This window comes from Pseudomonas sp. 382, assembly GCF_002759075.1.
Taxonomy (GTDB): domain Bacteria; phylum Pseudomonadota; class Gammaproteobacteria; order Pseudomonadales; family Pseudomonadaceae; genus Aquipseudomonas; species Aquipseudomonas vlassakiae.
In genome coordinates, this window is the sequence record NZ_PEMX01000028.1 from 1 (window position 1) to 56,396 (window position 56,396).

A 56,396-nucleotide genomic window follows, 5' to 3' on the forward strand; every position below is an offset into this window, starting at 1 on the left:
GATGAGCCGGTTTCGGATGGACCGATCAGGCGTCCGCCTCTGGCGGCGTCTCATCATCGAGCGAACGCAGCCAAGCGAGTCTTTCTCCCAGCCTGCGCTCAACACCTCTGTCCGTTGGCTGATACCAACCCGGCCGCGCCACGCCCTCGGGAAAATAGGTTTGCCCAGCGGCTTAAAAAGCTAGAAATGGTGTCCACTTAAATTGAACTGACCCCCGAAAGTTGGACAGTTGGTGGCTAATTGGTGTCGTAGCGCTGGCGATATTCGATGGGGCTCAGGCCGTTCAACTTCAGCCGGATCCGGTCTTGATTGTAGTAGCGGATATAGCCCCTGAGGCCGATCTCCAGATCATCCAGGCTGGTGAACTTGTTGAGGTAAAAGTACTCCGATTTTAGCGTCCCGAAGAAGCTCTCCATTGCAGCATTGTCCAGACAATTTCCCTTACGGGACATGCTTTGCGTGATCGCACGATCATTGAGGCGTTGACGGTACTTGTCCATCTGATATTGCCAGCCTTGGTCAGAATGCAGAACTGGGCGCTCATCTGGACCTAGACGAGAGAACGCCCTGTTCAGCATCGTGCCGATCATCTTAAAGAGCGGGCGCCGAGCGGTCGTGTACGCCACGATCTCACCGTTGAACAAGTCCATGACCGACGACAGGTAGAGTTTCTGCCCATCGACCTTGAACTCGGTAACGTCGGTCACCCACTTCTCGTTTGGGCGTGTCGCACCAAAGTCTCTGTCGATTAGATTCGGCGCGACTTGCCCCACTTGCCCGCGGTAAGACCGGTACTTCTTCACGCGGACGAGCGACTTCAACTGCAGATCTCCCATGAGCCGCTGCACGGTTTTGTGGTTGACCACGCGGCCTTGCCTACGCAGGGCCTCAGTGATGCGCCGATAGCCATATCGGCCCTTGTGTTGCTCGTAGATCGCCTTGATCTGGTGTTTGACGGTCGCATACTTGTCAACGACCTGCAAGGCTGCCTGCTGGTAGTAGAACGTGCTCCGCGCTAGGCCTGCGGTACGGAGGAGCGCTGCGAGAGGGAACTGAGGCCTTAGTTCAATCACAATTTGCGCTCGCTGCCTGGCGCTGATTTTGGTTGAGCTTGAACTAAGGCCTTCAATTTTTTTAGGTAAGCGTTCTCCGTGCGAAGAGCTTCCAGCTCATCCAACAATTCCTGGCGGCTCGGCGTTTCTTGTTCCGTACAGTCTGGCCCACTCGCAGGGGTCGTAGCTAGCACTTCTCGTGGGGGATGCGGACGTTTCTTGGACATCAGGCCTGTCATGCCATATTTTTCATATGCGCGCTCCCACGCAGCGATGGAGTCGAAGCGGCGGACGTTGAACAGGGCTCCTGCTTGCCGATAGGACAGATCGTCCGACTTGATCTTGCGCAGGACCTCAAGCTTGAATTCTACGTCGTACGTCTGTCGCCGCTTCCGCTGAATGCCAGCGATGCCAATGGCTTCAAACGCGGCAACCCATTTGCGAAGTGATGCGACATCGACGCCGTGGCGTGCCGCAGTCGCACGGAGCCCCAGGTCGCCAGACCGGTAAGTCTCGACGGCTTCCAGTTTTTGCTGCTCTGTGTATTTCTTCAAGTTGGTCTCGAATAAGTCCAACTTTTTGGGGTCAGTTCAAAATTAAGTGGACACGAAGCTACCAAGCCGCCACTAGCGATTCAAGACGGGATTGCCGGACGCATACGTATGTGCCGGCTGTGATCATGTACCTCTGGGGCATGGGGTTGGCTAACCCTCTGGGTACTGCCATCGCAATGGGGCCGTTTGGTCGGGAAGCAGGGCTGGCCTCCGCATTGCTGGGCTTTCTAACCATGAGTGCGGCAGCACTGACGACCTGGCTGGGATCCACTCTCAATGCCACACCAGTCACCACGCTAGGCGGCATTCAGTCTGTCGTTTGCCTGATTGCAGTGATGCTGTTCCTTCTTGGGAGACGACCGGTGAAGCTATAGAGGCGGAATACAGCAGGGACACTAAAGAACGCACTACTGACACGTCCCGTGCATGTCCAAGCCCATGCCGCTCCGATAGGGGAACATCAGGTTTGCCTGTTGACTCCGCTCCCCACATCACAATGAAGCTCCCGCCTCGTTGCTGATCGTTGGCGCGCCCAGAGCCTTGTTCACGCGATAGAAAAGCCGCTCCCCGAATACGTCTCTGGCCTTGGAAGCTGCGTCCGATGCTTTGGAGATAACCGCTAGCCAATAGGCCACGTTAGGTGGCTTGGCTTGTCATACGCGGCTGAGCATCACGCTGCTTATCGTCAAACGCTGCTTGGGCCGCCTCGATGCTATCGATGTGTCGCTGCGCCCACAGCCCCAAGGCCAGGACTGGCTCCCCAAGTGATTGCCCGAGCGCGGTCAAAGCGTACTCGACCTGGGGGGGGACTGTCGGGTAAACGGTTCGGGTCAGCATCCCGTCGCGCTCCAGGCCACGCAAGACCCTCGTTAGCATCTGTTGTGATATCCCTGAAACGTTGCGTTTGATGTCATTGAAACGGCGAGGTCCCGTACGTAGCAAGATCACGATCAGCACGCTCCATTTGTCACCCACGCGTGCCAAAACACGGCTAACCCGCCCGCAATCTTCAGGACTATGTGTGCCGAGCACGGTCAAATCCATGTGACTAGGTCCTATTCATTTGCGTTCTTGCGAGACTAACAGTAGTCACATAAATTGGCTAGGTCACTTTATGGGACCTACAAAATGAAACTACTACGAATCGATTCGAGCATACAAGGGGAGTCCTCGGCGAGCCGGATCTTGACAACGGCGATTGTCGAGCAGCTACGCTCTGCAGTACCTGATCTAGAGGTCCTTGCGCGAGACCTGGCTGGGTCGCCTTTGCCGCACCTTACGCTGGCACATCTACCGCAGGCACATCCTCTCTCCATAAAAGAGCGGACCCATGAGGTGGACGACGAAGAGCGGATCGCGAGCCAGGAAGCGCTAGAAGAGTTCCTGCAGAGTGATGTAATCGTCATCGGAGCTCCGATGTACAACTTCACGATCCCGAGCCAGCTCAAGGCCTGGATCGATCGGATTGTCATACCCGGCCAGACTTTCCACTATAAGGATGGTCGAGCGCAAGGACTGATGGGCGACAAACGAGTGATCATCGCCTTGACCCGCGGCGGTGTTTTTGAGCCCTCAGCGCCAAGTGCTGCCTTTGAATACGCGAGCCGCTATCTATTAGCCATTCTCTCTTTCATCGGTATCCATGCGCCGGATGTGATCGTCGCCGAAGGCCTACAACTGGGTACCGATCAGCGCGCCATTGGCCTCGAACAGGCACACGCTCATATTGACGCCGCCGTCAGCAAACTGGCCGCAGCTTAATCCATGGCAAGTTACGTCAAGCAGCTGAAAATCCTGATTCAAGGGGCGGGCATCGCCGGAACGACGTTGGCCGTCCTGCTCGCTCGGATGGGCATGAAAGTAACTCTAGTTGAGCGGTCGCCGTGCATGCGCACTAGCGGGAATCCTGTAGATGTGCGCGGCGAAGCATTCGCCACGGCAGAACGGCTAGGAATCGTTCCAAGCTTGCGCGCAGTCGCTACTCGCGTGGAGCGATTTGCCTTTATTGATGCGCGAGGACGAACGCGCGCCGAAATCAACAGTCGAGCCCCAGGCAGCAGCCGTGAAGTAGAAGTGCCGCGCGCCGATCTAGCAACAGCTCTACTGAACGCATTGCCAGACGACGTGGAGGTCCGATTTGCCGACACAATAGTCCGAATCGACCAAGATGAAACCGGCGTAAACGTAACGTCTGCCAGAGGCATAGACCAGCACGTCGATCTATTGATTGGCTGCGATGGTCTTCATTCTTCCGTGCGCGCGCTCGCACTTGATGGCAACGAGCGTCATATTCAAGCGTTGGGCCTCTATGTCGCCAGCGTCCACACAACCGAAATAGCCAACGATCCCACCCGCGTACTCATCTATAACGAGCCAGATCGTGCACTCGTCGTACACCCTGCCCTAGGGTCTGCATTAGCGATGTTCCTGTTCCGCAGTGGAGCAAGGGTAGGACACACCGATGTCGATGCGCAGCGCATGCTGCTGCAGGACTGCTATGCCGGTGGACGGTGGAGAACCGAGGAGCTGCTCAAAGCTTATGCAGATACCGAGGATGTCTACTTCGACGCAGTATGTCGCGTGAGCCTGCCCCGTTGGCGAGACCGAAGAGTCGCACTCCTGGGCGATGCCGCGTCATGCGCTTCGCTATTCGGCAACGGGTCTAGCCTGGCGATGCTGGGCGCGGAGACGCTGGCCGACGCACTGGATAGAAATCGCGGCGCCCCCACTACAGCCCTGGCACTGTATGAGGCCCAACATCGTTCACGTGTAGATCCCTATATCCGCCGCATGGGAATGACAGGGCGGTTCATGGTCCCCAGAACCAGAGCTGGCATCCAACTGCGCAACTTCGCGCTGCAGCTGGTAGGACGGTAGGTGGAAATAAAAATATGGATGCCACGCTGAGCACGACCTTGCTTTGGGCTACTCGTTTCACATTTTTAGGGACCTCGCTGGCATTGTTTTTCATGTATCGACTCGCAGCCGCAGCGCTGCAGTAGAACATCAACACCTCACCCGTAATCCGTTGATCACCAACTCAAGGTGGGCTTCGATGAACTTTCTTGGGTCAATGGGCCTACGCCCTGCAAAACGCAACTGCCCAAAGGTCAACACCAGGATAGGGCTCATCACTAACTGCGGAAAGTCAGCCAACGCCGAATCAGTGAACTCACCTGCAGCGATGCCATTGGTGACAATTCGTTTGATAGCGGCCACGCCCGGGCCAATGAAATGATCGTGATGCTTTTCAGTCAACTCCGGGAAGCGGGGCGCCTCAGCAATGAGAAGTCGAACCATTTCGCGACCTTCCGGGTGCTTGGCCAACATGCCATAGACGGAAAGAATGAAATTCTTCAACTGGTCGACATAGGTTCCCCGCGTATCGAGCGGAATGGATGCAATATCGCTCGCTATGGCTGCCGAAACGCTTGCCATGACCTCCTCGAACAACCGCTCTTTGGTCTCGAAATAGAAGTACACCGTACCCTTGGTGACACCAATGCGCTTGGCGATGTCCTCGACTCGTGCGGCGATGAAACCCTTGTCGACGAATTCGGCGAACGCCTCCCGCAGGATCTCGCCTGGACGCTCTGCCTTCTTCTGGGCCCGAATTCCTTGTGGTTTTTCTGTCGGCATGAAGGAGTCCCGTGTGTCTATGAGTGATGTTACAGTCTAGCGCATTCGTTCATTGACTGTCCAGTAAGTCAATGGCACAATGAGGCTGTCCTCTCGATGCAACGGAACCGCCGCTGCGTCTGCGGGAGACGCCCCAACCACTTGGAACATGGAGAAATTTCGATGCGCACACTGATCACTATTGGACTGCTGGTTGTCTCCGGCATGGCCGCCGCCCAACCTCAGATGGGCGGCGGCGCCATGCGTGGCCGCATGGCAAACGTACTGGAAAGCAGGTTCCAGCAGGCCGACGCCAACCACGACGGAAAGTTGACAAAGGAAGAGGCCACTAAGGGCATGCCTCGCGTGGCCCAGCATTTCGCTGAGATAGATACAGATGGAAAAGGTTACGTGACGCTGGATCAACTCAAGACGTTCATGGCGCAATCTCAAGGCCAGTGATCCTCAGATCCCCGCAACATCTTCTCCAATCAAGAGCCTGAAGATCATGAGCCTCATAACATGGAATGGACTAAAGCCGCCGCCATCGGAAAATGTCAGCAACTCCTATTCCGGGGTGCGGTACCTTTTCCGTGAGATATGGAACCACCTTCCCGTTTGGTTGGGTGTATTCAATCTATTGAGCATGGCATTCATGGCGATGGCATTTTTTACGCCATCTCGTACCGTTTATGTACTTGCCGCTGGATTCCCGCTCTTCTGGACAACGCTGTACTTCTACGCTCGCTTCTCGACTGATGCAGTACGTACGAAAACAGCGGGAATTCGCACGCTGAAGATCATATTGGCCTGTCTTGCGTTGTTGCTCGTCATCGCTGGATTCGTTCGGCCGATGGTGGGCAACAACGTAGTGACCCCCATTGCCGATTTCTATCCAGGCGCCCAGGTTCAACTCGATGCAGCCCATTCAATCGTGGGTAGTGACGGAAACCCGATCTTGGATGCAACGGGCATTGCGTTGCAGCAAAGCCGGCCGATGATCGCACCCGACGGTAGGCAGTACAAAGTTGAAGGCAAGCTACTCATCGATGTGCCCAAGAAGCGTGCGCTTGCGACCTACTGAATCGCCCAGGATTTTGTAGACAGTCGTCAGCCGTTTAGTGCGTACTGCTTCTCGAACTCTACCGGGGACAGCCCGTCGTTGGAACTGTGCCGCCGTTTTGGGTTGTAGAACATCTCGATGTACTGGAAGACGTCGGCCCGTGCCTCGTCGTGATTGCTGTAGATCCTCCGCTTAATACGCTCCCGCTTCAGTAGCTGGAAGAAGCTCTCCATCGCTGCGTTGTCATGGCAGTTTCCTCGTCGACTCATGCTGCACACGATGTCGTGCTCGCGCAGGAAGCTCTGCCAGTCTTCGCTGGTGAACTGGGTTCCCTGGTCGGAGTGAAGCAGAAGCCCGGGGCTTGGCTTGCGCCGCCACACTGCGGCCAATAGCGCCTGCAAAACCAGGTCCGTATGTTGAGTTGGTCGGGTTGCCCATCCAACGACCTGACGCGAAAACAGATCAAGCACTACCGCCAAGTACAGGAAGCCGTCGTACGTGCGGATGTAGGTGATGTCCGTGACCCACGCGCGATTTGGCTCACTGACTTTGAAGCCGCGAGCCAGAACGTTCTTGGCGACTGATCCAACAGGGCCGCTCAATGGGCGTGGTCGCCGACCGTAGCCGACCATTGCCCGCAGCCCCTCGCTCTTCATCAAGCGTGCCACGCGATGACGACTACACGTCTCGCCAAGCTCGCGCAGATCTGTGGTCACTTTGCGGTGGCCATACACAGAGCCGCTTTCCAGCCAGCTGTGCTTGATTAGGCCGAGCAACCGCTGATCGTCCTTGTCGCGAGCGCTTGCCGGCTCTTTTAGCCAGGCGTAGTAGCCACTGCGATGGACGCCAAGCATCCGACACATCGCCGCGAGGCCGAACTCATCTGCGTGTTGCTTCATGAAGGCGTACTTTGCTCTTACCCCTTTGCAAAGTACGCGGCGGCTTTTTTTAGGATGTCTCGCTCTTCAGTGACTCTGCGTAGCTCAGCCTTGAGGCGGCGCACTTCCGCGTTCTGGTCCTGCTCGACACGCCGGCCAACATCGCCTTTGCCTTGTTGCCGCTTCCAGCCGTAAAGACTATGGATCGACACGCCCAGTCGCTCGGCAACCTCCGCTACCGGACGGCCGTACTCAACGATCTGTCGGACCGCCTCGATCTTGAACTCATCGGTGTACCGCTTCGTGCTCATAACCACCTCCGCCTAAGCCATAGTTTATGGCTGCGAGGTGTCTACGGAACCCTGGGCGATTCATGCTGACGAAGCAAACAACCATCACAACAAGCAGCGCGACGAAAAATTTGACCATGAATTCATCGACAGCCGATGCGATGTTCACAGACTGATCGGTAACCTTCACAAGAGCCATACCCAACGGCATGTTCTCGTTGATCTTGGCCGTCTCGGCGTCGAGTGCCTTGCCTAGATCCAGTCCATTCCACCCTTCGCGCATCACGACGTCGAGCAGAAGGGCCTCTTCACCGTTGTTACGAATCAGGAAAGTCGCCGGGTCTTCATAGCCGCGTTCTACCGTTGCAATATCTGATAGCTTGAGCGTACGCCCCTGCACCACAATCGGCGTATTTCGGATCTTCTCCAGCTTGTCGAATGCACCGTCCAGACGCAGGAAAACCTGCGGCCCCTTCGTCTCAATCGATCCAGCAGACGTAAGGACGTTCTGGTTGTTCAGGGCGGAGAAGATGTCTTGCGGAGATACCCCGAGCGTTGCGAGGCGATCGTGAGAGAAGGACACAAAGATCCGTTCAGCCTGCTCACCGATGATGTTGACCTTCTTCACTCCCGGCACATGCAATAGGCGCTGGCGCAACGCCTCTGCATCTCGCACCAGCAACCGCTGCGGCTCACCTTTGGCTTTGAGCGCAAAGAGCGCGAAAGTGACATCCGAAAATTCGTCGTTCACCATCGGCCCGATTACACCCGCTGGCAATTTTCGCGATTCATCATCGAGCTTCTTGCGCGCCTGGTAGAACTCTTCCTGGACTTCCGATGGCGGCGTTCTATCGGCCAGCGACACTACGGTAAAAGCCATACCCGGCCGGGTATAGGTTTCCGTTCGGTCATACCACTTCAGTTCCTGCATGCGCTTTTCGAGCGGCTCAGCCACCTGATCCTGCATTTCCTGCGCTGTAGCACCAGGCCAAGCAGTAATGACCGTCATTTGCTTGACTGTGAACGGCGGATCCTCCGCACGACCCAGCCCGAAGAACGCCAGGATGCCGGCTGCGCCGATGAGGAAGATCAGGAATAGGGTGATAGAGCGCTCGCGCACAGCGAGCGCCGAGAAGTTGAAACGCCCCTCGCTCATGGACGACTCCCGGCCGCACTGACGTCACTCTGCGAGGCCAGTCGAACCTGCTCACCGTCCTGCAGCAAGTGCGCTCCCAACGCCACAATCTGCTCGCCAACCTTGAGATCACCGGACACGCGTGCGGAATCATCGGCGAGACTCAGAACTTCAACCGGACGCCAAGTCACTTTCGTGGGTGTGCCCGCAATGACCCAAACGCCTGTTCCTTTTCCTGGGTCGTAGACAGCAGCGATTGGCACCTGCAGCACCTGTTTGTTCGCCGCTCCCTCCGCGATCTGTAGGGCAACGGTTGCACCGAGCGGCGCGCTAGCCAACGCACCATCAAGAACATACCGCGCCTCAAAGGTACGCGTCAGAGGATCGGCAGAGTTCGAAAGCTGCCTCAACTTGGCGGGTACAGCGCTTGTGCCACTGCCATAAAGCGTCGCCTGTGCTGTCGATCCTGAGGCCGGCCGCAGCGTCTCAGGCAGATGAACGACAACCTCTCGCTGGCCTGCCCGCGCCAGCCGAACAACCGGCTGCCCGGGACTGACGACCTGCCCGGGCTCAGCCAGCGTATCCATCACCACTCCGTCAGCATCTGCCAACAGAACGGCATAGCCGGAGGCATTGCGGGCAACATCGCCTTGCGCTATCGCAGCGCTTAGCTGAGCCTTGGCCGAGTCGGCAGCCGCCTTGATCTGGTCATAGGCAGAAGCTGAAACAGCGCCTGCGGCGACCAAATCGCGATAGCGCGCCTCGTCGTCCGTGGTCTGCTTGGCTCGTGCCCGAGCCGCCGTCACTGCCTCTTGCTGCGCGCGCGCCTGCAACTCAAGGTCGATCGGGTCAAGGCGCATTAATGGCTGACCGCGCTTAACGGCCTGACCAGTATCGACCAGGCGCTCAAGCACTTTTCCCGAGACTCGAAAGCCTAAGTCGCTCTGAACGCGAGCGGCGACGGTGCCAGTGAAGGAACGGGTGGACCCTGAAGAACTGGAGACCGGCGCTGATCTCACCAGCGGAGAGTGAGTGCGGGGATCATCGGCCGTGGAGGACTTGCCACACGCCGTCAGGACGAGAGGCAGCAAGCAAACGGCAATGGAGGCAGGTCGTAGCCGAAGCATGGGTTCCCTTACTTGGATTAACAGAACAGGAACCACATCTTCCGACTAGTGACCAATATTGTCAATAGTCACGCACAGTCTATGGCGACAGACTCCTCAAGATGAGCGCTGATAGCTGGACGGCCGACACTGGCGCCATTTCAAGGTTGTACTGGAGTTGCACAGGATTGACGTAAGGCCGCATCACTAGATAGATGGCATTTGCCGCCTCATCCAGCGGAGTTTTACGCTCAAACTCGCCGGACTCGCGCCCCTCCAAAAGGATGTTCTGGATCACCTGGCGCATGTGCGCTTCGAGCTCGTATACCGCAGGCCACTGATCCCGCGCAGCAACAGCAGCGATGTCGTAGAGCTTGCGATCACGAAAGAACAGATCGCTACCCGTTTCGATCAACGCCACAAAAAGCCGCCTTAGCCGCTCTGAGGCCGTAGGAGAGTCGGCAATCACCGAGTCGACGACCTGCATGATGGTAGCGAGCCGATTCGAGCAGATCACCTCTCCGATCGCCTGCTTGGAATCGAAAAATTTATAGATGTACGCCTTGGAGAAGCCAATGGCCTTGGCCAAATCAGACACGGTGGTTTTCTCGTAACCATAGTGACCGAAATGCTCTGTCGCAGCGTCCACGATCTGATCGCGGACGCTGTGCTCCGAAGGCCCACGCGAGTGGGATGTATTGCTGTTTTCAGTCATTTTTCTAGCTTAGCTCCATGAGCCCGGATTGACAACTAGTGACCTTTCTGTAATATAGTCACCTTGACACTTGAATCTAGGACTCTTCATGTTCTCCCCACGCTCTCTTGCCCTAGTTATGAGCGCCAGCCTCATGACAGGTTGTGCGGTTGGTCCGGACTACCACCGCCCAGACGCTCCGCTCTCGGCGGGATACGTGGCTCAGCCGGCAGTTGAGCGGCGCGCTGCGGCGACACCCGCCGACCTTGCCGTTTGGTGGGAAAGCTTTGGAGATCCCATGCTGAGTCATTTCGTCGCCCGGGCGCTTGCGCAGAACCTTGATCTTGCACAAGCGTCGGCCAGAGTCAGCCAGGCGCGCGCCGGACTCGGCGCCGCCACAGCCGCATTATTGCCTTCAGCCAGTATCAATGGCCAGGCTGGACGTGCTTATCAATCCATTGAAACCCCGCTCGGGCAGGTGCTCAACACTACCCCGGACTTTGACCGATACGGGAACTCGTACGAGGCCAACCTAGGCGCAAGCTGGGAACTGGACATATTCGGGGGACTGCGCCGCGGTCGCCAAGCCGCTCTCGCCGAGTACCAGGCCTCGGAGGCCGGAGCAGCCGCTACGCGACTGGCGGTCGCCGCACAAACCGCCGACATCTACGTCACCATCCGCGGACTGCAGACCCGGCTGGACATTGCGAACCGACAGGTCAAGACTCAACAGGATCTCCTGGAAAAAGTCCAGCTCTTGCACAGCAAAGGATTGGCTGCGGAGTATCAGGTTCGACAGACCGACGGTTCGCTCGCACAAGTCCAGGCGACTATCCCCGTACTCCAGACCGGCCTGGATGCCGCAATGAACGCCCTGGATGTGATGCTGGGCACACCTCCGGGTACTCATCGCACAGAACTGGCAGCTATTGGTGAAATTCCGAGGGCTCCGCAGATCAGCTCCGCTGGAACGCCCGCTGATCTGCTACGCCGCAGACCGGACCTCATCGTGGCCGAACGCCGCCTTGCTGCGTCCAACGCGCGCATCGGTGTTGCGATCTCCGAGTATTACCCAAAGTTCTCCCTCAACGCCCTGCTGGGTAGTGCAACATCTATTTCTAGCGGCAACCTGCTCTCCAATGGCGCCAGCCAGTCGTCAGCCGTGCTGGGCTTGCGCTGGAGGCTCTTTGACTTCGGTCGTATTAACGCACAGATTGATCAAGCCAAAGGCCAGGAAGCTGAAGCCTTGGCGGCTTACCGCCAATCAGTATTACGTGCGACCGAAGATGTTGAGAATGCATTCTCGTCCCTCGTCAACCGAGAAATTCAGACGGCCACACTTGCTCGCGGCGAAGCTTCTCTGACCCAAGCACGCCAATCTTCGTTCATCGCTTACCAGAAGGGCACAGCCAGTCTGATCGATGTCCTCCAGGCTGACGGCACTCTTCTACAGACTTCTGACGCCAGGGCGCAGGCGCAGACGGAGTCTGCTCAGGCAGTGATCGCGGCCTTTAAATCACTCGGCGGTGGTTGGCAGGCACCTGGCTCCGAGTCTGTGGCGATTCAATGAGGAAAGGCCGGGAAAGTACAGCCACTTCCATTGCGCCCGATGAATCGACTCCATATTGGAGTACCGACCATGCTGAGCCTCCTGCAAGCCATGCTCCAAGCACATTGCGCTGCATTGCCTTCGGGGTTGACACAGCGTCGACATATCCGTCGCGCCATGGCGTACGACAGGTGCGGCCAGGGGCGCAGGAACGCCCGGCTGAATTTTCTACGCCAGTCTCCGGAACATAAGGAAATGGACCTTCGCCACCTGCGCTACTTTATCGCCGTTGCCGAAGAACTCAATTTCTCTCGGGCTGCCTATCGTTTGCATATCGAACAATCGCCCTTGTCGCGAGCAATCCAGGAATTAGAGCTCGAATTAGGGGTGCAACTCTTCGAACGAAATCGCAGAGGGACACGCCTGCTGCCTGCAGGTACAGCTTTATTGCAAGATGCCCGAAGGCTTTTCGCCAATCTCGAAGTTGCACGTGAAAACGTCAGAGCGGTCGCAAGCGGGCATAGCAGCACACTCCGTATCGCTATTTCAGATGGAGCAATCGACCTATGGCTGCCCACGCTTCTCGCGCGATGCCGCGAGGAAGAACCCGAGGTGGGTATCCTGCTGACTGAGATGCCGCTGTCCGAGCTATTGCATAGCTTGCGAGTGGGTGATTGTGATGTAGGTCTCGCGCGTTCCGACGAGGTCGGCGACGACATCGTTCCTGAACTACTCGGGAAGGATGCGTTAATGGTGGCCGTCCCATCTCGACATCCAGTGTTGATTCACAAAAAGATCCCGTTGACCGAGGTTGGTCGTTATCCCCTCATAGCATGCCATCCGAAGATCTTCGAGGGTAAGACGAGACAGATTGATCGTTTATTAAGGACGCTGGACAAAGATCCCGTGATCGCTCAGCGCGTTAGCTCTCTGGATCTCTTTCTGACACTGGTGGCCGCAGGATATGGGCTAGGACTCGTACCGGCCGCTCAGGGCGTAATGTGTCGTCATCCCGACGTTGTGCTTCGACCTCTAGACTGGCCTGATGCGACCCTCGCTACATACTTACTGCGTCGGGATTCACCTATATCAGAACCCTTAGATCGCTTCATTGCTCGCGCACGCGATTTGGCGTCTAGAAGTTGCGGCGAAGAACTCTGATCTCCGAGGTTGAATATTTATAGTTCAACAATTAACCAGCCAAAGGAAGCAGCGTGCACTTACAAGCGAATTCAAGAATGATTGGAGAGCTACCACATGACATCAGAAAGTAAATCTTGGGTACTTGTGACCGGGGCATCAAGTGGGTTCGGAGCTGAGTTCGCCAAACAATATGCGGCACAGGGTCGGTCGCTCGTTCTGGTAGCACGCACCCTGAGTAAACTCGAATCACTCGCTGAAGAGTTGCGCGAAACCGCGAAGGTTGACGTGATCGTAGAGCAAGTAGATCTATCCTCGATTTACGAGGTCACAGACCTCCATCAGCGTCTTCGTGAGCGTAGCATTGTGGTCGATGTGTTGATCAACAATGCAGGCCATGGATTAAATGGCTCCTTCCTGGATCAGCCTTTGGACTATTCATTAGCAATGATCGATCTTGATATTGCTAGCCTAACAGCGATGACGTACCTCTTCGGAAGAGACATGCGGTCCAGGAAAACAGGAAGCATTTTGATGGTTGCTAGCCTACTTTCCTATCAGGGCGTCAAAAACTTTGCCGTCTACTCCGCTGCCAAAGCCTACGTGCTGAGAATTTCAGAAGCGCTTCATCGCGAACTAAAGAGCGACGGGGTGATCGTAACGGCGCTTTGCCCGGGCATGTCGGACACTGGGTTTGCTGAGCGCGCGAAGCAAACACTTACCCCGGCACTAAAGATGATCATGATGGATCCCCAGCCCGTTGTTCGTGCCGGGATCCGAGCATTACAAGCAGGCCGCATGAGTGTGGTTCCGGGATTTAGCAACAAGGCTATCACGGCTTTGACCTGGGCTACTCCGCGCTGGCTGCACCAGTCCATCATGTCTGCAGTAATGGGGAGATAACCTGCAAAGATCGAATACGACTTAGCTGGAGGCGCATGCAAGCTAAGCCCAACCAGATCTACCGATGCAAACTGAAGTTCGACCTCGGGACATCCCCTCATCCGTCCTTGACCACGTTGTCGCTGCTGCGTCTTTTGTGCCGGGGCATGGTTGGTCCCCTCGCGCGTTCCGGCAATCCGGCGGGCTCGGACACTACTCTGCCGAACTCGCGCCGCGCACCGTTTAGAAATGTTCACAAGTACAGAGGTGACAGACGCGCGAGCGACGCGGCGTGCACAGGTTTGGCCCGCGTGCGCGAACGCGCGCACCGTGACGAGAAAGCACGAGGAAGGGACCTGAGTTTCCGCCGCCCGCGCGGCCGTTGGCTAAGCTAACCGTCCGCTGTGCCGGGCGATCCTTTCCTTCTGGGCAATCCTCTTCCGATGACGGCTTCCGATAGTGCTACGCGTCTTGACAGCGATGGCCATGGCTACAGCTATGACTTGCAGGACATGGCCGCGTTCTTGCGCGACTACGACCGCTTGAGGCGCTTCTGGAATGCGTGCTACCCGCATCACATGCACGATTTCAGCTACGAGGCGCTGCTGGGCGTTGTTGTTGGCCGCCGGACAGTTGGTGCGGATAGCGATGCGCGTAGTCGGGCAGCTTGATCAGCGCCAGCAGTTCCGTCACCCGCGCGGCGATGCGGTCGCGGCTTTCGCCACGTATGCGCAGGCCGTAGCCGACGTTTTCGGCCACCGTCATGTTGGGAAATAGCGAATACGACTGGAACACGATGCCGAAACCACGTTTACGCGCCGGCAATGCGGACAAGTCGCGGCCGCCCGGCGCTCCCACGAAGCCGTTCGGAGCGTGCGCACGGCGAGCGCGAACCAAGTGCGCGAGCCCATGCGGCGCAATACGGCGCGCTGCGCGCTCTATGGCGATCTGCTTGATCCGTTGCGCAAAGCGTTGGCACAGCCGAGCTGGACGAGCGGTTAGCTCATGGTCGAGCGACCGTAACCGCAGAGCGTGCCGCGTCGCCGATGGAGCACTTTGCGCCAAGATCGGGCGCCGGTCCCGTCCGCGATATACCGCGTTTCCGCCCTTGGCAGCGCCGTTTGTTTCGGTATCACACCCCTGTGAACAACGTGCAGTTTGACGCGTGAACATTCCCTTCCTGAAAAGTTATTTCCACTGCGTTGCGACGGTTGCTATGTTCCGCGGGCGCTCGTGCGCCAGCCTCCCCATGGGGATCACATGATCGAAAGCAGGATCTACAGCAAGCTCTCTTTACTCTCCGCCGCAGTTCTGATGGCACTCGCTGCCTCAGACTCGAACGCCAACAACGCCAATGCGGCCAAGACTCACTATGGACCACAGACCGGCGGCTCTAAAGCAAAAATCGCACAGATTCACCGACACCCACAATCGGAAAAAACCGCAAGCAACTATTCGCAGATGCGCCACTCGGCGGGAGGCCGCATCTCGCTCGCCAACCACGGCATCGCTCACAGCAATCGCGGCACAGGCACCGTACTCTACGATCAGACAGCTTCGCTGACTTCGAACGGAACTCCGGCAATCAACTGCACGACCAACCGCTGCGGTTGCGCGTCCAGCAGCTGCAGTGAACTCACGACTCCCAGCGCGGATGCCGCAGACGATTTCGTCGTCGGTGTCGGCGGCTGGACCGTCACCGGTTTCGGTATCCTGTCGTTCAACTTCTACTCGACGGAAGTCACCGAATCTGCAGACGTCTACGTCTACCCGGATGACGGCGGACTGCCTGGCGCGACGCCGGTCTGTACGTCGCTCGCGTCGACGAACAACCCGAGCATGTACGACTCCCACACGACGCTGGCCGGCCTCACGCTGAACACGCCGTGCGATCTCGACGCCGGCACCTACTGGGTCTCCGTCGCCTTCATCAACGGCGTCGGCGACACAAACTGGCCGTTCTACTGGCTGCAGACCACGACCGCGACCGGGGCCGAAGGCGCCTGGCGCAATCCCGGCGGCTTCTACCCCACGGATACGGCCTGCCCCGATTGGACCTCGCTCGGAACCTGCGTCACCGCCTTTGCCGGCCGTGATTTCGGATTCCAGGTTCTCGGCACCACGGGCGGCGGCGGTTCGGACCTCGAACTCTCTCTGACGCTCGCGCTCGACAACGGCGATCCTGCGCAGTGCGGCACCTCGACGAACCTCAGCGTCGTCGTCGGTGACCAGGTCAACTTCTGCTACACAGTCACCAACCATACCGGTGTCGACCTCAGCTACCAGATGCTCACCGACACGCTCGGCGGCACGCTGTTCTCGCTGACGCGTGAAGACCTGTCCGATGGCGGCAGCATCCAGTTCAACCGCAACGTCACCGCGGGACCGTCCAACAACGGCACCGTGACGACGACCTGGACGTCGCAGGACGGCACGCTGGGCTACGGCTACGACGACACCGGCGCGTCCAACTTCGTCGACATCTCGGCAACGGGCACGCCGCTGAACCTGTCCGACGACGGCCACACCGACGTCACCATGCCGTTCTCGTTCCCGTTCTACGGCACGACATCGAACGTGCTGACGATCGGCAACAACGGCGCGGTCAACGTGGGTTCGCCGGGGTCTAGGATCACGTACTTCAACACCGCGTTGCCGGGCGCAATGGACGACTTGAACGCGCTGCCGTCGCTGATTCCGCTGTGGGACGACTTCTACACGTCCAACCCGGGACAGGTCTACTACGCCACGCTCGGCACCACGCCGAACCGCCAGTTCGTCATCGAGTACGACGCGCAGTTGCATTACGATGGCGCACCGGACAACACCGACAGCGCGACGTTCGAAGTCATCATCAACGAAGCGACGGGCAACTTCTCGTTCGAATACAACGACGTGGAGTACACCGCGAACGGCGCGTTCAATGGTACCGACCCGGCCGTCTGCGACGGGGGCCTCTGCGCCACCGTCGGCGTCCAGCAGAACGCGTCGATCGCCAACCAGTATTCGTTCATGACCGCTTCGCTGCATGACGGCCAGTCGATCGCATGGTCGCCGAGCGTCATCAACAACCTGTTCACCGCAACGGCGAGCGCAACGCTCGATGTCGGCGCACCGGTCATCTCGGTCAATCCGGGCACGCTCAGCGCGATCGTCGACGCTGGCGGCACCTCAACCGCCTCGCTGACGATCGGCAACACCGGCAACCGCGACCTGAACTGGACCATCGACGAAGTCCCGAGCACCGGCAACGTGCGCGCGCACTTCCCGACCACGCCCTACCACGCACGGGCATTGACTGAGGAACAGCACCAGAAGCTGTCCGGCAAGCGGGCACCGGTTCTGCGCGGCAAGGACGGCAAGCCGCTGTTCACGCACATCGGTCCGCATCCGGCGGGTATCGCCCAGGTTCCGTCCTACGGCGACGGCGGCGGCAACTACGACTCGTTCGATGCGGCGGCTCCCGATCCGTTCACCACCATCGGCCCGATTGGCGGCGACTACTACGGCGGCTCGTTCGCGAACAACGATTTCAGCAAGGAATACCTGATCGGCTACAGCACCGGCGGCTTCGCGTCGATCGACACGACCACCGGCGCGGTTACCGTCATCAATCCGGATCCAGGCACCGGCTTTGGTTGTAGCGCGCTGCGCTGGGATGCGTCGACCAGCACGATGTACGGCCTCTGCACGGATCGCTCCGGCCCGACGACGTACCTGTACACGGTCGATCTCACCACCGGCGCGTTCACGCAGGTCGGCGAGTCGGACGGCGTCTTCCTGGTCAGTGCGGCATTCGACCAGGCGGGCAACATGTACGGCCTCGACATCACGGGCGATCAGTTGCTCGCGATCGACAAGACCAGCGGCGCCTTCCAGGCGATCGGCCCGATCGGGTTCAACGCGAACTACGCGCAGGACATCGACTTCGATCCGTCCACCGGCGTGCTGTGGTACGCGGGCTACGACGGGAACGCCCTGGGCGTCATGTACACGCTGGATACGTCGACCGGCCTCGCCACTGAAGTCGCTCCGTTCCCGAACGGCACCGAAATCTCGGCATTCTCGATCGCCGTTCCGTCCCGTGGCTGCGCCGCTCCGGAAGATGTGCCGTGGTTGTCGGTGGCTCCGGCCAGCGGCACGACCGCAGGTGGTGCCTCGACCGCGACGACCGTCACGTTCAACGCGACCAGCCTGACGCACGGCGTCTACGATGCCCACCTCTGCGTCCACAGCAACGATGCGAGCAATCGCCTCATTGCGGTTCCTGTGGAGCTGACGGTCGGTGGCGGCGATACGATCTTCAAGGACGGCTTCGACGGTTCGGGCGGCGGAACCAATCCGAACGTCGCGTCAGCGGCGTCGTCAATCTGGATCTCACCGACTAGTTCGATGGCCTCTATGTCAACAGGGTGAAGGGCACGGCCTGACCGGAATTCAACTTCAATCCGTACGACAACAACGCTGGCCTGACGTTCTTCTGGCCGGATTGACCCAACCACCGAGCCAATCGCATGAAGGTGCCGTGCACGACGGCATCGCCGTGTAGCCGGCAGTGCGCCGGCTACACGGCGGCAAGTTCGCCTGGCCCAACGACGTCAGTGGCACTCTGGCGCTCACATGACCGCAACCTGATGCGCTCGGACTGCAACGGCAGCGCATCGGTGAGGCCGAAGTCATCAGAGTGCTGTAGGTCGCATCAGCTGCGGCATACGCCGATGGCACGGGCCCACGAACTTGTAGAGCACTAAAGCAGACCTCAGCAGAGGGGGGCTTGACGCCACGACCTCGCGCTCGGATCAGTCATCATCCATTCATTGACTTACTCGTCAGTCAATGATCTAATGCGATAGCCATCTTGGCGCAGATGCCATGGGCTTTTCCGGGCGTGACGCCCGACATCGAGGATGATTCATGAACATTCGCTTCCGCTCAATTTCCTTCACTGCAATCGCAGGCTTTGCCCTGCTGCTATCCGCCAACGCTTCGGCCCAATGGGCTGGAAGGGGCCGCATAGTTCAGCAAAATTCTTCTGGAGGGATTACTACTCATGCGGCCCAGGCCGGGGCTGGATACAACCGAGGCTACGACCGGCGCCATGAGACCATCACCGATGGAACGGGCAATGCCACCAGAAATGGCAGTTCCTATGCAGGCAACGCATTCGGTGGCTATAGCCAGAGCTCGGGCAGCAGCTATATCAATGGCAATGACGCGGGCTACTCACGCCAGCGAAATGGGCAAACTGCACAGGGCGGGACATTCAATGGAAACAGCACCTGGCAGAACGGACAGGGCTTCACGCATCAGGGAACCGCGACCGCCGCCGACGGAAAGACGTATAGCGGACAGACATCTATTACGAAAGATGGTGTCACTCGCAGTGGGACTTGTCACGACGCTAGCGGTTCCGTGGTGTCTTGCTAGCTCAAGCTGTTTAGTTATAGCCACCCTACTTACCCCCGAATCGCGGTGATAGATGCCTTTCCCCTTCGATTCGGGGTCAATAATTTCCGTGGATTCGCCCATGCCACTAACACCCACTAATTTCAAGAAAAGTCGCACGCGCTATGCAAAATGCTCAGGACTGGGACTGTTCCTTGGCATAGCCCTGCTCATACAGTGTGGCGGCGCGTGCGCTCAGGGGACATTGACTAGAGGTGATCAGCAATCGAGCCATGTGACAAAGAGTGAAGTAGAAGATCATCTTAAAACGCCAACACAGAATAAAACGCCTACGCGAAAGGATGTGAATCTCGACCTTGCTCGTTGTAGCGACGAAATCTATGCGTACTTGCGCGTCCTCGACGTTTCGAGAGACACCCCGGGCTTGGATTATCTATTCATGGATGCGCTTGATGACCTGGAGCAGCAAGTCGAAGCATGTCTAATTGACCGAGCTGATGAGACAAAAATCTCTCAGGCTATTATGGTGTCCAATCCTTCTATGCATGCAAATCCGACGCACTTCTGACGCGGGGCCGAGAACCCCTTGCGCGACGACAGGGCGCTCTAAAGCGATGCGCTAGCGGCATCCAAAGGCAGAAAGTTCCCCCATCATTGCTACTGCAATGGAAATGTTGATGATTTGGAATGAGATATGTCGAGCAACCGGACTACAACGACAGAGACAGAAGCCGATCTGGAAGCTCGCGTCCGAGCAGCGATCAAAATGGCGTTTCCTTGGCTGCCGGACGGTGCTATCAAACACCAAATCAAGTTCAGCTTTAAATTCGGACGGCAGACCCTGTTGGTCGAGAATGGGAAATCTCGCGCCGATGCTCGACTTGACATCCTGCTTGAGAAAGATGGCAAGCCCCTGGCCGTCATGGAGCTGAAGAGACCCCGCATCAAGCTGACCGCTGATGATGGAGCGCAAGGTCTTTCGTATGCGCGGCTAGTGCAGCCTCCGGCGCCGATAGTAGTGGTCACGAACGGTACTGATGTCAGGATCCTAGAAACCTCCACAGGGAATCCATGGAAGCCGGCGACTGCGACAGAAGACGCATTCAAAGACCTCATTACGCAAGCAAGCCGCGTCGCCGGTGTAGACATTCGGCATGCTATCGATACCCTTATGGGTACCGCACCGAATGTTTGGATGCAAGCCGTTCGCCTCGTGTCAACCGAGACGATCGAAGAGCTCACTGCGTCCTGGGATGAGCCTGCGTTGCCGTTCGCCGCTGACTTCCTCACCCCACGCGCTGCCACCCACCAGTTGTGGCGAAACCTGGTTGCGGGGGAAAAGCTACTGGTGCTGCAAGGCCCTCCTCTCGCCGGCAAGAGCAATGTGCTACGCGAACTATGCGCTCGGACGGAGCAGAGCGACACCCTCGCCACCCTGTACGTCGAGGCGGGCGTTGGCGGTGGCGTGCTACAAACCTTGGCCGACTCAATCTCGCGATCGCTGAGCTGGCCCGTATCGCCTCAAGAGGCGCGAGACTGGCTCATCCGCATCTCAAATCACGATGGCGTGCGGCTCGTCCTGGCATTTGACGGTCTGCGTGCAGCAGACGCTGCATCCGTGCGGGAAATCGAAGATCTCTCATCCAATGCGTTTGGCTCCTCCCTGGCAGTGGTGGTCGCTATGGACGACGGTGTAGCGCAGAGCGTACTCAAAACTCCAAACCAGCTTTCGCTCTCACCGTTGGGACGCCGATCCAAGGTCGTGAGTGTTGGACACTTGCGCGACGGCGAATTCAAACTTGCTCGAGCTCTTTTGGGGCAGCGCCGTCTGTACTTGATGAATGGAGCCGACATGGCGCCCGAGTACCGGGAGCCGTGGGTGCTGCGAGCGATCAGTGCCTCTGGTCATGCTGCGCTCAAGGGCAAGCCCGAAACGCAGGCGCTTTCACTGCCATCATTGCTCGGGCCGCGGCTGTTGACGCTCGTTCGCGAGCGCTTCGCACACGACCACGAACTGCGGCGCAGGTTCAGGGGCCTGGCGCGCTCGATGATTGCGGATGCGCAGGACACAACACGGCCGCCAGAAATCGTGCTCCAGCAATTGGAGATGGGCCTCATCCGACGCTCTGCGGTCAAAGGGGAACTTGAGCCCGATGATCTGCAATGGCTGATCGGTCATGGTTTCGTTCGTCCTGGCATGCACGATATAGCAGGTGCGACGGTTCTGGTTCGGCTGCCGGAGCTGCTGGCCAGCGAGATGGCGCACGCGCTGGCCGATGAAGTCGTGAAACGCTCGAAAGAAGATCTGCATGAGACCGCTGCCTGGATCGCCGGCGCCGCAAGTAATCTTCCGCTTGGCGAGGTGGTGGCAGCGCAAGCCATTGTGGATGCCTCCAAACGTCCGAACGGCCTGCCTGTCGGCCTTATCAACACCCTGGTGAAGATGCCTCCCGAGCGCGAAGTGCTCGACGCGGGCGGCCACTACGCGATGGTGCTACCCGATGGCGCCATGGTGGACATTGAGTTCCAGTCCGATGGCAAAGGCGTGGTCATCATCGATGGGGAGCAGCACGAAATCGACCTCGGCGATGAGGAACAGGTCACCTACAAGAACATCCACCCATGGCTGATCCTGTCTCACGTTGCGTCAACGCCGTTCGAGGTGGTCGGGGAACATGGGGCCACTAGAGAAGACCCGAACCTGCTGCTGCAGATTGGGACGTGCCCTGTGCCTCTACGTGGAAATCGGGGGCCGCAATCGCTGCGCATGCTTCCGACGCTGGACATGCCCGATGGCACATCAATCGTGCATTCGGACGCCGGGGTCATAGAGCCCGTCACGCTCGGCATACTCGACTATCTTTCCGCGACCGAGGATCAGGCAGACAGTTGGGTCGCGACTGCGGCCAGTTCCGGCTCAGTTGCTTTGCTCTCCCGGGTCCATGTCGCGCTGTGGGTTCTGGCCAGCTTCGAGACTCACGCGAGAAGCGAATGGGCGAAGGCTCAACTCAAAGGCGTGATTCGTCCAAAACTGCGGGAGGCCATAGGTGATGCGGAAGAACCGCCATCACAAGGCTAACCCAGTGTGGTGCTCCTTCTGAGCGGCGCATAGCCGAGCAAGTTGAACTGGGTGTTGACGACTCTTGGCGAAGGGCGGCGCTGCGTTGCCGCCCTTCGCACAACGCTAGACAGCCTCCAGCGCGACAGCACTATCGACCAGGCGCCTCACGCTTTCACGAATGGGCTCGGAGAACCCAGATGATTCGGTAGCAGTCGCCGGTGCCGGCCGTTGAGGGCCCAGCAGCGCCTGCACGACCTTATCCAAGTTGGTCGGCGTCACAACATCCACGGCAGCCCGATCATCCAGCCCCTGGTGAGGCTTCGTCAGCAGGTGATACAGCTCCCACGCTTCTACGTGAGGGAGCCGCTTCAGCATTACCTGCGTAAGCTTGAGCTTGAGCGGCACCAATTGCCAGTCGGGCACGCGCTGTCCGCGATTGCCAATACTGATGGACAGCAGCTTACCGGCCTTCACTTCGCGGTTGACCTGATCCTTGGACTTGCCCGCCAGCTTGGCGAACAGTGGCACGGGCAAGCTGCTCTGCGCCTCGTAGACCGCCAGCATTTCCTCGCGCTCGCGCTGGATCTCCGACACCTCCGGCTCCTGCGGCACCGGGGCCTGCACGACCGGCACTGGAGATAGGCGCTGGAATGCAAATCCCTGACTCCCTGGGCTGACAACAATAGGCACGCTACCCGCGGACGGCACACCGCTGACGGCCGACGCGATCGCAGCCTCGGCAATCTTCTCGTCGTCAGCCATCGCCGGCACACCTTCAATGTGAATCGTCAGATGCGCGCTCGCAGCCTCCACGTGTCCCTGCTCCAAGAGATCCAGCCGGTCGGCCCAGTCCTGCATCATCCGGCGCCGTGGCTCAACGTACTTGGCATGGTTGTACGCAGAGCTGACCTTGTTGGGATCGGAATGGGACAGCTGGGCATCCACCCAGATCTTGGGATAGCCAACCTCGTTGAGCGCAGTCGACAACGTGCCACGGATGCCATGGCCGGTCAGTTGGTCTTCGTAGCCCATCCGGCGCAGAGCACTGTTGAGCGTGTTTTCGCTGATGCGCTTCTTGAGCTCGCTGCGGTGCGCCAGAAGATAGCGCTGGGCCGGCTTCATTTCACCGAAAAGGTACCGCACGACCTCAATGGCCTGCAGGGACAGAGGAACCACATAGGGCGGGACATCCTGCGGGCGCTTGCCCGCCTTGCGCATCTCATCCTGCAATTGCTTGACGAACTCTGGAGGGATGATCCACAGACCACGGTCCAGGTCGAACTGATCGGGGGTCGCCAAGCGCAGTTCTCCAGTGCGTACGCCGGTGAGGAACAGCAGGCGGATGCCGAGCTGCGTCTGCAGCCCCCGCCGACGGTATTCGCGCAGCTTGAGAAGCATGTCGGGCAATTCATGCAGGCGCAAATAGGGGTTGTGAGCAGTCGGCGGCTTGGGGGCCGCGACGACATCAAGATCCGAAGCCGGATTGACTTCCATCCCCTCGGCGATTACCAGGGCGTAGCGGAACATCTGCCGGAACCAGGTGCGAACCTTTTCCGCGGTGGTGAAGGCCTTTCGTTCTTCGATCTTTGCCAGCACGCCCAAGAGTTGGGGGCGGCGGATGTCGAAAATCGACATCTTGCCCAGGCTGGGCAGCACATCACGGTCAAATATCCGCAGGATCTGCGAGAGCGTGCTTTGGCGACCTTCCTTGAGCTCCTTGCGGCGATGCTCCACCCAGGCATCGAAGACCGCCTTGAAGGTGTGCTCGGCCGCAAGCTGGATAGCGTGCCGCTTCTGCTTGCGATCGGTGTGAGGGTTGATGCCCTTGGCCAGCAGGGCTCTGGCTTCGTCTCGCAGGATGCGGGCATCGCGCAAGCCGATCTCTGGGTAATTACCCAGAGAGATGCGCTTTTGCTTGCCGAGCCAGTAGTAACGGAAGTGCCACGACTTGCCGCCGACCGGTGAGACCACCAGGCCGAGGCCATCAAGATCGGGGAGGTTGTAGAGTTTGCCAGTGGTCTTGGCCTGGCGAACGATCAGATCAGAGAGTGCCATCATCGAGCTCCTAAGTTGAGACTTAGGCTCAATGCTCGTCACGGCTCCACTCCTGGCCCAGCAACAATCCGATCCTGGATCCACCCGCATTCTTTGGCCTCAATTCTGGCCTTAAAAACGCTGGCTGTCGGTGGATTTCAGTGGACGGCCCTGGAATGAAAAAAGGGGCCGAAGCCCCTGTTTTCAACGACTTACAGACGTCAGTGGAAGTCTGTAGATCATAAATTGGAGCGGGAAACGAGACTCGAACTCGCGACCCCGACCTTGGCAAGGTCGTGCTCTACCAACTGAGCTATTCCCGCATTTGGCGTCCCCTAGGGGACTCGAACCCCTGTTACCGCCGTGAAAGGGCGGTGTCCTAGGCCACTAGACGAAGGGGACACACAACACTTTTCAGTGCACCAGCACCTGAACCTCACGATTCAGACTGGATTTCTATTTCCTGCCCCGCCGTCAAGCGTTGCCGGAGAATCTGGAGCGGGAAACGAGACTCGAACTCGCGACCCCGACCTTGGCAAGGTCGTGCTCTACCAACTGAGCTATTCCCGCAATTTGAAACTTTACTGCTAATCGGCGTGAGGCGCCCTGAAGACCCTCACCACCACTGCACCGTGCGAACGCCACAGTATTCAAACTGGAGCGGGAAACGAGACGTGTACTAGGACAGTAAGTCGTTGTTTCCCAAACACTTTCTTCGTTGGACTGGCCAGCGAAGACCTCAATTGTAGCCTTGTTTTTCGTCCTCGGCAACAAATTCGTCCAAAGAGTTCCACAGACGTCCAAAGAGCTGCACTCAGTACACCAGACCCACGATCGGTACATCGTCGTAGGCGACTGCCTCGAACTCATCATCCACGCCCGGTTGTCTGCCCCGCATCCATCATCGTGAAGACGATCAGGCAGATGGTTCTGGTGATGGCACAGGTCGGATGCTGGGAACGCCTGCACCACAACTCACAAGGACCTTCTGCTCAAGCTCCTTTGAAAGAACGCGCACGCTGGCCACCGCGTTTCCGCACACGATTCTTTGTCGATATATCAGGATGACGGGGCAAGCATGACAGACGCGGGTTTGCTGCGTCCGGCTGGACATTCGACGACGATTGCGGCCCCTTAACGCCTCCTGAGACCGCTGGCATATCAGGTCATACCTAGACGGTTTTGCAGAAACCGTAACTTCTCACGACCCTGATAGCGTGAGCGTCACTGTCGAGCCTACGTCCCGATGCTCGACCTTCTAATCGATGAATTTTTGCACATCGAGCACACGACGACTACCAGTTGCGCGAACTGGTGAGCAGTATTCAAACCACATGACGAAGCGGCCTTCGGTGCCCACTTCCTGCACAGACGACAGGCCGACCATGAGGTCGGTGACAAAGGAGTCGGTCATGTAGTTCTTCTCCTGGAAGGAGACGGAGCATGCACGAGAACAAGAATGATGCACCAACATCAAAGGTGTTCTATCGCCCGATCGAAGCGTCCATCCGCTGGGCCGGGCTGCTGCGATACGAGCAGGTGATCCTGGCTTCGATTTCGTCGCCAAGGCGCCTGCCGCAGTCGTTGGACTGCCCACGTTGCGCCGAGCTGAGACTTTGCACCGAACGTATCTTCGACGGCATCCTCAATGGAGAACTGCCCTTCGGGCAGAACGGCATCACGACGCGCGATTCCACGCTGATCGACTCCCCTGATCTGACGGTGCGCCACGTCGATCTGAAGCGCTGGATGCGCCAACACTATCCCGAGCAACGACCGGGCTTCCTCTTCTCCCGAAGCGAGCGCATCACCCATCCCTTCATCTCGCTGGAAACTGGGCAGGCGATGCTAGTCGAGCGCCTGGCCCTGAAATCCACCTTGGACCAGTACAAACGCCAACTGCATGAGTTGCAGGAAAAGCACGGGGCGCTTCTCAAGCAGATGGCGCCCTCTGCTGGCGCACAGTGCCTGATCAGTGATCGCGCCGAAGCCACCTACCTGAACATTATCGGCAGCATGCTGGACCTGATGCTCGGCCAGTCGCCTTCGGGCGTGCCGTACTCCAGCTTCAAGACGCAGGAGGCGGTGGTCAGTGCATTGGTCGCCCATCACAGCGGCGCCATGGGGATCGCGGAGCGGACGCTAAACGGCAAGTTCGCCACGGCCAGACGCCGGCTGCGTAGCGCGACAGTCTGAGGTTTTCCATCTTGTATGTGCAATCGCGGAGATTGCATTTGCAATGTCTTTTCCCATCCATGTCTATTGAATGGAGGTCACGCCAACAAACGCCACTGAGCGTTCAGGAGTGACCGCCATGTCGCAAACACCTGCACTGCCCGCAAGCGAGCGCCGCATCCTGCGGCTTGATGAAGTCGAAACCAAGTCCGGTTTCAAACGCGCCCACATCTACAACCTGATGCGCAAAGGCTTGTTCCCGAAGGCGCTGCGCCTGGGCGTGCGCGCGGTCGGCTGGGACTCCATCGAGATCGATCAGTGGATCGCCGAGCGCGTCAACAACCGGGCCTGACCCGTTCTCCAGCGGACTTCCCATCCTCACACGGAGAACGCCATGCAGGTCGTATCCATCATTTCAACAAAAGGTGGCGTCGGCAAGACCACCACGGCCGCGAACCTCGGCGGGCTTGCCGCCGACGCGGGGCTGCGTGTGCTACTGCTCGACCTCGACGTGCAGCCCACCTTGTCCTCGTACTACGAGCTAGGTCACCGCGCACCTGGTGGCATCTACGAGTTGCTGGCCTTCAACGAGCGCGACCTCGGGCTGCTTGTGTCCCGCACGATCGTCGCGGGCCTGGACTTGGTGCTCTCCAACGACCACCGAGGCGAGCTGAACACCTTGCTGCTGCACGCGCCGGATGGCCGCCTGCGGTTGCGCCATCTCTTGCCGGTCCTGGCGCCTCTCTATGACCTGGTACTGATCGACACCCAAGGCGCGCGATCGGTGCTGCTGGAGATGGCGGTACTCGCCTCCAACCTCGCGCTGTCGCCCGTGACCCCGGAAATCCTCGCGGCGCGCGAGCTGCGGCGCGGCACCATGCAGTTGCTCGAAGACATTGCGCCCTACCGGCACCTGGGCATCGAGCCTCCACCTCTGCATCTGCTCATCAATCGCGTCCACCCTGTGTCAGCCAATGCACGGCTGATCCAGCAGGCCCTGCGCGATCTTTTCCAGGACCATGCCGGCATCCGCGTGCTGGCCACCGACGTGCCGGCCATCGAGGCGTATCCGCGTGCAGCTACGCGCGGATTGCCAGTGCATCGGGTCGAATACCGCCAGCCGCCGGGCAGAGTCGCCCCCGCCGCGCTCGACACCATGCGCGGCCTCGCAGACGAACTATTTCCGCAATGGCGGCACCGATTTGCCATGGTGTCCGGCCGTCCGCCACACCCTCTTGATGCCGGGAGGTTCCATGGCGAACGCACATGAGCTTGCCCGAGGCCACAAGCGGCTTCGCGCCCTGATCGAGTTCGCGGTTGGCGAAGGTTGGCACGTCAAACGCACGCCTGGCGGCCACCTCAAGTTCACCAAGCCTGGCTGCGCCGCGATCTACACCAGCTCGACGGCCAGTGACCACCGGGCGACCCTGAATGCCCGTGCGCAAATCCGCCGCGCCGAGCGCGAGGCCCGATACCAAGCGCAGGGAGGCGGCCATGGCTGAGATCACCTCCCAGCAGATGGCTGGCAAGCTGCTCGCGGCCGGGTTCGAGCGCAGCGGCCCGTCAGCCTCGACCTTGAGCGACCCGATCGCCGACACACCCATGGTCGTGACCCTAGATCAGTTGCGCCCCTACGACCACGATCCCAGGAAAAAACGCAACCCGGCCTACGAGGAAATCAAGGCGTCCATCCGCGAGCGCGGTCTGGACGCGGCGCCGGCCATCACTCGCCGACCAGGTGAGGACCACTACATCATCCGCAACGGCGGAAATACGCGGCTGGCGATCCTGCGCGAACTATGGTCAGAGACCAAGGACGAGCGGTTTTTCCGTATATCGTGCCTGTTCCGGCCGTGGCCCAGCCGCGGCGAAGTCGTCATGCTGACCGGCCACCTGGCCGAGAATGAATTACGCGGGGGCCTCACGTTCATCGAGCGCGCCCTCGGCGTCGAGAAGGCACGCGAGTTCTACGAGCAAGAAAGCGGCACTACCTTGAGCCAGTCCGAGCTGGCCCGCCGCCTCGCTGCCGATGGCTTCCCGGTACAACAGTCGCACATCAGCCGCATGAACGACGCGGTGCAGTATCTCCTGCCCGCGATCCCCACCGTGCTCTATGGCGGCCTCGGTCGCCATCAGGTCGAACGCCTGTCGGTCATGCGCAAAGCCTGCATGCTCGCGTGGGAGCGCTACGCCAAGGGCCGCTCCCTGGTTCAGGACTTCGACGAATTTTTCCAGGAAGCGCTGTCGCAATTCGACGTCCAGGCCGACGAGTTCTCCGCGCAGCGCGTACAGGACGAGCTGATCGGCCAGATGGCCGAGTTGCTGGGTGTCAATTACGACGTGCTCGCCCTGGACATGACCGAATCCGAAAGCCGGCAGCGCGCCTTGATCAGCGACCCAACGCCGCCCTCGACGCCGCCTGCGTTGCCGGAGCCGGAGTCGGAAACCATCGCGCGCCCAACTGCCAACACCGCGCCACCCACCGCAGGGGCTGCATCGGCAGCGCCGCCTGCAGGCCGACCTGCGCGCGAGAGCGACACGGATACCAGTCAGGCGGGTCCGGCCAGCCCTGCGGCGGGGAGCGATCTGCTTCGGGAGCACATCGTTTCGCCGGCACCGACGACCGAACGGCTCCAGTCCATCCAGCGCATGGTCGCCGATCAGTTGGGCGATGCGCTGCCTCCCGACTTCTCGGCGAGCGTCTTGCAGTCCATCCCCGTGCAGGCTGGCGGGCTCTATCCGATCTCCGATGTCTGGTACATCGATCCCGGCTTGGATACTGCCGAGCGCTTGCGCATCCACATCGCACAGTTCGCCCGCGAAATCGCGAGCGAGGCAGACCTGGACGAGTGCATTGATGACCGTGCAGAGGGTATCGGTTTCGCCTGCCGGGCCCGCACCCAAAGTCCGGCGCCGCTGGGCCGTTCCGTCCTCGCATTGTTGGCGTGCCTGGCCGGTCAGCGGCCCGCCGACGTCGGTCTGCACGACGGGCAAATCGTCATCGACCTGCCGGCATTGCTGCACGGCCAGGGTGATGCGGCCCAGCGATTGAGCGACACCGCGCTGGTCAAGCTGTTCCGGCTGCTGCGGCTGGCCCGGCGCCTGCTCGATCTTGAAGCCGGCGCTGCGGACCTTGGAACGTGAGCGAGGGAGGCCAGCATGTCCGCACCACACCCACTCAACCAGGCCGTCATCGCGCAGGCCCTCTATGACCTGCGCAATGGGCAACTGCGCCGGTGCAAACTGATGGGGTTTGGTGAGGAAGAACTGGACGCCCTCAAGCATCCCGCGCTGATCAGCGTGCTCGCCAACGCCAACGTCTCCTGGTGCTCGGTGACGGTCAACCGCGAAGTGCTCCGGCGACTACTCAAGCAGGCGCAGGACGTGGAGAAGGAAATCGCCACGGTCGATCGCATGCTCAGGCTGGGTGCGAGCACCGAGATGGTCAGTCGGTTCTATGGCCTGACCCACCAAGAGGTGGCGCTTCGCCGCGAAATCCTCGGCCTGCCCAAGCGCAAGGGCCGCCACCCCGTGCTGGACGAGAAACAGGACACGGATCTGTGGCGGCAATGGAAGGCCGTGACCGGCAGCAGGAATGTCGATCTCGAAGACGAAACCTCCATTCTCGACGCCGCCATGGACTTGGCCGAAGGCATGTCGCTGCCTCTGTCGGTGGTCTGGGCCTCGATCAAGAGCTGGGTCGATCAAGGATTGGGTTGAGCCATGGCCGTGGACGACACCGCACCACGCCGTGGCCCCGTCGCACTCGCGGACCTGTTCGACGCCGCCTTGAAAGACCTCGTGCCCAAGCCCAGTGCGCCAGCACCTATGCCTGCGCCGACGCCCGCCACGTCCGGCGATGCCTTCCTCTTCAGCGGCAACCGGCATGAGACCGTGCCGCGGCGACTGTTCCTCGACCGTCGCCTTACGCCGCTGGAGCGCAACGCCTGGCAGGTGTTCCGGCTGATGCTCAACGACGATGGCGTGACAGCCTTCCCGACGTATGAGCAGCTTCGACCCTGGCTGGCATCGATGCCCTGCGCCGGGCAGGCCTCGCATGAAACCGTGGCCCGAGCGTTGACGCTGTTGCGCCTCACCCGATGGTTGAGCCTGGTGCGGCGACGGCGTGACCCCAAGACCGGCCGCATCCTCGGCAACCTCTACGTTCTGCACGATGAACCGCTGACGCCCTTCGAGGCCATGCAGCTCGACGCCGACTACCTGGCACTGGTCAGCCAGTCCCTCGGCCATTCGGCCAAGGCCGTCCAGATGGTCGGCCTGAACACCCTTAAGGAGATCGCGGAAGATCCGCTGCTCTCCGGGCGCACATTGCCGTCGCGGCTGCAGGTTCTGGCAGAACGCCTCGCCAGCCAAGGCATCACGGCCGCCGCAAGTTATCCACAGGAGGACGCCGCCCACGATTCCGAAGAAGGAGTATCGAGCCTTCTTCGGAATGCGGATGACCCATCTTCGGAATCCGAAGCAGGGGCGAAACCCGTGCCAAACGCCTCTCTTCGGAATCCGAAGCAGGCCCGTACAGTACGTAGTAGTCGTATTAATGAAGTACGTACTACCGCGCAGGCGCGCGCGCTGGGCGATCTGCAATGGCCCAAGCGCTTCACGGAACTGAAGGCAGAGCAGCAGACAGGTGCCAGGGTGGCATTGCAGCAGGTTGATGCCGCGCTGAGACAGGCCGTGCTGGACGAATGGGCCACACGATGCAGCAGTCATGGCATACGCAATCCTGCGGGGTATCTGTTCGGCATCATCCAGCGCGCCATCCATGGCGAGTTCAATGCCTGGGCCAAGAAAGACGCGCCATCGGCATCCGTCCCACCAAACGAGCGACCACCACCAGCACCGCCACCTCAGCCGCAGGGTAAGCCAGTGCCGCCAGAAGTCGCCAAGCAGCACATCGAGCGGCTACGCAATCTGCTCGCCAGCAAATGAGTCGGCATGCCAGGCGGTGAAACTAGATGCCCATGGCCGCCAGTAGAGCTATCCCCTGGGGATAGTTCCGCTGCTGGGCACAACGCCAAGCTGTCGCAGGCCTGGGATCGACCATCTGCCGCAGCATCGGCGTTGTCCCCCCTGATCTCGGCGTGCAGCGTTCGTTAGCGCTCCATGGAGCTATCCCCTGGGGATAGCTCGCGCCGCATGCAACCGCCACGCCCTAAACCGGGGCCCGCCGGGATTCGGATTCTTGACTGACTGCCTTCCGCTTCCTGTCGAAGCTGGCCGCTCCTTTTCCAACAACGAGCAGACACCATGGCAACCAATGAACCTCTGCAACTGAATCTCGGCTCCCTGCGCAGTGCGATGTCGCTGACCCTGCACACCCATCACGCTTCCCGCATCTGGCATGGCCGCGCCGCCGCCGAGGGGCGACCGGGCATCGTCGGCCTGAATGGCTATATCGCTCAGATGAACAAGATGCGGCGGGGCTCAGAACAAGACGATCCGTACTCGGACTGGTGGATGCTGCGCATCGAGGACAAGCTCGACCACACCAAGGTCACGCTGCAATCGCTGCGCGAGCAGGTGGACCAGGCGCTGGCGAGTGTGCCGCCGGCGCTCAGCCTGGGCGAAAACCTCAACGTGCAGCCGGTCAAGCTCCCGCTCTTCGTCAACGCGCAGCTCGGCTTTGCCGCGGTCTATCTCCTGGCCGACTACGACGACATCGCCCGCAAGCTGATCCTCGCCCATCACACCGCGCTCATTGACCGCAGCACCTTGGAACGCTGGCTCAACGAGGGCGCACATTCATTGCGCAGCCTGTTCTCGCTGGCCCAGCAGTATCGCTATTCGGGCTGCACACGCGATGACTTCGCGTCGAAGAATGCCGCAGCGCGGGCAGCGCTGGAGAAGTATGGCGAACTGCCGCAGGACGTGCTGGAAGGCACGCGCCGGTCGAAGTTTGCGCCGCCCATCGTGCGCCGTGGCCTGAAGCAGCGCGGCGACGGTCCTGCCGAAGCATCACTGCTCGGCGATGAAACCACCACCGCAGAGTCGCCCGAAGCCGCAGCCGGCGAGGACGAGCCGGCATGAGCGATCCGAACCCACCGACCCGCTACTTCCGAGGCCTGCAACAGGGTGCCTTCATGCGGCTGGAACACGCGGCCTATCTAAAAGGCCTTTTAAAGCCTTTTAAGGGTAAAGGGGACTTCGAGGCCTGGGCCAGCCAGTGCTTCGCCATGCGCGACGAGTTGATTGCCCTGGCACAGCGACAGGTACTGGAGCAGGCATGCGGGCACCCCTTCCACCTGCTGCCCATCGAACTGGCCCAACAGACCACTGGCGCAGGAACCGTCTTCTTGCGCTGGCGCAGACACGACAGGTCGGCCATGGGCGTGGCGCTGTGGCGGGAGCTGGTCGCCAGCAGCAGCACACCCGTCAACCTGCTGGCCGACCTGCACGCGATCGAGCTGCAGCGCATCACGTTGAACATGCAGATCAGCCTGCTGCACACCTTGGGCAGGCAGGCGCAGGAATGCGCCAGCAAGGCGGCCGAGGCGGACGACGCCTACCTGCGCCGGCTCACGCCCATTCCCGCCGCAATGCGCGATCGGTGATTGCGCCGGGCACCCAGCACGCTCCCGGCGCCGACGAGGCACGGGTATTTCAACCACCACGGAGATCACATCATGAGCACGCATTTTTCCGGCGAAGGCAACATCGGTTCGCCACCGGAGTACCGCGAATTCCCCAACGGCAACGACGAACCCAGTCGCCTGCTACGCCTGAACGTCTATTTCGACAACCCTGTGCCGAAGAAGGATGGCACGTTCGAGGACCGGGGCGGCTTCTGGGCGCCGGTGGAAATCTGGCACCGCGACGCCGAGCACTGGAAGGACCTGTACCAGAAAGGCATGCGCGTGCTGGTCGTCGGCCGCATGGAGCGCGAACCCTGGACGGATAACGAGGATCAGCCGCGCGAGACCTGGCAGATCAACGCGCGCAGCGTCGGCATCCTGCCGTACCGCATCGAATCCGTGACCCTCAGCCCGAAGCCGCAAGAGGCAGAGCCCAAGCCCCAGGCCGCGCAGGAACCGGCTGCGCCGAAAGAATCCAAGCGCAGGAAGTGAACCGGCATGGAGGGCGGTCGCACGTCTTCGCCGCCCTCCATGCGCTCGCGAGCTATCCCCAGGGGATAGCTCCACCAACGTCCACCGACTTTCACGCGCTCCCTCATATCGCGGCTCCCGGTCCGCACACCTGCGGCCACGCGCCACCCCCGCACAAGCCATTCCATCCCGTGAAAGCGGTCACCGCCGCATGCGGCTTGTTTGCTGCTGCCCCAGGTGGCGCTCGGCATCCTCGATTCCAGCAACTCCATGAACAACGGGAATCGGGATGGACGGACATGCGGCTGTTCTTGTGCGAGAAGCCCTCCCAGGGCAAAGACATTGGCCGGATTCTCGGTGCCACGCAGCGCGCTGAAGGCTGCCTCAACGGTTCCGGCGTCACCGTCACCTGGTGCATCGGCCATCTCGTAGAAGCCGCAGCGCCCGAAGCCTACGACGAGCAGTTGAAGCGCTGGTCCATCGAGCAGTTGCCCATCATTCCTCAGCACTGGCGGGTCGAGGTCAAACCGAAGACCGCCACGCAGTTCAAGGTCGTCAAGGCGCTTCTGGCTAAGGCGACCCAGCTTGTCATCGCCACAGATGCCGACCGCGAGGGCGAGTTGATCGCCCGCGAGATCATCGACCTGTGCGGCTACCGCGGCCCCATCGAACGGCTGTGGTTGTCGGCGCTCAACGATGCTTCCATCCGCGCGGCACTCGGCAAGCTCCGGCCATCGGCCGAGACGTTGCCGATGTACTACTCGGCGCTGGCACGCTCTCGGGCGGACTGGCTCGTCGGCATGAACCTCAGCCGCTTGTTCACGGTGCTGGGACGACAGGCTGGCTACGACGGCGTGCTGTCGGTCGGCCGCGTCCAGACCCCCACGCTCAAACTGGTCGTGGACCGCGACCGCGAGATCGCCGCCTTCGTGTCCGTGCCGTACTGGGCCATCGACGTGTCCCTGTCCGCTGGTGGCCAGGCTTTCACCGCGCAGTGGGTTCCCCCGAACACATGCACCGACGACGCCGGCCGCTGCCTGCAGCAGCCCATCGCGCAGCACGCCGCGCAGCAGATCCGCGCCGCGGACAGCGCCCAGGTGGTGGCGGTCGAAACCGAGCGCGTGCGGGAAGGCCCGCCGCTGCCGTTCGACCTGGGGACCTTGCAGGAGGTGTGTTCCAGGCAGCTTGGGCTCGATGTGCAGGAGACCTTAGACATTGCTCAGGCCCTATACGAGACGCACAAGGCCACGACGTACCCGCGCTCCGATTCGGGCTACCTGCCCGAAAGCATGTTCGCCGAGGTGCCAACGGTCCTCGACAGCCTGGTCAAGACCGATCCCTTGCTGCGACCGATCATGGACCAGCTCGACCGCACTCAACGCTCACGCGCCTGGAACGACGCGAAGGTGTCTGCTCACCACGGCATCATCCCGACGCTCGAACCGGCGAACCTCTCGACCATGAGTGAGAAAGAACTGGCAGTGTATCGGCTGATCCGGGCGCATTACCTGGCGCAATTCCTTCCTCACCACGAGTTCGACCGCACTGTGGCGAACCTCTCCTGCGGCCAGCAGACGCTGGCGGCCACCGGCAAGCAGGTCGTCGTCAAGGGTTGGCACCTGGTGCTGGCCGAACCGCAATCCGAGGAGGATGGCGACCCTGCGGCGCGCAGCCAGGTACTGCCCGCGCTGCGCGAGGGCCTGGCATGTCAGGTGGCCGACGTCGATCTGAAGGCGCTCAAGACGCTGCCCCCTCGACCCTATACGCAGGGCGAGTTGGTCAAGTCCATGAAGGGCGTCGCCAAACTGGTCTCGGACCCGCGCCTGAAACAGAAGCTCAAGGATACGGTCGGCATCGGCACCGAAGCGACGCGGGCCAACATCATCAGTGGCCTGCTGACGCGGGGCTACCTCGTGAAGAAGGGCCGCGCCATCCGTGCCTCGGATGCGGCCTTCACCCTGATCGACGCGGTGCCCACAGCGATTGCCGACCCAGGGACAACCGCCGTCTGGGAACAGGCGCTGGACATGATCGAAGCTGGACAGCTCACGCTGGACGTATTCATCGGCAAGCAGGCTGCATGGATCTCACAGTTGATCGCGCAGTACGGCAGCACGTCCCTGTCCATCAAGGTTCCCCACGGACCGCCTTGCCCACAGTGCGGCGCACCGACGCGCCAGCGCACCGGCAAGAGCGGCCCATTCTGGTCGTGCAGTCGCTACCCCGACTGCAAAGGCACGCTGCCGGTCGAATCCGGCACGTCCAGGCGTGGTGCCTCGCGCCCGCGCCGCAGCGGCCGCAAAGGCTCCTGACCGACCCCGTTCCCCGTGAGCCGTGCCCGCCATCGGCGGCGCGGCCTGTGTTCCGCACGCCCTGCGGGACGCCCAGCGCGCAACGCCTTCTTGTCCGTGTGCGCGTCCCGCCTGGCCGTCCCCGGCCGCGGGACCTGAAGGTAGCTTCTCCGCGAACCGCCTCCTGCGCGTTCTGCTGATCTGCATTTCTCCCGCCTCTGCGAAGGGTCCCCCGGTGGCTTGCCAAGCTGCGCGAGCCACCCGGAGACCCTTCGTGGTCAGCGGTATTCGGTGCCGGTGCCCGCCGGCGCAAAAACGGGCTCCCTTTGTGCGCGGATGTGCGCCAGACGATGCCGGCGCGAACCACGACATGCGCCGGGTGTGATTGCTGATGAGCAGACGGTTCTAGCGACGACCGGGCCTGCACCAGCCCACGGGTGGTTCTGTCCTCCCGAGCCGAAGGCCGCAGGGCCTTCGGCGCCTTTCTCCTGCCTATCAACGTCCCGGCCCGCCCCGGGCCACACGAACAGGAGACCCGACATGAACCCGCAACCTTGCACCCTTCGCGGTGCGCCCCAGGCCGCGCCACTGCTGTACGGCAGCGTGTGCAGCGGCATCGAGGCCGTGAGCCTCGCATGGCAACCCCTCGGCCTCAAAGCCGCGTGGTTCGCCGAGATCGAGCCGTTCCCGAGCGCCGTGCTCGCCCACCGTTACCCCCATGTGCCCAACCTGGGCGACATGACCGCGATCGCCCGTCAGGTGCGCGCCGGCATCGTGCCGGCGCCCGACATCCTGGTCGGCGGCACGCCGTGCCAGTCGTTCAGCGTTGCCGGCGCGCGCCAGGGGCTGAACGACCCGCGCGGCGCCTTGACCCTTGCCTATGTGGAGCTTGCAAATGCCATCGACCAAACCCGCCACCAAGACCGCCGCCCGCCGGCAACGCTCGTCTGGGAAAACGTCCCCGGCGTCCTCAACGACCGCAGCAATGCCTTCGGGCATTTCCTGGGAGCACTGGCCGGAGAAAGCCGTGCGCTCCAGCCGCCAGGGGAAAAATGGGCGCACGCTGGTTGTGTGTCTGGACCCCGCCGCCGCATCGCCTGGCGCGTGCTCGACGCTCAATATTTCGGTGTCGCCCAACGCCGCAAGCGCGTGTTTCTTGTGGCATGTGGTGGTGATGACCTCGATCCCTCCGAAGTACTTTTTGAGCGCACAGGCCTGCGCGGGGATTCTTCTGCGGGCCGCGCGCCGTGGCAAGAAGCTGCCCGCGCTGCTGGATCGGGTGCTGCTGCAGCAGGCGGATACGCAGGATTCGCTGGACTGAACCAGCCCTACGGCAAGGTCACGACGACGTTCGGATTCAGCGGCGGCATCGGCCCCGTCGATGTTGCGGCATGCCTGATGGCCGCGGGTCCCAAGCACGACATCCGCACCGAGACGTTCATGGTGCAGTCCATCGCCGGCAGCATCGCCCACACCCTCGACACCGCCAACAACGGCAAGGGCAGCAGCGAGGACGGTACGGGAAAGGGCGTGCCGATCATCGCCTTCACCGCCCAGGGCAGCGGCGCGGACGCCACGATCGACCTGACGCCGACGCTGCGTGCCGGCGGGCATCGCAACAGCCATGCGAACGCAGGCGTCGTACCCGCCATCGCCTTCGCGCAGAACAACCGCGGCGAAGTGCGCTTCGAGTCGGGGCATGGACAGGTGTCTTGCACCGTCCTGTCCAACGGCAAGCCGGGCTACGGTGTGCCGATGGTGGCCTGCGTTGCCCTGCGGGGACGGACGCAGGGTCTTGCCGCCGAACTGGGCGGAAGCGTTGCAGCGGCGTTGCGTACCAGCGGCGGCGGCGCAGACAAGCCCCATGTCCTGGCCCCCGACTTCGAGGCACATTTCCGCTACGACTGGAATGAATCCGGTGCAGCGGACTGGTCGCAATGGCGGGTGCGGCGGCTGATGCCCATGGAGTGCGAGCGGCTGCAGGGCATGCCCGACGACTACACGCTGATCCCGTATCGCGGCAAGCCTGCCGCAGACGCTCCGCGCTACAAGGCGATTGGCAACTCCATGGCCGTCCCGTGCATGGCTTGGCTGGGCAACCGGCTGGTGCAGTGCCTGCACAAGACGGACTTGACCGATTCGGATTGATCGACGACGCAGCCTGCCGGCCGCGCCATTCTCTCCCTGCATTGCCGATGTATCGGCAGCAGCCCGCAGCCAGGGTGTCAAGGCTGCCGTGGGTTCCGCCCACGCCACCCACCAGTTCGCTTCGGCATCTCACCGGCGAACGCTGCCCACCGGGGCATCGATGCCTCCTTTCTCCAACCCACGGGATGGTCGCCACGTCCCGTTAGGGGCATGTCGCCACCCGGTCGATTTCAGGATCTCCCATGGAAACCATCACCAAGCAAGACCGCATCACGCTGAAGAACCTCAAGGTGGCCGACTTCGCCAGCGAGGAAACGCTGTGCTTCACCGCGACCATCGTGTTCGACGGCATTCCCATCGCCGAGGCCCGCAACGACGGCCACGGCGGCTCGACGTTCCTCCACGCACTCAACGGCAAGGCGGCGCTGCTGGCGCAGGCCGAAGCCTTCGCCAAGGGCCTGCCGCCTGCGCCGCTCGACCTGGGCCACGAGGGTGAAGACCCTCATTACATCGCCATGACGCTCGACTTCCTGGTCGATGAGCTGGCCGATGCCATGCACGCGGAACGCAAGGTGCGAGCCGCGTTCAACCGCGACATCGGCAACAAGGTGCTGTTCATCAAGGACCGCAAACTGCTGTTCATCAAGGGCATCAAGCTCAAGGCCATCGCCGACCGCAAGTCGTACTTCGCTTCGCTGCGCGCCCGGCAGGCCCAGCCCATCGTCATCCTCGCCGAGCTGCCGCCCGAGCAGGCATTCGACCTGTGGAAGCAGCATGTCCTGGGCGACAAGCCCGACTGACCCAGCACCACCGCACCCTCCTGACAGCCCCGCACTCGACGCGGGGCTTTTCTTTTCTCTGAGCCCATCAATCGGGGCTGTGCCGGATGCGGTTTTCCAACTGACGCAGCACGGCCCTCGCAAGAAGCTGCCCGCATGTTCGCTGATTCGTCAGCACATGCCAGCAGCCAGGGTTCCAGGCTGCCGCGGGTCTCTCCCGCGTCACCCACCAGTCCGCATCGCATCAATTCTGCGGATGAGCGTCCCCGTGACGCTGATGCTTTTTATCAACCGCGTGCGGGAGCTGCCATCCCGTGAGGGACAAGGCCCCGCTTTTCCAAGGAGCCCGTCCATGTCCCAGCAAGCCTCTTTCGGCCAGTTGGCCCTGACCTACTGCGGCAAGTTCCTGCCGCTCGAAGTCTTGCAAAGCGCCGCCGGCCACTACATCGGCACGCGCGATACCGAAGGTCCCGTTTCGCGGGAATCCCGCGAGTACTTCCGCAGCTATGCCGCGGCTCAACGCGCCCTCGAAAGAGGCGGCTGGTCCCAGCTCGCCATTCCCTGATCCAACTGGAGAAATCACATCATGAACCAGCTACTGCCGCGGGAAGTCGTCGATCAGATCATGCGGGAAGAGCAGCATTTCGCTGCCGCGCCCCAAGCCTTCTTCGAGGCCTGGAAGCGCGGTGTCGAGATTGCTGGTCCCGAGTGGTTCGGCGACGGCACCCGTGAAGGCCTGAACCGGGCCAACACCAAGTGGGATTTGCGTCCCGACATGCTGCGGCTCAACGATGCCCTCGGCGTCCTGAGCAGCGGCGAACGCATGTTCCTGTCCGCCATGGTCAGCTTCTACAACGCGCGCGAGGGCGGTGCCATGCTCAAGCGCTGCCACTTCCACGGGCTGTCGGACTTCGACGGTCTCGATCTGGAACGCCGCAAGGTCATCGCCGACCTGCTGGTGAACTACAGCGGTTGGTGAGTCGGTCTCCGGCACGCCACTGTCTTCTCGATCCTCCCGTGAGGGACATGCGCTCATAAGGCCATGTCCCTCAATTTTTCTTCCCCATCGCCCGGCGCCAACGGCCCTGGGCTATTCCCTGCGGATGCCATCGTCCGCAGGGGCTGGCTCCGCTCTTCTCGAAAGGAGCCAGCATGGCAAACAACTACTACGAAGGCACGGGCGTTCTCGTGCTCGACCGCGTTACTCCCGTCATCAAGGCACTGTTCGATGCCTTCGCGCTCGACGAAAACCATCCCGGCAATGGGCAGGCCTACATCGCCCAGATCGCCGAGACCAATGATCCACGCTGGACAGATGTGCTGGACGGTCTGGAAAACCTGGCCACACAACTCGGAATCCCCATGCCCGACGACGAAGAGTTGTCGATTCCGCCTCTGCTTGAACGGCTGGCCGCGCACTTCGGTGCTGACCAGGACGGGGAGCTGGAGAACCTGATAGAGCACCACCACTTCGAGGACAGCGCGGACCTGGAAGCCCTGCTTCTGATCGCTACCCGCTTCGATGATGGCCATAACCTGACCGCCATACAGTTTGAGGGCTGCTGGTATTGCAGCAAGCCAAGGCTATTCGAGTTCGGCGGCAACGGCTGCTACCTGAGCCGCGAGGTCCAGGTCTTCAGAACGTCCTCGCAGGCGCTTCAACTCGGCGATCAACTGCGCAACACCATCCTGGCCGCCGACATCGAAGAGGCCTCAGCGTTGATCGCGCTGGAGGCCGCCAACCTGCTTGCCGGCATCACCGATGAGCAATTTCGCCTAAATGTGCGCCATCGCATCGCCGAACGGCTGGCTCAGACGTCAACGATCAGCGCCGACTGACGCATTTTCCACTTTCAACCCACCGGGTCCAATTCCCGGTGGCGGGGATTGGCTCCATTATTCAAATCTGGAGAGTTCCCATGTCCCTGAAACCCAATCCCTTTCTCCGCGGATACTGGAATCTGAAAATCGTCCGCACGCTGTGCATCAGCTACGAGGATGGAAGCCCGCATGTCTGGCGAATCATCCACCCGAGCCAAAAGCACCTTTCCGACGAGGAAATGATTTCATCCTCGTGCATCGTCACCAGCGATTTCGCCGTAGTCAGGAATGGTCCCGAACCCGTGAGTGCCGAGGTACTGGCCGAATGCGATGCCGGAGAAGGTGTCAGCGGCGAAGGCGTAATCGGCGCCGTGGTCTATGCCATCCATGGCGATGACTTCGACGGCCGCCCCATCCACGTCGGCGACGCCTATTCGGCAGAGGCAGCGCGGGAGGTCGTACAGCGCCTGAGTTTCGAGACCGGCTATTACAGCCGGTGCTGGGAAATCAGCAGCGCGCACATAAGCGAGGAAACCAGCCAATACCTCGCCAACCTGGCAGACCTCGCCACGCCGGAGGCCTTCCTGTTCATCGCGTTCCGGGTTCCGTACAGCCCGGCGATCGGCATCAAGCTGATCTCCACCCCCTGGACGGACAAGAACCTGGACCACGCCGAGGGCATCAGTGCGGAGCAGCTTCGCCAGGAGCACCGAAGCAAGGGTATGCCGGATGACCTGGCGAACGTCATTGAACTGGCTGGCCAGGCCGATGTGCGCATCCTGATTCTCGACGCCGACGCACCCGTGCTGTTGGGCCTGCCGTTGGCCGAATCCTAGCAGCCGCTCGACGCAACATCCTTCCTCTTTGTTCTCCCCCATACCGGCCCGTCTCCCTCCCGGAACCGGGCTGATCCATTTTCATAGGAGCAACCTCATGTTCCCCGACCTCATCTCGCGCACGCCAGACTTCGAGCACCAGCTCGGCGCCTGCGTCAATGCCATGGGCCAGGACGACGCCATCGGCCAGATCCTGGTATTCGAGCGCATGAGCGGCACGCTGCACATGCGCCATATCGCCAGCGCCGACCTGGTGGACACCGACATTGACGACTACGAAATGGTCGTCTTCGACGGTGGCAACACCAGCGGCGATACATGGAAGCATGTCTTCTTCCCACGTCAGCGCGAGCACTACTTCGTGTACGAAGCCTGACCCAACCAAGCCCCTTTCGGGGGCTTTTTCTTGTCCGCAGCGCAGGAAAGCGGGTGCGACGCTGTGCGATTTCTTGCGGGCAGGCCGCCCATTCCAGAGCCATCCTTGCTCCATGTTCGTCGGCGTTGCCGACACATGCCCTGGCAGCCGAGACCTTCAAGGCTGCAAGTGCGGGAAACCGTGCTGGTCGTTTCTTCCTATGGACGTACCCCGTCCGTTCACGCCACCCACAAGGGACCTCTCCCTTGCGGGCGGGGAATCCCTTGTTCTTCCTCAAGGAGATTCCCATGGACCGTTCCCTCATCAAATCCATGATGCCTTCGCTTGTCGCGGGCCATATGCCTCGCAACGTGCGTTCGTTCAAATACCGCGTATTCGATGATCAGCCGCAGTCCTCGACGTTGGGCTTCGCCATCGACCCTCAGCCCTTCAACGGCAAGGTGGTCTCCGCGACCGACGATGCCATCGTCGTCAAGCTCAAGCCTTCCGAGTTCGCCGTGCTCGATCCCAACCTGGTGACCACCGTTCCCAGCGAGGGCGCCAAGGTCCATGTCCAACCCTACGCCCGGCGACGTTTCGACGGGCTGCGCGCGGACACCCCGGAAGTCGTCACCGAGAAGACTTCGGATGGCACGCCTTACACCATCACGAGGCATATCCTTGGCAAAGCACCCGCCAAGCTGCCAATTCCCGAGCCGCAGTGCATGGAGCTGGGCCAACTCATCGAGCAGTTGGAGGAGATGCCCGCGCCCGACGGGTTCCGGTGCATCACCCACATGCTGGTCGATGCAGGTGCCCGCGACTTCGCCTGGGTCGATCCCAAGCCCTCCAAGATCATCGAGACCCCGCCGGCGATCAGCTTCACGGTCTCAACCACCAAGTTCGAGGGTCAGGTGACGATCCTCTACGACCGTGGCGGCGACACCTACGTGGTGGAGCTGCACCGCGACGGTGAGTTGATCGATAGGCACGACGAGGTGTATTTCGACATGCTCGGTGAAGTGCTGGAGCGGCTCATCGACGACGGGCGCTGGCGCCTGATCGGCGTGAGCGTGATCGACGCCAAAGCCTCTCGTCAACGTCAGGCGGTTCCAGCCTGACGCGCCAGACAGGAAGCCTAGCGGCACGACTGATCAGTCCACAGCCTACCGGCGACTGCCCCACAAGCCTTCCATCCGTTTCGGTGGAGGGCTTTTTTCTTCATCCATACAGGAGATTTCAACCATGTCACTGCGATTCAGAGGCTCCGACCTGCGCCCCGTGCTTGCCGAGGCCATCGCCAACCAATGCCGCGTCGCCCTGGCCAAGGACCAGGGCGTGTACTTCCTCGCCGAGCGCGGAGAGCGCCGCCCCGATGGCCGCGTGAAGCTGCTGGCCTATGCCGTCGGCTGCAACCCGGATACCGACCCGTTCGATGACTGGTGGGAACTGGCACGCGCCGAGCTTGGCGGCGACGATTTCGGCGAGTTCTTCGACCCGAAAGACAGCGTTTTCACTCGCATTCTGCAAAGCTCAGATGATCTGGAGCTGTCCGCCACCGCTACGTATCTGTCACTGGCGGCGGTGGAATCGGCGTAGTCCAAAAATGTCCGCATACCCCTTGAAGCCCCCATTTCGGGGGCTTTCTTTTGGGCGGAACTGGGCAGCCTGGAAAAAATGGGAAGCGCCCGGATGCCGATTGATTGCTGTCGCGCGCGCGAGGCCCGGCCATGCTGACCCCATGCCTGCTGACGTTGTCAGCGACATGCCAGGCAACCATCGGTCTTCGAGGTTGCGTCGCAGTTCCCACTGCGTGACCGAGCCAGCTCGCACCGCATCCATCCGCGAGCGGCCACCAGTCTCTGGTGGCGGATGCTTTCGCCTTATCGACCCACCGCGGGGTTACGCACCTTTCCCCGCATGCGTGGGGCTGGTGTGTCTCCGCTTCTTCCCTATGGAGATTCACCATGAACACCACGTCCAACGAGAAATCGTATTTCGACCTCCACACCTCGGGCATCGGCTACATCCAGCGTGTCCGTGAAGTGCCTGTCCGGGGCGGCCGCCGTGCGCAGCCTTTCCTGGCATGCACCGTTGCCGCGCTGGTCGGCCCCGCCAGGGACCCCAGCTACCGCTACTTCGACGTCAAGGTCTCGGGTGCCGAGGCCAAGAACCTCGTCCAGCGCTACATCGGCGTTGACGATCCCAAGCAGCGCCCGCTGGTGCGCTTCCGCCTCGGCGACCTGTGGGGCGATGCGTACATCCGCGACAAGGGCGAGCGCAAGGGTGAAGCCGCCGCGTCCCTCAAGGCGCGACTGCTCAAGGCCGAGCCGCTTGACCGGGCCGAACTGGCTTCCATCAAGCAGCACGAGCTGATCACCCGCGGCATCGGCTACCTCAGCCGTCCGAAGGACGTCACCCCCAAGGATGGCGATCCGTTCCTGTCGTGCTGCGTCGCGGCTCTGGCCGGGCCTGTCGGTGAACCGGACTATCGGTACTTCGACACCATCGTCGCCACCCCTGAAGCCGAGCACCTGGTTCGCCGGTGCGTGCAGGCCATCGAAGGGGACCGCAAGGTGCTGATCGCCTTCAAGTTGAACGACATGAAGATCGATCCGTACATCCGCACCAAGGGTGAGCGCGCCGGGGAGCCGGGAGCGAGCCTGGAATCGACGCTGATCCACATCGGTCTGATCAAGATCGACGGCACCCAGGTCTATCCGACGAGCCAGGCGCAAGCCGAGGCGCCGCAGGCCGAGGACGCACCCGCGCCCGAAGCCGAGGATGCCGCCGACACCGCTGCCGACCAGCCTATCGAGTCCGCCGAGCGCGAGCCCGCAGGTGAAGTCGAAGAGCAGGAGCCGGCATTGGCTGCTTCGTTCTGATCCGGCATGGCCCCTCACGGGGCCTTGCCTTTTTCCTATTCCTCAAGGAGAAGCATCATGGCAGTCACATCGGCACCCGAGAAATCGGCCACGCCCATCATCGTCCCGGGCCAGCTCGCGCTGCGCACCATTCACGGCCGCAACGGAAAGTTCAACGTTGGCAAGCTCGAATGCCAACTCGGCAAGTTCACGATTAAAGACGCGGAGTTGGAGCAATACCCCGAGGGCAAGTACCAAGGGGAATTCGTTCTTCGCTACATCTTCCTCAAAGGCTATCCGATCAGCGACGGCAGCATGCGTTTCGAGATGCGCGCCAACCTGGACGGTATGACACTTTTCGGCATCGACAAGCTGAGCAAGGCCGAAGCACATAGCTTTGCTCCGCAGGAAGTCGATCCGCTCGATGAAGAGCAAGGGACACAGCCTGCGACAACGCCGGCCAAGCCCGCCAAGGCATCCAGGTCCGCCAAACCTGCACCCGTGCAGACGTCCGCGGACCCGCTGGTCGATACCACGCCCTTCGGCGTGGACGCGCCGCCTGCTGCGGCTGCTGCCCCCGGCAGCACCGAGGATGGCGACGCCGCGCTGTTCGGCCTGTTGTGGCCGCTGGGCGAGTCTGTGAAGCTGGATTCGACCATCGACCGCCGCACCCTGCGCGCGCAGATCGCCCGCCTGGGCGAACTGGGCTACGCGCTGGACTTCAAGACGCAGGAGTGGAGCCGCCAGGCCGAACTGCAACCTGCGTGATTGCAGACACCGCATCCGCGGTGTTCTTCATCCACCCGCCGGGGTTCCTTCCCCATGCGGGGGTGGCCTCGGCTTTCTTCTGGAGGTCTCCATCATGTCCATCATCACTTGCGATACACCCCGTTCCGCGCTGGACGAAACCGCGTGGCGCGCCGTTTGCAAGACGGCCGCCGAGCATGCCCAACGTGGTTGCGGCCTGTCCTGGGATCACTGGGTCACGCTTTTCAGCTCGGAGATCGACGCGCAAGCCAGTCGATTGCCGGAAAGCCAGCGCGTTCATGCGCTGGAAATCGCGACCCAGGAATGGGACTACGCAACACCCGCCGAACGGCAGGAAACCCAGGACTGGCTCGCTGAAAACGGCTGCTGTTCGCATGGGATCACGCTGGGTTGCTGCCCGGCCGGTTGCGGTTCCTAGCCCGCACTGCATTCCATCGCCGCACACGCGGCATTCCATCACCCGCTGGGGGTTCTTCCCCACGGGGAGGCCTCTGGCTCTACATTCTTCAGGAGGCCTCTCATGGGCTGGTATTTCTCTCCCCAATCGCGGTCTGAACTGATCGCGGAACTGATCGCACCGCAGGAGACCGAGCGCGCCAGCGTGAAGGTCATCGCCCACACGCTGCGCGGCAACGTCCTCTGGTCCGTCGCGGAAGTGACGGCCAGGGCCGAAGGCGTGCATCGTGATCTCGCACCGGGCCAGTCCCTGCGCTACATCCGCTGCGATCTTCTGGAGCGCAGCGGCAGCCAATGGGGCTACAAGCCCTTGGACGAGTCCATGCACCCGTACTACTACTCGTGCCCGTTGAGCTACCTCGACATGACGCCGGAGCAGTCCGCCGACTGGCGTGCAGGCGTTCGCGCCTACCACGCGCGGCGGCGCACCCCCACGGCATCCACGGCACCCGCCGCGGCGCTGTTGGCCTGAGTCAGGAGGAACCGACATGGACCCGATCCTGGCTGCGCTCCCCGCCTCACTGTTGAAACTCGTTGAAGGCAGTTTGTCCAACGACGAAGTGTCTTCCGACGAGGAAATGCAGGAGTACTTCATCAGCAACGGCCTTACCGAGGAACAGGCGCGGCAGGCGCTGACCTACCGCGACCAGTACCTCAACAACATCTACCTGGACGGCTTCACGCCGATCACCGCGGTGGACGAGGCGCTTCACTTCAACCCGCACACCCGGCAGTTCGAGCCGGACTGAGCGATTTTCTTCCACCCCCTGGGGCAGTACTTGCCCCGGCGGGCGGTGCTGTTCCCGTTCATCCGAGGACACCACCATGCCCGCGAACACTTCTTCCACGCTGTACCGCATCGACGAATGCCCGGACGTGATGGCCGACGCCTGCGTCGGCGATGACCAGGGCAACCTGATCTTCCTGTCCATCTGGGCGCGCGACACCGCCGTCCAGCAGTTCCTCGCTCGCCTGACCCTCGGGCGCGACGAGCAAGGACTGGACCAGTTCCACGTCATCACCGACCAGGGCGGCAGCGTCCCGGTGTTCGTCGGCAACGTCGATCGCCTGGAAAAGCGCATGACCCGCGCCTACCGGCGAACGCTGTTCGGTTCGCTGTCCAACGTGTGGCTGTTCGACCGGCGTTGCGTGAAGCCCGACAAGGCCAACGCCAGCGCGCTGGCATTGCTGCCACGCGACAGCTCCCACCGGCTTGACCGCCTGTGGATGCTGGTGCGGGACACCTGCCCGTTGCCGCTGCTCGACCACTGGCGCGAGACCGTGCTGGAACTGCTGCAAACCCGCGAGATGCTGGCCCGCCTTCCGTTCGCCCTCGGGCCGTTGGAAGGCCATCGGCTCGCCATCGACGTGCCGGCGCTGACCCTGGCGCTGGGTTCCCTGATCCGAAGTGACGTACTCACCGCCTATCCGTATCCGGCCAAGATTTGGACGCCGGAAGCGGTAGCGGCTTGACCCACCTGCGGAGGCACGCCTTGGCGTGCTTCCGCCATTCCTCCCCGCCAACCAGGAGACTTCCATGGCCCTCATGTTCCCGCGGCTTGCCCGCAATTTCGCCAAGAACGGTTACTACCCGACCGACGAACCCACGCTCGAAAGAGCCCTCAACGCACTGATGCCCAGCGACGGGCCGATGTGCATCCTCGATCCCTGCGCCGGCGAAGGCGTGGCGATCGCCGAAGCCGCCCATGCCCTCGGGCGCGAGCAGGCCAAGGCGTTCGCCGTCGAGTTCGACCCGGAGCGGGCACGTCATGCCCGCGGCCTGGTCGATCACTGCCTGCACGCGGACCTGATGGACACGATGGTCTCCAAGCAATCCTTCGGGTTGCTCTGGCTCAACCCGCCGTATGGCGACCTGTCCAAGGACGTCAACGGCAACATCGGCTACCAAGGCCAGGGCCGTGCCCGCCTCGAAAAGCTGTTCTATCAGCGTTCGCTGTCGCTGTTGCAGTACGGCGGCGTGCTGGTCTTCATCGTCCCCGGCTACGTGCTCGACGCGGAGTTGGTCGGTTGGCTGACACGCCACTACACGGACCTGCGCATCTACCGAGCGGTGGAAACGCAATTCAAGCAGGTGGTGATCTTCGGCCGAAGGGTGCGACAGCGTGAACAGGCTCCCGATGGCGTCAAGGCCGTGCGCAATCTGCTGCTGCAGGTTGGGCTTGGCGAAGTCGAAGCCGAGGAGCTGCCGAGCGATTGGCCGTTCCTGCCGTACATCGTCCCCGCCAGTCCGGCCGAGCCGGAGCATTTCTTCCGCGTGACGATGGAGCCCGAGCAGTTCGCCGACGAGGTTGGCAGGCTGCAAGGCCTCTGGCCGTCGCTGGACACGCACCTGGGGGCCGCGCAGCAGTCGCTGCGTCCACCGGCGCGGGCTTTGTCCCACTGGCATCTCGCCCTGGCTCTGGCCGCGGGCGCGATCTCGGGGGTTGTGCGCTCCAAGACCGGGCGCGTGCTCGTCGTCAAAGGTGACACCCACAAGGACAAGACGCTCCAGCGTGAATTCACCGAACGCGAAGACGGCTCGATCGCCGAGACCCGCATCCTCACCGACAAGTTTGTGCCCGTCATCCGCGCGTGGGACATGACGCCTGGCTCCGCGACACGGGGCGAGGTGTTGACCATCCGCTGACTCACCGGACGCGCTGCCGTCCTGCTATTCCCACATCGAAGGAGAAACACCATGTTCGCAAACCCGTTCAAGCGGCCGGCGCCGCAGAAGCAACCGTTGTTCGCACCGGGTACGCTGAAGTTGAGCGAGAAGGTGCATTGGTTGGCACGCAAAGGCCTGATCGACCCCTTGGCCTATGTCCAGCGCCACGTGCGCGGTGACTGGGGCGAGATCGACGAGGCCACCCGCCAAGCCAACAACGTCGCAATCCAACAGGACAACCTAATGATCTCGCAGTTCAGGATCACGCCGGACCTGGCACTGATCGTCAAGACCAGCGAGGACCATGAAACCACGGTGGTCCAGCTATCCGAGGAGCAAGATCTGATTTGACGGCCCCACATCGTCATTCTCATCCACCTGACGGAGCCACTTCACTCCGCCAGGGGTGTCGTGGCTCAATAACCTTTCAAGGAGGAGCCCATGGCATCACATCGCATCGAAACCTACTGCCAGAGGCTGGCGTTCCCCATCGGGGCGCTTATCTTCAGCAAAGGCATTGACCGCCTGGTCCGCTCGGGTCGCCTCGACCCGATCCCGTACTTCAGGCGCCACACCCGTGGTGACTGGGGCGACGTCAACGTCCAGCAATGGCAGGCCAACAGCACCGCGCTTCAATCAGGTGCTTCGCTGGCATCGCACTACGTGATCCACCCGGGGCTGGCCATTCGCATCGTTACCGACGCGGAGCGCCGCGCCACCGTCATCGTTCTGCCGTCCGAGGACTGAGCACGGTTCACCCGCTGGCCATCCAGGCCAGCACCTTCAACCACCTTCGGCCACGCGCCGATTTACTTCCCACCACGGGGCATGCCACTGCCCCACTGGGGGTGGTGCATGCCCCATTTTCTTTGGAGCATCACCATGTCCCTCGATCTCGAAACCAATGCCGCTGAAGCCGCGCCCGTACAGGGCGAACTGCTCGATGCGGAATCTTCCCCTCTGACCCTGAGCCTTCAGGATTTCGTCGGCGAGTTCGGCGACGAACTGCTCGACGCCCTCAACAGCGCTAATCCGCCGGTCTATACCGGCCAACCGCAGGCACATCGCCAGCTCATCGTCGCCAGCCTCAAGCGCAAGCTGTTCCAGGCCCAGGCCGAAGTCGTCCATGCCGCCGCCGAGCTGCTGATTGACCGTGGCGAACATGCCGCGATCGTCAATGGCGAAATGGGCTGCGGCAAGACGACCGTCGGCATCGCCACGGCCGCCGTGCTCAACGCCGAAGGCTACCGCCGCACCTTGGTTCTTTCGCCGCCGCACCTTGTTTACAAGTGGCGGCGCGGGATCCAGGAGACGGTAGCAGGCGCCAAGGTGTGGGTGCTCAACGGCCCCGATACCTTGGTCAAGCTCATCAAGCTACGCGAGCAGTTGGGCGTGCAGCCCACGGGCCAGGAGTTCTTTGTCCTGGGGCGCGTCAGGATGCGGATGGGGTTCCACTGGAAGCCTGTCTTCACTCAGCGGCGTACCCGCCACGGCAACGTGGCAGCGTGCCCGGACTGCGGCACGGTCATCACCGATCTCGACGGCGAGCCGGTCAACCCGGTCGAACTCGAAGCCGAGGAATCCCGCAGGAAGTGCTGCCACTGCGCCGCCCCCCTGTGGACGCTGATCCGCCCGAGAAGCCTGTCCGGCAGCGATCAGTCCTCGGCCGTCCTCAAAGCCTTGAAGCGCATCCCGACCATCGGGGAAGTCACCGCGCAGAAGCTGATGCAGAAGTTCGGCGACGGCTTCCTGGCCTCGATGCTCGGCGACAACATCCATGAGTTCATCAACCTCATGGACGGCAACGGCGAACTGGTGTTCTCCGACCGTCAGGCCACGCGCATGGAACGCGCGATGGCCAACATGGAGTTCGGGTTTGGCGAGGGCGGCTATCAGCCGTCCGAGTTCATCAAGAGATACCTGCCGCAAGGCACGTTCGACCTGCTCATCGCCGACGAGGCACACGAGTACAAGAACGGCGGCAGTGCCCAGGGCCAAGCCATGGGCGTGCTGGCGGCGAAGGCTCGCAAAACCTTGCTGCTGACCGGCACGTTGATGGGCGGCTACGGGGACGACCTGTTCTACCTGCTGTTCCGAGCCCTTCCCGGGCGGATGATCGAAGACGGCTACCGCCCGACCACGAGCGGCAGCATGACCTCGGCCGCGATGGCGTTCATGCGCGATCACGGGGTCTTGAAGGACATCTACTCCGAGAGCGCCGGCACGGCGCACAAGACGGCCAAGGGCACCAAGGTATCGGTGCGCACGGTCAAAGCCCCGGGCTTCGGCCCCAAGGGCGTCTTGCGCTGCATCCTGCCGTTCACGATCTTCCTCAAGCTCAAGGACATCGGCGGCAACGTCCTGCCGCCGTATGACGAAGAGTTCCGCGAAGTCGCGATGGACACGGCGCAAGCCGCGGCCTACCGCGATCTGGCGGGCCGGCTGACCGCGGAGCTGAAACAGGCTCTGGCGCGACGCGATACGACTCTGCTGGGTGTGGTCCTCAACGTGCTGCTGGCCTGGCCGGATTGCTGCTTCCGGTCGGAAACCGTGGTGCATCCGCGCACGCGCAACACCTTGGCGTTCGTCCCGGCTCAGTTCAACGAGTTCGAGATCAGCCCCAAGGAGCGTGAGCTGATCGATATCTGCAAACAGGAGAAGGCGCAGGGCCGCAAGGTCCTCGCCTACACGGTCTATACCGGCACGCGCGACACCACGTCGCGCCTGAAGGTACTGCTGGAGCAGGAAGGTTTCAAGGTGGCGGTGCTGCGCGCGAGCGTGGATGCAAGCCGCCGCGAGGACTGGATTGCCGAGCAACTGGATCGTGGCATCGACGTGCTCATCACCAACCCCGAGTTGGTCAAGACGGGATTGGACCTGTTGGATTTCCCGACAATCGTGTTCATGCAGTCGGGCTACAACGTGTACTCGCTCCAGCAGGCGGCCCGCCGCTCCTGGCGCATCGGGCAGAAGCACCCCGTGCGCGTGATCTATCTCGGCTACGCCGGTTCCTCGCAGATGACATGCCTCGAACTGATGGCCAAGAAGATCATGGTCTCGCAGTCCACCTCGGGCGATGTACCCGAATCGGGGCTGGATGTCCTGAACCAGGATGGTGATTCCGTCGAGGTCGCACTGGCCCGGCAACTGGTCGCCGCCTGATTCCCACGCCACAAGCCGGCCTAGCGCCGCCGGCATTTCTGTTGTTCCCACCTTGCAGCCACGCCCACGTTCTCCGTGGACGTGGCTGCGCTTTTTTCATCCCAAGGAGATTTCCATGAATACCAACACCCAACCGTCCGAAGCCATCGACACCCAACGGAAGCTGGAAGCCGAGATTGCGGATTTCCTGCGGCAGCGCATCGAAGATGGGAACCTCGATGCGGAGGACATCCCTGTGCGCCTGGCACGCTATGGTCTGATGGCCCCCGAGGCGTTCCTCGCCGAAATGCGTGAGCGCATGGGCATCGACGACGAGAAATAAGAGACCCATTTTCACAGGCCCCAACTTGGGGCCTTTCTTTGGTGAAGGCGCTGCCGGCAAATCGGGCGCTGTCTGGTTCGCATTGTTTGCTGCCGCTCGTAGCCCGAGCGGCGATGGTGAGGGCTCGATGTTTCAGGACGCCGAGCTATGTGCCCCTCTCCACCCTGGTTTCACCATCCCGAACGCCGCCTGCTGGCGGGATTTTTCGGCCTGCTTTGGTCGGTGCTGGCCGGTGGCTGCGCGACGACGACTGCGCCGGTCGCGCCCGACACCATCGAGGAAGTCTCGGCCGCGCCCGAACCCGAAGCGCCCGAGTACATCCCGGTCGTGCGCTACGCCCGCTACACGCTGGTCGAACTGGCCCCTACAGCGGCGCAGCGCGACCTGCTGTTGCAGACCATCGACGTGTCGATGCCCGAGGATGCCCGCGCCACGGTCGGCGATGGGCTGCGGCATGTGCTCAAGCGCAGCGGCTACAGCCTGTGCCAAACGGCGCATGCCGTGATCGAGCTGTATGAGCTGCCGCTCCCGGCGGCGCACCTGCATCTCGGTCCCATGACCTTGCGCGATGCGCTGCTCACCCTGGCTGGTCCGGCCTGGGAACTGCACGCGGATGACCGCGCACGACAGATTTGCTTCGAGCGGCCCGGCGACAGCGTGGCCGCCGAACCCATGCCCGAACCGACCGCCGCCGATGCGGTGCAGACCTTCCCGCTGATGCCTTCCACTCCAGGAGGCCAGCCGTGAACGCTCCGCAATCTTCGCGTCGCCCGACCGCCGCCGTGGTGGTGCAAAGCATGCTCTGGCTCTGGCTGCTCGGTCTAAGCGTCATCGTGGCCCTCGGCTACCAGGCGATGAGCGACCAGGCCGACCAGGAACGGCTCGATTCCCGTCTGCAACGCCTCGAAGCGCAGGCGGTGGCCCTGGCCGAGGCCATCGAGACCATCCAGCAGCGTCCGGCCGTCGCAACGGCGGCGGACCTCAAAGACACCCGCCAAATCCTGGAAGCACGCGCTTCCCAGGTTGAGAAAACACTGAGCGGCTACGCAGCCGCCGACGACCTTCAGGCGCTGCGCGCGGAGATCGAGCAGATCAAGACGCGCCAGACCGCCGCGCGTGCAGCAGCCCCCGTCCAGCCGCGCACATCGAGCAAGCCCGCCGCCAAGTCTGAACCGCCGCCATTGCCGTTCCGCATCGTCGGCGCCGAACTGCGCGCCGGCCAGCGCAGCGTGTCCGTCGCGCCGAGCAGTGGGGACTTCACGCCCGACCAGCTTCAGGTGCTGCTGCCCGGTGATGCGGTCGGCCCATGGCGCTTGCAGGCAATCGATGGCAGCGCCGCGGTGTTCCAAGCCGGCGACCAGACCCGTCGCGTGGCGATTCCCTGACCGGAGCACACCACATGCAGCCGTCGATCATCCTTTTCGCGCTCCTGCTGGCATCCGCCCAGTTGCCCGCCTGGGCGCAGCAGCCGGCCACCGCCCCGGCCCGCAATGCGCAGAGCCAGGAGCGCCCGCTGGCCGCCCGCGTCCTGGACGACCGAGTAGCAAGCAACTGGGGCCTCCAACCCCAGGAATGGGTGCGTTACCGCGAGCTGATGGATGGGCCGCTGGGAATCTACTCGCCCAACCTGGACCCGCTGTCTGCCCTAGGCATCGAGGCACGGACCGACGAAGAACGGCGGCGCTATGCAGAGCTGCAGGTGCAAATCGAAGCACGCCGCGTCGAGAAGTTGCTCGCCTACCAACGCGCCTACGACGAAGCCTGGCAGCGCCTGAACCCCGGCATGCAGCGCGTGAACCTGCCCGACGACGGGCCGGGCGCCGGCACCGCGCGCGGCAGCGGCCGAATGGCGGTGTTCGTCAAGGACGGCTGCGCGGCCTGTGGGCAGCTCGTGCAGCGCCTGCAATCCTCGGGTGCCGAGTTCGACCTGTATATGGTGGGCAGCCGCCAGGACGATGCACGCATCCGCGACTGGGCCAAGCGCGCGCAGATCGACCCGGCGCGCGTGCGCAGCGGCAGCATTACCCTCAACCACGACGGCGGCCGCTGGCTGTCGCTGGGCCTGCCCGGTGACTTGCCCGCGGCTGTGCGCGAGGTGAACGGCCAATGGCAGCGTCAGCCGTAGCGGCCACCTCCGTCTCGCAGCTCCTGCGCGCACTGGTGCTTGCTACCGGCCTGTGCGCCTGCGCCGTCCATGCCCAGGAGGTTCCACCACCGGCCTACCAACTCGCCGCACAGCGGGCGGGCATCCCCTCGACCGTGCTCTTCGCCGTGGCCTTGCAGGAGAGCGGTGTTCGGCGCAACGGGCGCATCGTCCCGTGGCCGTGGTCCCTCAATGTCGCCGGCCAGTCGCGCCGCTACACGACCCGAGCCGACGCCTGCGCGGGTTTGCAGCGGGCGATGCGCTCGACGCCTCATACGCGCATCGACGCGGGCCTTGGGCAGATCAACCTCGGCTACCACCAGCAGCGCTACAGCACCGCGTGCGACCTGCTTGACCCGTACCGCAACCTCGCCATCGCCGCTGAGATCCTGAAGGAGCAGCACACGTCCGGCGAAGACTGGCTGTTGGCGATCGGCCGCTACCACCGTCCTGCGGGCGGCGAGCCCGCCGCCCGCTACCGGCGCAGCGTGTCGCGCCATCTCGCGCGTGTGCAGGGCGCACGCCCAAACGCCGCGGTGCTCGCCACGCGCCAGGAGACTTCCCCATGACGAAATCCCATCTGGCCCTGCGGGGCCTGCTTGTGCTGCTGGCGGGTCTGCCGCTGGCATCGCGTGCCGGCGATCCGCTGATCGTGGTCGAAGATCGCGGTGGCACGTCGGCGCTGCCGTACTACGAGGCCCTCAACCTCCAGCCGCGCGCCGATGTCCCGGCCCGGCCGCCCATTCCGACGCCACAGGTTCCCGCCACACCCGCGGACGAGGCAGCGATGCTGCCGGTGCGCAGCACCAAACTCACGCCTGGCACCGTCGCTCGGCGCGTGATCGAAGCGCCCGGCCTGCGGCCGTTCGTGGTCATCGGCGACGACGACGCCTCCCGGGCCTGGTTGCAGCGCCGCGGCGTTGCTTTGCGCGAACGCGGCGCGGTCGGCCTAGTGGTCAATGTCGAGACCGCGCAGGGCCTGGCAGGGCTGCGTGCCCTGGTGCCGGGCGTGCCGCTCGCGCCCGTAGCCGGAGACGACCTGGCCGATCGCCTAGGCCTGCGGCATTACCCGGCGCTGATCACGGCCACCGGCATCGAGCAATGAAGCCATGTCGGGGAAACAGCCGGTCGAGGTTCTGCTACGCCCAGCGGTGGAGCTATACACCGTCGCAGCGTGTGCAGGCGCCGCGTTTCTGTCCCTGGTGGCCCCGTGGTCGCTCGCGCTGAGTCCGGCCATGGGCGTCGGCAGCGCCCTGGCGTTCGGCGCCTACGGCGCGATCCGCTACCGCGACGCTCGCGTCATCCTGCGTTATAGGCGCAACATCCGCCGCCTGCCGCGTTACGTGATGACGAGCAAGGATGTGCCCGTCAGCCAGCAGCGGCTTTTCATCGGGCGCGGATTCCTGTGGGAGCAGAAGCACACCCATAGGCTCATGCAGACATACCGGCCGGAGTTTCGCCGCTACGCGGAGCCGACACCGGCCTATCGCCTGGCGCGTCGGCTGGAGGAACGGCTGGAGTTTGCGCCGTTCCCGCTGTCCCGGCTCTCCGCTCTCACGGGCTGGGACGTTCCGTTCAACCCTGTGCGCCCGCTGCCACCTGTAGGTGGCCTGCCGCGGCTGCATGGCATCGAACCCGACGAGGTGGACGTCAGCCTGCCGCTGGGTGAGCGCGTCGGACATTCGCTGGTGCTGGGCACGACGCGCGTGGGCAAGACGCGGCTGGCCGAGCTGTTTGTGACTCAGGACATCCGTCGCAAGAACGCTGCCGGCGAGCACGAGGTCGTGATCGTTATCGATCCCAAGGGCGACGCGGATCTCCTGAAGCGGATGTACGTCGAAGCCCAGCGCGCAGGCCGTGAAGGCGAGTTCTACATCTTCCACCTCGGTTGGCCGGAAATCAGCGCCCGCTACAACGCGGTAGGACGCTTCGGTCGCATCTCGGAAGTCGCCACCCGTATCGCAGGGCAACTCTCCGGTGAAGGCAACAGCGCGGCCTTCCGGGAGTTCGCGTGGCGCTTCGTCAACATCATTGCCCGCGCTTTGGTGGAACTGGGGCAGCGCCCGGACTACATGCTGATCC

57 protein-coding genes, 3 tRNA genes and 1 pseudogene (1 of these 61 running past the window's edge) are annotated in these 56,396 nt (G+C 61.9%); 48 read left to right on the forward strand and 13 right to left on the reverse strand.

What is annotated here, in order from left to right:
* Nucleotides 1–236 precede the first annotated feature (236 nt).
* A protein-coding gene (locus tag CQW31_RS23600) for an IS3 family transposase (RefSeq protein WP_099815557.1) occupies nt 237–1,606 on the reverse strand; the annotation gives its coding sequence in 2 pieces (ribosomal slippage) (nt 237–1,115 and nt 1,118–1,606; 1,368 coding nt in all).
* 636 nt (nt 1,607–2,242) lie between these two features.
* Nucleotides 2,243–2,650, reverse strand: a complete 408-nt coding sequence (locus CQW31_RS23610; RefSeq protein ID WP_060427511.1) for a helix-turn-helix domain-containing protein — start codon at nt 2,648–2,650, stop codon at nt 2,243–2,245.
* An 84-nt stretch (nt 2,651–2,734) separates the two neighbouring features.
* Between CQW31_RS23610 and CQW31_RS23615 the strand changes: the two genes are divergently transcribed.
* Both CQW31_RS23615 and CQW31_RS23620 read left to right on the forward strand, forming a co-directional pair.
* Nucleotides 2,735–3,367, forward strand: a complete 633-nt coding sequence (locus tag CQW31_RS23615; protein WP_034021348.1) for an FMN-dependent NADH-azoreductase — start codon at nt 2,735–2,737, stop codon at nt 3,365–3,367.
* Nucleotides 3,368–3,370: 3 nt separating this feature from the next.
* Nucleotides 3,371–4,483, forward strand: a complete 1,113-nt coding sequence (locus CQW31_RS23620; protein ID WP_060427508.1) for an FAD-dependent monooxygenase — start codon at nt 3,371–3,373, stop codon at nt 4,481–4,483.
* A 129-nt stretch (nt 4,484–4,612) separates the two neighbouring features.
* On the opposite strand, the gene CQW31_RS23625 is transcribed toward CQW31_RS23620, so the two are convergent.
* Nucleotides 4,613–5,245, reverse strand: a complete 633-nt coding sequence (locus CQW31_RS23625; protein ID WP_099815552.1) for a TetR/AcrR family transcriptional regulator — start codon at nt 5,243–5,245, stop codon at nt 4,613–4,615.
* A gap of 162 nt (nt 5,246–5,407) precedes the next feature.
* Between CQW31_RS23625 and CQW31_RS23630 the strand changes: the two genes are divergently transcribed.
* Together CQW31_RS23630 and CQW31_RS23635 are read left to right on the forward strand one after the other, a co-directional pair.
* A complete protein-coding gene (locus CQW31_RS23630) occupies nt 5,408–5,686 on the forward strand; it encodes an EF-hand domain-containing protein (RefSeq protein WP_034081111.1) in 279 nt (92 codons plus the stop codon).
* A gap of 46 nt (nt 5,687–5,732) precedes the next feature.
* Nucleotides 5,733–6,308: a hypothetical protein gene (locus tag CQW31_RS23635; protein WP_055646740.1), complete on the forward strand. Its 576-nt coding sequence runs from the start codon at nt 5,733–5,735 to the stop codon at nt 6,306–6,308.
* 26 nt (nt 6,309–6,334) lie between these two features.
* Here the strand turns inward: CQW31_RS23635 and CQW31_RS23640 are convergent.
* From CQW31_RS23640 to CQW31_RS23655, 4 genes and pseudogenes are all read right to left on the reverse strand, one after another.
* A protein-coding gene (locus CQW31_RS23640; protein ID WP_087944428.1) for an IS3-like element ISStma9 family transposase occupies nt 6,335–7,476 on the reverse strand; the annotation gives its coding sequence in 2 pieces (ribosomal slippage) (nt 6,335–7,239 and nt 7,239–7,476; 1,143 coding nt in all).
* 61 nt (nt 7,477–7,537) lie between these two features.
* Nucleotides 7,538–8,611: pseudogene (locus tag CQW31_RS23645) on the reverse strand (efflux RND transporter permease subunit); the annotation flags it as partial.
* Nucleotides 8,608–9,717, reverse strand: a complete 1,110-nt coding sequence (locus CQW31_RS23650; protein ID WP_034021357.1) for an efflux RND transporter periplasmic adaptor subunit — start codon at nt 9,715–9,717, stop codon at nt 8,608–8,610. The gene CQW31_RS23650 and the pseudogene CQW31_RS23645, both read right to left, overlap by 4 nt.
* 79 nt (nt 9,718–9,796) lie before the next feature.
* A complete protein-coding gene (locus tag CQW31_RS23655; RefSeq protein WP_034021360.1) occupies nt 9,797–10,411 on the reverse strand; it encodes a TetR/AcrR family transcriptional regulator in 615 nt (204 codons plus the stop codon).
* An 88-nt stretch (nt 10,412–10,499) separates the two neighbouring features.
* On the opposite strand from CQW31_RS23655, the gene CQW31_RS23660 reads away from it, so the two are divergent.
* From CQW31_RS23660 to CQW31_RS23670, 3 genes are all read left to right on the forward strand, one after another.
* Entirely contained in the window at nt 10,500–11,960 is a 1,461-nt protein-coding gene (locus tag CQW31_RS23660) for an efflux transporter outer membrane subunit (RefSeq protein WP_034021363.1), read from the forward strand.
* Nucleotides 11,961–12,194: 234 nt separating this feature from the next.
* Complete coding sequence (locus CQW31_RS23665) at nt 12,195–13,100, forward strand: LysR family transcriptional regulator (protein WP_060427634.1); 906 nt, start codon at nt 12,195–12,197, stop codon at nt 13,098–13,100.
* Nucleotides 13,101–13,196: 96 nt separating this feature from the next.
* On the forward strand, nt 13,197–13,982 hold the full coding sequence (locus CQW31_RS23670; RefSeq protein WP_034021365.1) for an SDR family oxidoreductase: 786 nt from the start codon (nt 13,197–13,199) through the stop codon (nt 13,980–13,982).
* 567 nt (nt 13,983–14,549) lie between these two features.
* Here CQW31_RS23670 and CQW31_RS31490 read toward each other — a convergent pair.
* The gene (locus tag CQW31_RS31490; protein ID WP_198346975.1) at nt 14,550–15,134 is read right to left on the reverse strand and encodes an ATP-binding cassette domain-containing protein; all 585 of its coding nucleotides are present in this window, start codon (nt 15,132–15,134) and stop codon (nt 14,550–14,552) included.
* An 87-nt stretch (nt 15,135–15,221) separates the two neighbouring features.
* Between CQW31_RS31490 and CQW31_RS23680 the strand changes: the two genes are divergently transcribed.
* From CQW31_RS23680 to CQW31_RS23690, 4 genes are all read left to right on the forward strand, one after another.
* Complete coding sequence (locus CQW31_RS23680; RefSeq protein ID WP_143524252.1) at nt 15,222–18,377, forward strand: hypothetical protein; 3,156 nt, start codon at nt 15,222–15,224, stop codon at nt 18,375–18,377.
* 498 nt (nt 18,378–18,875) lie between these two features.
* Nucleotides 18,876–19,388 carry a hypothetical protein gene (locus CQW31_RS31000; protein WP_114260891.1) on the forward strand — a complete coding sequence of 171 codons (513 nt, stop codon included), beginning with the start codon at nt 18,876–18,878 and terminating at the stop codon, nt 19,386–19,388.
* A 100-nt stretch (nt 19,389–19,488) separates the two neighbouring features.
* Nucleotides 19,489–19,935 (forward strand): hypothetical protein, encoded by a 447-nt coding sequence (locus CQW31_RS31005; RefSeq protein WP_114260892.1) that lies wholly within the window; start codon nt 19,489–19,491, stop codon nt 19,933–19,935.
* Between the two features lie 126 nt (nt 19,936–20,061).
* Nucleotides 20,062–22,446: a type I restriction endonuclease gene (locus tag CQW31_RS23690; RefSeq protein ID WP_034021374.1), complete on the forward strand. Its 2,385-nt coding sequence runs from the start codon at nt 20,062–20,064 to the stop codon at nt 22,444–22,446.
* Nucleotides 22,447–22,551: 105 nt separating this feature from the next.
* Here the strand turns inward: CQW31_RS23690 and CQW31_RS23695 are convergent, their stop codons facing one another.
* The 5 genes from CQW31_RS23695 to CQW31_RS31380 all read right to left on the reverse strand — a co-directional run bounded on the left by CQW31_RS23695 (nt 22,552) and on the right by CQW31_RS31380 (nt 25,876).
* The gene (locus CQW31_RS23695) at nt 22,552–24,483 is read right to left on the reverse strand and encodes an integrase arm-type DNA-binding domain-containing protein (protein WP_198346977.1); all 1,932 of its coding nucleotides are present in this window, start codon (nt 24,481–24,483) and stop codon (nt 22,552–22,554) included.
* Between the two features lie 226 nt (nt 24,484–24,709).
* Nucleotides 24,710–24,785: transfer RNA gene (locus tag CQW31_RS23700), tRNA-Gly, on the reverse strand.
* Nucleotides 24,786–24,788: 3 nt separating this feature from the next.
* Nucleotides 24,789–24,864: transfer RNA gene (locus CQW31_RS23705), tRNA-Glu, on the reverse strand.
* Nucleotides 24,865–24,956: 92 nt separating this feature from the next.
* Nucleotides 24,957–25,032 (reverse strand) — tRNA-Gly (locus CQW31_RS23710).
* 688 nt (nt 25,033–25,720) lie between these two features.
* Nucleotides 25,721–25,876 (reverse strand): hypothetical protein, encoded by a 156-nt coding sequence (locus CQW31_RS31380; RefSeq protein ID WP_019726331.1) that lies wholly within the window; start codon nt 25,874–25,876, stop codon nt 25,721–25,723.
* A 29-nt stretch (nt 25,877–25,905) separates the two neighbouring features.
* On the opposite strand from CQW31_RS31380, the gene CQW31_RS23715 reads away from it, so the two are divergent.
* The 37 genes from CQW31_RS23715 to traD all read left to right on the forward strand — a co-directional run.
* On the forward strand, nt 25,906–26,658 hold the full coding sequence (locus tag CQW31_RS23715; RefSeq protein WP_019726332.1) for a hypothetical protein: 753 nt from the start codon (nt 25,906–25,908) through the stop codon (nt 26,656–26,658).
* A 118-nt stretch (nt 26,659–26,776) separates the two neighbouring features.
* Nucleotides 26,777–26,989 carry an AlpA family transcriptional regulator gene (locus CQW31_RS23720; RefSeq protein WP_009459729.1) on the forward strand — a complete coding sequence of 71 codons (213 nt, stop codon included), beginning with the start codon at nt 26,777–26,779 and terminating at the stop codon, nt 26,987–26,989.
* Nucleotides 26,990–27,031: 42 nt separating this feature from the next.
* The gene (locus tag CQW31_RS23725; protein ID WP_009459727.1) at nt 27,032–27,907 is read left to right on the forward strand and encodes a ParA family protein; all 876 of its coding nucleotides are present in this window, start codon (nt 27,032–27,034) and stop codon (nt 27,905–27,907) included.
* Complete coding sequence (locus tag CQW31_RS23730) at nt 27,891–28,139, forward strand: hypothetical protein (protein ID WP_019726333.1); 249 nt, start codon at nt 27,891–27,893, stop codon at nt 28,137–28,139. The genes CQW31_RS23725 and CQW31_RS23730 overlap by 17 nt, the downstream gene beginning before the upstream one ends.
* Nucleotides 28,132–29,781, forward strand: a complete 1,650-nt coding sequence (locus tag CQW31_RS23735) for a ParB family protein (protein ID WP_009459725.1) — start codon at nt 28,132–28,134, stop codon at nt 29,779–29,781. The genes CQW31_RS23730 and CQW31_RS23735 overlap by 8 nt, the downstream gene beginning before the upstream one ends.
* 15 nt (nt 29,782–29,796) lie before the next feature.
* The gene (locus tag CQW31_RS23740; protein WP_009459723.1) at nt 29,797–30,357 is read left to right on the forward strand and encodes a DUF2857 domain-containing protein; all 561 of its coding nucleotides are present in this window, start codon (nt 29,797–29,799) and stop codon (nt 30,355–30,357) included.
* A gap of 3 nt (nt 30,358–30,360) precedes the next feature.
* Complete coding sequence (locus tag CQW31_RS23745) at nt 30,361–31,587, forward strand: STY4528 family pathogenicity island replication protein (protein WP_009459721.1); 1,227 nt, start codon at nt 30,361–30,363, stop codon at nt 31,585–31,587.
* A gap of 318 nt (nt 31,588–31,905) precedes the next feature.
* Complete coding sequence (locus tag CQW31_RS23750) at nt 31,906–32,685, forward strand: PFL_4669 family integrating conjugative element protein (RefSeq protein WP_009459719.1); 780 nt, start codon at nt 31,906–31,908, stop codon at nt 32,683–32,685.
* On the forward strand, nt 32,682–33,209 hold the full coding sequence (locus CQW31_RS23755; RefSeq protein ID WP_009459718.1) for a DUF3158 family protein: 528 nt from the start codon (nt 32,682–32,684) through the stop codon (nt 33,207–33,209). The genes CQW31_RS23750 and CQW31_RS23755 overlap by 4 nt, the downstream gene beginning before the upstream one ends.
* A 72-nt stretch (nt 33,210–33,281) precedes the next feature.
* On the forward strand, nt 33,282–33,722 hold the full coding sequence (locus CQW31_RS23760) for a single-stranded DNA-binding protein (protein ID WP_019726334.1): 441 nt from the start codon (nt 33,282–33,284) through the stop codon (nt 33,720–33,722).
* 278 nt (nt 33,723–34,000) lie between these two features.
* On the forward strand, nt 34,001–36,013 hold the full coding sequence (locus CQW31_RS23765) for a DNA topoisomerase III (RefSeq protein WP_009459717.1): 2,013 nt from the start codon (nt 34,001–34,003) through the stop codon (nt 36,011–36,013).
* A gap of 519 nt (nt 36,014–36,532) precedes the next feature.
* Nucleotides 36,533–38,140: a DNA cytosine methyltransferase gene (locus tag CQW31_RS23770; protein WP_009459716.1), complete on the forward strand. Its 1,608-nt coding sequence runs from the start codon at nt 36,533–36,535 to the stop codon at nt 38,138–38,140.
* Between the two features lie 242 nt (nt 38,141–38,382).
* The gene (locus CQW31_RS23775) at nt 38,383–38,940 is read left to right on the forward strand and encodes a hypothetical protein (protein ID WP_009459715.1); all 558 of its coding nucleotides are present in this window, start codon (nt 38,383–38,385) and stop codon (nt 38,938–38,940) included.
* A 331-nt stretch (nt 38,941–39,271) separates the two neighbouring features.
* A complete protein-coding gene (locus CQW31_RS23780) occupies nt 39,272–39,484 on the forward strand; it encodes a hypothetical protein (protein WP_003290186.1) in 213 nt (70 codons plus the stop codon).
* Between the two features lie 21 nt (nt 39,485–39,505).
* Nucleotides 39,506–39,898, forward strand: coding sequence for a hypothetical protein (locus CQW31_RS23785; RefSeq protein ID WP_009459709.1), 393 nt, complete (start codon nt 39,506–39,508; stop codon nt 39,896–39,898).
* Nucleotides 39,899–40,071: 173 nt separating this feature from the next.
* Entirely contained in the window at nt 40,072–40,758 is a 687-nt protein-coding gene (locus tag CQW31_RS23790) for a hypothetical protein (protein WP_009459708.1), read from the forward strand.
* Nucleotides 40,759–40,838: 80 nt separating this feature from the next.
* Entirely contained in the window at nt 40,839–41,576 is a 738-nt protein-coding gene (locus tag CQW31_RS23795) for a hypothetical protein (RefSeq protein WP_009459707.1), read from the forward strand.
* 97 nt (nt 41,577–41,673) lie between these two features.
* Nucleotides 41,674–41,952: a hypothetical protein gene (locus CQW31_RS23800; RefSeq protein ID WP_009459701.1), complete on the forward strand. Its 279-nt coding sequence runs from the start codon at nt 41,674–41,676 to the stop codon at nt 41,950–41,952.
* 287 nt (nt 41,953–42,239) lie between these two features.
* Entirely contained in the window at nt 42,240–43,052 is an 813-nt protein-coding gene (locus CQW31_RS23805) for a hypothetical protein (protein WP_019726335.1), read from the forward strand.
* 124 nt (nt 43,053–43,176) lie between these two features.
* On the forward strand, nt 43,177–43,530 hold the full coding sequence (locus tag CQW31_RS23810; RefSeq protein ID WP_009459699.1) for a DUF3085 domain-containing protein: 354 nt from the start codon (nt 43,177–43,179) through the stop codon (nt 43,528–43,530).
* A 368-nt stretch (nt 43,531–43,898) separates the two neighbouring features.
* Nucleotides 43,899–44,816 (forward strand): DUF3577 domain-containing protein, encoded by a 918-nt coding sequence (locus tag CQW31_RS23820; RefSeq protein WP_009459698.1) that lies wholly within the window; start codon nt 43,899–43,901, stop codon nt 44,814–44,816.
* A 57-nt stretch (nt 44,817–44,873) separates the two neighbouring features.
* On the forward strand, nt 44,874–45,563 hold the full coding sequence (locus CQW31_RS23825) for a DUF3275 family protein (RefSeq protein WP_009459697.1): 690 nt from the start codon (nt 44,874–44,876) through the stop codon (nt 45,561–45,563).
* A gap of 94 nt (nt 45,564–45,657) precedes the next feature.
* Nucleotides 45,658–45,981: a hypothetical protein gene (locus CQW31_RS23830; protein ID WP_009459695.1), complete on the forward strand. Its 324-nt coding sequence runs from the start codon at nt 45,658–45,660 to the stop codon at nt 45,979–45,981.
* A 102-nt stretch (nt 45,982–46,083) separates the two neighbouring features.
* Complete coding sequence (locus tag CQW31_RS23835) at nt 46,084–46,491, forward strand: hypothetical protein (protein ID WP_009459693.1); 408 nt, start codon at nt 46,084–46,086, stop codon at nt 46,489–46,491.
* 16 nt (nt 46,492–46,507) lie between these two features.
* Nucleotides 46,508–46,768, forward strand: coding sequence for a hypothetical protein (locus tag CQW31_RS23840; protein ID WP_009459691.1), 261 nt, complete (start codon nt 46,508–46,510; stop codon nt 46,766–46,768).
* 76 nt (nt 46,769–46,844) lie between these two features.
* Nucleotides 46,845–47,492 carry a hypothetical protein gene (locus CQW31_RS23845; protein WP_019726336.1) on the forward strand — a complete coding sequence of 216 codons (648 nt, stop codon included), beginning with the start codon at nt 46,845–46,847 and terminating at the stop codon, nt 47,490–47,492.
* 25 nt (nt 47,493–47,517) lie between these two features.
* Nucleotides 47,518–48,666, forward strand: a complete 1,149-nt coding sequence (locus tag CQW31_RS23850; protein ID WP_219805742.1) for a DUF6094 domain-containing protein — start codon at nt 47,518–47,520, stop codon at nt 48,664–48,666.
* A 51-nt stretch (nt 48,667–48,717) separates the two neighbouring features.
* A complete protein-coding gene (locus tag CQW31_RS23855) occupies nt 48,718–49,038 on the forward strand; it encodes a hypothetical protein (protein ID WP_009459687.1) in 321 nt (106 codons plus the stop codon).
* A gap of 90 nt (nt 49,039–49,128) precedes the next feature.
* The gene (locus CQW31_RS23860; protein ID WP_009459685.1) at nt 49,129–49,434 is read left to right on the forward strand and encodes a hypothetical protein; all 306 of its coding nucleotides are present in this window, start codon (nt 49,129–49,131) and stop codon (nt 49,432–49,434) included.
* Nucleotides 49,435–49,569: 135 nt separating this feature from the next.
* A complete protein-coding gene (locus tag CQW31_RS23865) occupies nt 49,570–51,849 on the forward strand; it encodes a helicase-related protein (RefSeq protein WP_099815554.1) in 2,280 nt (759 codons plus the stop codon).
* Nucleotides 51,850–51,964: 115 nt separating this feature from the next.
* Nucleotides 51,965–52,171, forward strand: a complete 207-nt coding sequence (locus CQW31_RS23870) for a hypothetical protein (protein WP_009459683.1) — start codon at nt 51,965–51,967, stop codon at nt 52,169–52,171.
* 147 nt (nt 52,172–52,318) lie between these two features.
* Entirely contained in the window at nt 52,319–52,918 is a 600-nt protein-coding gene (locus tag CQW31_RS23875; RefSeq protein WP_009459682.1) for a PilL N-terminal domain-containing protein, read from the forward strand.
* Nucleotides 52,915–53,556, forward strand: coding sequence for a hypothetical protein (locus CQW31_RS23880; RefSeq protein ID WP_009459681.1), 642 nt, complete (start codon nt 52,915–52,917; stop codon nt 53,554–53,556). The genes CQW31_RS23875 and CQW31_RS23880 overlap by 4 nt, the downstream gene beginning before the upstream one ends.
* Nucleotides 53,557–53,570: 14 nt before the next feature.
* Nucleotides 53,571–54,296, forward strand: a complete 726-nt coding sequence (locus CQW31_RS23885) for a TIGR03759 family integrating conjugative element protein (protein ID WP_099815555.1) — start codon at nt 53,571–53,573, stop codon at nt 54,294–54,296.
* Nucleotides 54,278–54,883, forward strand: a complete 606-nt coding sequence (locus CQW31_RS23890; RefSeq protein ID WP_099815556.1) for a transglycosylase SLT domain-containing protein — start codon at nt 54,278–54,280, stop codon at nt 54,881–54,883. The genes CQW31_RS23885 and CQW31_RS23890 overlap by 19 nt, the downstream gene beginning before the upstream one ends.
* Entirely contained in the window at nt 54,880–55,419 is a 540-nt protein-coding gene (locus tag CQW31_RS23895) for an integrating conjugative element protein (protein ID WP_009459678.1), read from the forward strand. Before CQW31_RS23890 ends, CQW31_RS23895 begins: the two co-directional genes overlap by 4 nt.
* Nucleotides 55,420–55,423: 4 nt before the next feature.
* Nucleotides 55,424–56,396: the beginning of a type IV conjugative transfer system coupling protein TraD gene (gene traD, locus CQW31_RS23900; RefSeq protein WP_009459677.1), read on the forward strand. The gene runs 1,217 nt beyond the window's last position; the window shows 973 of its 2,190 coding nt (coding positions 1–973); the start codon lies at nt 55,424–55,426; the stop codon falls past the right edge of the window.

Coding starts and splice junctions, on each gene's coding strand:
- CQW31_RS23610 (WP_060427511.1), bottom strand. CDS start 2,650: ATGGATTTGACCGTGCTCGGCACACATAGTCCTGAAGATTGCGGGCGG.
- CQW31_RS23615 (WP_034021348.1), top strand. CDS start 2,735: ATGAAACTACTACGAATCGATTCGAGCATACAAGGGGAGTCCTCGGCG.
- CQW31_RS23620 (WP_060427508.1), top strand. CDS start 3,371: ATGGCAAGTTACGTCAAGCAGCTGAAAATCCTGATTCAAGGGGCGGGC.
- CQW31_RS23625 (WP_099815552.1), bottom strand. CDS start 5,245: ATGCCGACAGAAAAACCACAAGGAATTCGGGCCCAGAAGAAGGCAGAG.
- CQW31_RS23630 (WP_034081111.1), top strand. CDS start 5,408: ATGCGCACACTGATCACTATTGGACTGCTGGTTGTCTCCGGCATGGCC.
- CQW31_RS23635 (WP_055646740.1), top strand. CDS start 5,733: ATGAGCCTCATAACATGGAATGGACTAAAGCCGCCGCCATCGGAAAAT.
- CQW31_RS23650 (WP_034021357.1), bottom strand. CDS start 9,717: ATGCTTCGGCTACGACCTGCCTCCATTGCCGTTTGCTTGCTGCCTCTC.
- CQW31_RS23655 (WP_034021360.1), bottom strand. CDS start 10,411: ATGACTGAAAACAGCAATACATCCCACTCGCGTGGGCCTTCGGAGCAC.
- CQW31_RS23660 (WP_034021363.1), top strand. CDS start 10,500: ATGTTCTCCCCACGCTCTCTTGCCCTAGTTATGAGCGCCAGCCTCATG.
- CQW31_RS23665 (WP_060427634.1), top strand. CDS start 12,195: ATGGACCTTCGCCACCTGCGCTACTTTATCGCCGTTGCCGAAGAACTC.
- CQW31_RS23670 (WP_034021365.1), top strand. CDS start 13,197: ATGACATCAGAAAGTAAATCTTGGGTACTTGTGACCGGGGCATCAAGT.
- CQW31_RS31490 (WP_198346975.1), bottom strand. CDS start 15,134: ATGTTCACGCGTCAAACTGCACGTTGTTCACAGGGGTGTGATACCGAA.
- CQW31_RS23680 (WP_143524252.1), top strand. CDS start 15,222: ATGATCGAAAGCAGGATCTACAGCAAGCTCTCTTTACTCTCCGCCGCA.
- CQW31_RS31000 (WP_114260891.1), top strand. CDS start 18,876: ATGAACATTCGCTTCCGCTCAATTTCCTTCACTGCAATCGCAGGCTTT.
- CQW31_RS31005 (WP_114260892.1), top strand. CDS start 19,489: ATGCCACTAACACCCACTAATTTCAAGAAAAGTCGCACGCGCTATGCA.
- CQW31_RS23690 (WP_034021374.1), top strand. CDS start 20,062: ATGTCGAGCAACCGGACTACAACGACAGAGACAGAAGCCGATCTGGAA.
- CQW31_RS23695 (WP_198346977.1), bottom strand. CDS start 24,483: ATGGCACTCTCTGATCTGATCGTTCGCCAGGCCAAGACCACTGGCAAA.
- CQW31_RS31380 (WP_019726331.1), bottom strand. CDS start 25,876: ATGACCGACTCCTTTGTCACCGACCTCATGGTCGGCCTGTCGTCTGTG.
- CQW31_RS23715 (WP_019726332.1), top strand. CDS start 25,906: ATGCACGAGAACAAGAATGATGCACCAACATCAAAGGTGTTCTATCGC.
- CQW31_RS23720 (WP_009459729.1), top strand. CDS start 26,777: ATGTCGCAAACACCTGCACTGCCCGCAAGCGAGCGCCGCATCCTGCGG.
- CQW31_RS23725 (WP_009459727.1), top strand. CDS start 27,032: ATGCAGGTCGTATCCATCATTTCAACAAAAGGTGGCGTCGGCAAGACC.
- CQW31_RS23730 (WP_019726333.1), top strand. CDS start 27,891: ATGGCGAACGCACATGAGCTTGCCCGAGGCCACAAGCGGCTTCGCGCC.
- CQW31_RS23735 (WP_009459725.1), top strand. CDS start 28,132: ATGGCTGAGATCACCTCCCAGCAGATGGCTGGCAAGCTGCTCGCGGCC.
- CQW31_RS23740 (WP_009459723.1), top strand. CDS start 29,797: ATGTCCGCACCACACCCACTCAACCAGGCCGTCATCGCGCAGGCCCTC.
- CQW31_RS23745 (WP_009459721.1), top strand. CDS start 30,361: ATGGCCGTGGACGACACCGCACCACGCCGTGGCCCCGTCGCACTCGCG.
- CQW31_RS23750 (WP_009459719.1), top strand. CDS start 31,906: ATGGCAACCAATGAACCTCTGCAACTGAATCTCGGCTCCCTGCGCAGT.
- CQW31_RS23755 (WP_009459718.1), top strand. CDS start 32,682: ATGAGCGATCCGAACCCACCGACCCGCTACTTCCGAGGCCTGCAACAG.
- CQW31_RS23760 (WP_019726334.1), top strand. CDS start 33,282: ATGAGCACGCATTTTTCCGGCGAAGGCAACATCGGTTCGCCACCGGAG.
- CQW31_RS23765 (WP_009459717.1), top strand. CDS start 34,001: ATGCGGCTGTTCTTGTGCGAGAAGCCCTCCCAGGGCAAAGACATTGGC.
- CQW31_RS23770 (WP_009459716.1), top strand. CDS start 36,533: ATGAACCCGCAACCTTGCACCCTTCGCGGTGCGCCCCAGGCCGCGCCA.
- CQW31_RS23775 (WP_009459715.1), top strand. CDS start 38,383: ATGGAAACCATCACCAAGCAAGACCGCATCACGCTGAAGAACCTCAAG.
- CQW31_RS23780 (WP_003290186.1), top strand. CDS start 39,272: ATGTCCCAGCAAGCCTCTTTCGGCCAGTTGGCCCTGACCTACTGCGGC.
- CQW31_RS23785 (WP_009459709.1), top strand. CDS start 39,506: ATGAACCAGCTACTGCCGCGGGAAGTCGTCGATCAGATCATGCGGGAA.
- CQW31_RS23790 (WP_009459708.1), top strand. CDS start 40,072: ATGGCAAACAACTACTACGAAGGCACGGGCGTTCTCGTGCTCGACCGC.
- CQW31_RS23795 (WP_009459707.1), top strand. CDS start 40,839: ATGTCCCTGAAACCCAATCCCTTTCTCCGCGGATACTGGAATCTGAAA.
- CQW31_RS23800 (WP_009459701.1), top strand. CDS start 41,674: ATGTTCCCCGACCTCATCTCGCGCACGCCAGACTTCGAGCACCAGCTC.
- CQW31_RS23805 (WP_019726335.1), top strand. CDS start 42,240: ATGGACCGTTCCCTCATCAAATCCATGATGCCTTCGCTTGTCGCGGGC.
- CQW31_RS23810 (WP_009459699.1), top strand. CDS start 43,177: ATGTCACTGCGATTCAGAGGCTCCGACCTGCGCCCCGTGCTTGCCGAG.
- CQW31_RS23820 (WP_009459698.1), top strand. CDS start 43,899: ATGAACACCACGTCCAACGAGAAATCGTATTTCGACCTCCACACCTCG.
- CQW31_RS23825 (WP_009459697.1), top strand. CDS start 44,874: ATGGCAGTCACATCGGCACCCGAGAAATCGGCCACGCCCATCATCGTC.
- CQW31_RS23830 (WP_009459695.1), top strand. CDS start 45,658: ATGTCCATCATCACTTGCGATACACCCCGTTCCGCGCTGGACGAAACC.
- CQW31_RS23835 (WP_009459693.1), top strand. CDS start 46,084: ATGGGCTGGTATTTCTCTCCCCAATCGCGGTCTGAACTGATCGCGGAA.
- CQW31_RS23840 (WP_009459691.1), top strand. CDS start 46,508: ATGGACCCGATCCTGGCTGCGCTCCCCGCCTCACTGTTGAAACTCGTT.
- CQW31_RS23845 (WP_019726336.1), top strand. CDS start 46,845: ATGCCCGCGAACACTTCTTCCACGCTGTACCGCATCGACGAATGCCCG.
- CQW31_RS23855 (WP_009459687.1), top strand. CDS start 48,718: ATGTTCGCAAACCCGTTCAAGCGGCCGGCGCCGCAGAAGCAACCGTTG.
- CQW31_RS23860 (WP_009459685.1), top strand. CDS start 49,129: ATGGCATCACATCGCATCGAAACCTACTGCCAGAGGCTGGCGTTCCCC.
- CQW31_RS23865 (WP_099815554.1), top strand. CDS start 49,570: ATGTCCCTCGATCTCGAAACCAATGCCGCTGAAGCCGCGCCCGTACAG.
- CQW31_RS23870 (WP_009459683.1), top strand. CDS start 51,965: ATGAATACCAACACCCAACCGTCCGAAGCCATCGACACCCAACGGAAG.
- CQW31_RS23875 (WP_009459682.1), top strand. CDS start 52,319: ATGTGCCCCTCTCCACCCTGGTTTCACCATCCCGAACGCCGCCTGCTG.
- CQW31_RS23885 (WP_099815555.1), top strand. CDS start 53,571: ATGCAGCCGTCGATCATCCTTTTCGCGCTCCTGCTGGCATCCGCCCAG.
- CQW31_RS23890 (WP_099815556.1), top strand. CDS start 54,278: ATGGCAGCGTCAGCCGTAGCGGCCACCTCCGTCTCGCAGCTCCTGCGC.
- CQW31_RS23895 (WP_009459678.1), top strand. CDS start 54,880: ATGACGAAATCCCATCTGGCCCTGCGGGGCCTGCTTGTGCTGCTGGCG.